Source organism: Tateyamaria omphalii, assembly GCF_014651375.1.
In the GTDB taxonomy this organism is placed as follows: Bacteria; Pseudomonadota; Alphaproteobacteria; order Rhodobacterales; family Rhodobacteraceae; genus Tateyamaria; species Tateyamaria omphalii.
Genome location: NZ_BMWT01000003.1, coordinates 616,026 through 668,520 on the forward strand (window position 1 = coordinate 616,026; position 52,495 = coordinate 668,520).

Sequence of the window (52,495 nt, forward strand, 5' to 3'; positions counted from 1 at the left end):
GATGGCTCCGCCGAACAGCAGGAACTTTTCGGTCAGGGTCGTCTTGCCCGCGTCAGGGTGCGAGATGATCGCGAAGGTGCGGCGACGGGCGATTTCGGGGGGCAATTCAGGGCGGTTATCCAACATGGGCGCCGTATATCCGGCGTCTCAAACCGGGGCAAGCGTGGCATGTTCTGAGGCCAGCAGCAGGGTGCCATCCCCCGTGCAGCATCCGTACACCCCCTGTGCACCCCCAACGCACGCTTGGGTCAGGGCGCGTTAACCCTTTGGTGACAGTCTTGCCCCTGTGCGCAGATAGCAAACAGGAGCCGACGCCATGCACCAGAGCCAACGCAAAGCCCAACTGGACCTGATGGTGACGCTGGACCGTCATCAGGGCGAGATGCGGTACAAGCATATTGAGGACTCGATCCCGGCGGCATGGAACGGGCTGGACAGTTTCGATGGCGTCAAACCGCACAAGACGCGCGTCACCATTCGACTGGATGCGGACATGGTGAAGTGGTTTCGCAAGCTCGGGCCGAATTACTCCCAACGAATGAATGACGTGTTGCGCATCTACTGGTCCGCATTGATGGGCGGGCAGATCACGGCTTTTGTCGGGGATGACCCGATGCCACGGATGTCGCTGGAGATGAATGCGCTGAACAAGCGGATGAAAGAGCTGAGCGCCGAAATGGGGATCACCTGAGGCTTCGTGACAAAAACTGTCAGTGGGGCGGCGTAGGGTTGGGATATTCATTCCAATGAGGATATCGCCATGACGTTAAATGAAATCGCCGACAAATTGGTCGAAGGCTGCCGCAACAACACCTCGGCCGCAAATCTGGACATGCTGTATGCGGCTGACGCCGTTTCGGTCGAGGCCATGGACAATGGCATGGGGCGCGAGGTTCAGGGTATCCCAGCAATCCGCGGCAAGCACGAATGGTGGGAGGCCACGTTCGACGTGCTGGATGCGTCGGTGTCCGACGCGATGCTGCATCCGGACGACCGCTTTGCCGTGATTTTTGAGCTGAAGGCCAAGCACAAGGAAAGTGGCGAAGTCACCGACATGAAAGAGGTGGCGCTGTATACGGTCGCGGATGGAAAGATCGCACGGGAAGAGTTTTTCTACGCGGTCTGATCAGTCTTTGCGACGCAGCCGAATGCTGTGAAACAACCCTTTCTCCGTGTTTCCCCGCAGCTCGATCACCGTCGTTCCTTTGTTGTATTTGGAACTTGAACGGGTTGCGGGGTCCCAGCCGTTTTGCTGCAGGAGTGTTTTCGCGAGTTTCAGCGATGTTGCATAGTTGAGGTCAGGTCGAAACAGGAACACGGCACAGGAATCGGTTGTGCCGACCGGTTGATAAATGGTGCGTGCCGCCGGGTTGTCCAGAAATTCCGACCCTTGACCGGTGTCCCGTTGCCAGGTCACAGAAGGCCGTTCCGGGTCGATCAGATCAATACCGGCGGCGACAAGTGCTTGACGCTGCATCGCTCCGTCAGTGAGTTCGGATGTGCAACTGCCTATTGCTGTCGCCAATGTGCGTTCAATTTCGTCTTGCCCGAGCGTTTGCGCCATTGCAGCAGAGACCAACAGGTTTAAAGCAATCACGAGTGCGGAGGCCATGGCAGGGCGGAGATGCATTTTGAACATGCGGGCACAATAGCTGTCATCCAACCTCGCGCAAGACGGGAAATTGGGGCAAGCTGTGGGGTTTTTAGGGCCTGGCGATCAGCACATCACACAGGGGCTCCCGCATCAGATCGGTCGCAAGAGAACCAAGAATGCTGCGGGCTGCGCCGACCCGTCCATGGGCGCCAACCGCAATCAGGTCCACGTTGCCCGTGTCTACCTTGCGACGGAGAATAGGATAGGGCACGCCTGCCAGAATTTCGAGTTGTTCCATCCGCTCTTTTGGCAACTCCTCAGTTCGCATCCACGCCTTGGCCGCGCTTTCAGCCTCTTGTCGGAACGATGCTTCGATGGCGTCGGCAGCGGCCTTGGTTTGCGACAGCATTCCAGAATAGGGGATGTGCAGCGCATGGACCGGGTTGATCGTCGCGGTCGGGGCTAGGGTGTGCGCCATCCGGATGGCTCCGCTAGAGGCTGGGGAGAAGTCGCAGGCAGACAGAACCGTGGAATAGGCATGATCGACACGGTCCGTCACCAGAAGAACAGGAGTCGAGATGCGCCGCACGATGCGTTGCATCGTCGTTTCACGTACCGCGTCCAAAAACGGTCGTTGGCGATGCGTGCCCATGATCAGCAGGTCCACATCGTCCGTGCAGGCGCGAATGATGTTGGCGCACGGATCGCCTGGCTCGGCCTTTATTGTGACATTCACCCCATCGCAGACCGTATCGACGAACCGGTCCAGAGTTGCGCGGGCCTTGGCGTGGAGCGTGTCGATGATCTCAAGCGGCATGGCATCATCCAGCACCGTCAGGACGGTCAATGCTGCGCCATGTTCCCGCGCAATTTGCGCGGCCCGTCGCACGGCCCGATCAGATCGAATGGACAGGTCGGTGGCAACAAGGATCGATGTCAGCTTGGTCATTGAAGTCTCCGTTTCAGATGCATGAACCTGATGTGGAGATTATGGCCCTCGCTTGCCTTGATATGCGTCAAGCGTCGGCGGATTTTAGCGCGTTGATGCCCGTTTAAGCAATTCGGCAGCGTCCGGACGGTTCAAGAGGCTCTCGGTGACATCGAGCCCGGACAGGCTTGTGTTGCTGTGCGACACAAGTTGCGATGACACTTCTTCGGGTACAACCGGAATGGTCCGCGTATCGATCAGCATGGATTCTGCGGCGATCCCTTCGGCATAGATGATTTGGTGCGTGTCAAAGAGCAGTTCAAAGTAGTCGACGAATCCGCCGTCCTGCACGAACACGCTGTCATTGTTGACGAGGTGCCGCGCCTTGATGAGGAGCTCGGACCGCCCCGCGCCAAGGCGATCTTTGCGTTGATAGATAAACAGCCGGTGATCCGGTGACACGATCAGGTCACGTTCATTGTTCAACGTACCGGCACGGATGCAGATGGGGGCGAAATCACCCGTGGCCCGCACGGTGGACTGCCCGACCCATCGCACCTGCTGAACGCCGTCATTGCGAGTCAGCACACGGTCTCCAACCGACAGGTCCTCAATCGGTATTTGTTTGCCAGATGCCATGGTTATATGGGTGCCGCGCGTGAAACGGGCGCAGGTGAGATGCGCAAACTTGCTGCGTGCATCCTCGCGATCAATGCCAACAAGGGCGTAGTCCGTTCGCGGTTCGAGCCGGGCCAGTGGCAGCAGGTAGACCTGATCAATCGTGCCGACTGTGTCCACTTCGACCAATACGATTGCATCCGTGATCTTGCCATCCGGCGACATCAACGTCAGAGCGCAATCGAGGTGAATGGCGGCGCCGGGTGTTCCGCATTCGCTGCCTTCCGCGACGGTCAGGTGTGACGGGTCCCCGGCATGTGTCGACAACCGTTCTGGCTGAGCAGAGGCGGCCAAGGCATAGATGTCGTCAAGCATCATATCGTCGGCGCAGGCCAGAGGATCGCCCAAATTGGCCCCTTCGCTTACCACAAAGCTTTCTGCCCGGAAGACGGACATGCTTTGCGCGGGGGTGTCTGCAATCATTGTCATTGTTGTGCTGCTTGGGCCTCGGAGGAACTGCTAAAATAGAATTGTGGCGCGGGTCGGTCAACGGCTCGGCGTTTTACTGGCGCATTGGTGAACGTAGCGTTACCAGTTGGTGTGACAATAGGCACAGGAGAGCGGTGATGGACCTTGGAATTGCGGGAAAACGGGCGGTTGTATGCGCGTCGTCGAAGGGACTTGGATTGGGATGTGCAGAGGCTTTGGCGGCTGCAGGTGTTCATCTGGTGATGAACGCCCGCGGCTCGGACGCGCTTGAAGCGTCGGCAGAGGCGATTCGCGCGGCCCACGGCGTAGAGGTGCAAACGATTGCCGCAGATGTGACAACGGCTGAGGGGCAGGGTGCATTGATCGCCGCTGCAGGGGATGCCGACATTCTGGTCAATAACGCCGGCGGCCCGCCTCCCGGCATGTGGCATGATTGGGACCGTGATGATTTCATCAAGGCGTTGGATGCCAACATGCTGGCCCCCATTGCTCTGATCAAAGCCCTTGTGCCTGGCATGATGGATCGCGGCTGGGGCCGTGTGGTGAACATCACGTCGCAATCGGTGAAAGCTCCCATTCCCGTGCTTGGTTTGTCCAATTCGGCCCGTGCGGGTCTGACCGGCTACGTGGCAGGAACCTCGCGGCAGGTGGCGAACAAGGGCGTGACCATCAACAACCTGCTTCCCGGCATTCACGCTACGGACCGGGCGGATGCGCTGGATGGGGGCGTGGTTGCGGCCAAGGGGATCACGTTGGAAGAGGCGCGGGCTGAACGCGCAGCCACCATTCCAGCGGGCCGCTATGGCACACGGGAAGAGTTTGGCGCGGCTTGCGCGTTCCTATGTTCACAGCACGCGGGCTTTATTGTTGGGCAGAACCTGCTGCTGGATGGCGGGGCGACTGTGGCGACAATTTAAGGCGCGGTTGCATCGGCAGACGCGACCAATGGCAAGGGTCGCTTCTGCTGTCAAAAATTGTCAGCGTCCTGGGGCTATTGGGACTTTGCACGCAACCCTCTTTGCATTGAAGGATAGACCCAATGGCCAAGGCGCAGCCGACTTTTTCGCTGAAAGACCAACTGTTCAACACGGAGTCCTTGGGTGACTTGGCGGACGAGTTCGTAGCGGGGGTTCCCGGCTTCGACCGTGATGCCTTTCATGCGGCTGCCTTGTCCGGCATTGCCGAGCGGTCACTGATGGAGTGTCTGGATTGGTTTGCGGATTGTCTGGAGCCGCATCTGGCGGCTGATTTCCCAACGATGGCGGACCAGTTGCAAGCGGCGATGCCGCCCCGGCTTGACCCCACGCTGCGCGATGACGATTTTGGTCGCTTCATTCACGCGGTACCGGGGGTGTTGGCGGTCCGGCATGGGCTGGAGGATCATCGGGAGCGCGCGTTGGACCTGCTTTATGAAGCCACGCAGCGCTTTTCCATGGAGTTTTACATCCGCGCCTTCCTGAACCGGTGGACAGATGAAACACTGGCCCGCCTCGAGATGTGGGCGGGTGACGACAACTACCATGTCCGGCGATTGGTCAGTGAAGGGATGCGGCCCAAACTGCCCTGGGCACGGAAGGTGGAGCTGACGCTGGATCAAACCTTGCCCCTGTTGGATCGCTTGCAGGCGGATTCCACGCGCTTTGTCACCCGATCTGTGGCCAACCATCTCAATGACGTGGCCAAGACCGCGCCTGACGCCGTGTTGGAGCGGTTGGCCGTCTGGGAGGCGCAAGCCACGCAGGATGCCAAAGAGAGGGCGTGGATGCGCCGCCATGCCCTGCGGACGTTGGTCAAGGACGGGCATCCGGGCGCGATGGAGATGCTGGGCTATCGCGGTGATGCGGACCTGTCGGTGTCCGTTGATGTGGCCTCGCCAAAGGTGCCGTTGGGTGACGGGCTGGAATTCACCGTCACATTGCAGGGGCCTGAGGCAACCCCTGTCCTGGTCGATTATCGCATCCGGTTTGCGCGGCCGGGGGGTAAAACCGGTGAAAAAGTGTTCAAGCTGAAGGTGGCCGAGGTGAAACCCGGCAAGCCGCTGGTGCTGAAAAAGGTACACAAACTGAAGGCCAATGCGACGACCTTTGAACTGCATCCCGGTGCACATGGGTTGGTAGTTCAAGTGAACGGGGTGGATCGGGCGGAGGCGTCATTCGACATCGTTTAGGGTTGGTGTGTGCACTCTTTGCTGCGCAAATTCGCCCACCCACCAACCCGGTCGTCCATGGACGGTCAGGCGGATGACATGTGAAAACGCTTTTGCGTCAGGTATGGATGTCTCGTGTTTTTGTGCGCAGCGCCCGTGATCGGTTCGGTCGAGGCGTTTTCAAGGAGTAAGAACCGGTGAATGTAATATGGCTGTCTGACCCACATTTCACGCATGAAGGTGACGTGCTTGGCCATGACCCCCGTGTCCGGCTTCGGGCCGCCATTGATCATATCAATGCGCACCATACCGATGCGCGGTTCTGCGTCATTTCCGGTGACATGGTCAATCGGGGTGCTGAGGATGACTACACCGCGCTGCATACCCAGCTGGACAGACTTTCGATACCGTTTCTGCCCATGGTGGGGAACCACGATAATCGCGCTTTGCTCCGGCAGTTTTTGCCTCTGCCTGACACTTGTATGTCCCGCTTTGTCCAGTACCATGTTTCGACGCCCGAAGGGCTGATCGTTTGTCTGGATACGCAGAAAGAGGGATCGGATGGCGGAGAGTTCTGTCGCGAGCGCCGTGCGTGGCTGACCGATGTGCTTGAGAAGGCGGAGGGCGTGCCAGTTTATCTGTTTATGCATCACCCGCCGCATTCTTTGGGATTGCCAATGCAAGACACCGGGAAAATGGAAGAGGGCGCGGCGTTTCTTGACCTCGTTTCGAAGTATGAGTGCGTGAAGTACATGTTTATTGGTCATGTTCATCGCCCCATCACCGGAACTGTGCGCGGGGTGCCATTCGCGACGATGCGGTCCGTTCTGTATCAAGCTCCGGCGCCGCGGCCTGACTGGGATTGGGAGTCCTTCAGCCCCGGTCAGGAGGCCCCGAACCTTGGCGTGCTTACTATCTCGGGCACATCAGTGACCCTTCAATACGAGCAATTCTGTTCGTACCAGCGCGGTGTGCGTGACCAGTAGGTCCGTACTCTGACCGGATGGTGTTCGTTGCGCGTTTGCTTGCTTGGCTTGAATCTTCAAGTGATCTGAGAATCGGTGCCTTCGACACAAACGTCCGGATCCGCAGGGAACCAATTGGTTCACAAAGCTGTCAGGCGGGCTGGATGGGGCTGAGCGCGCCTGTTACCTGCCGGTAAACCCTTACCGAAAGGTCCATAAATGACTCCTGTTGCCCTGATTGCCCTGTTCGTCGTTCTGATCGGGGCGAGTGTGCTGGCGGCACCGCGTCGCGTGTCGGTCGATGGCTTTTATTCGGGTCAGGTGGCGGGGCAGGCCCCCGGTTTGTGGGTGCTGGTGTTGAGTCAGGTCACGACCTGGATTTTTGCCCGGAGCCTGATGAATGCCGCCATTCTTGGCTATTTCTATGGGATTGCAGGTACTTTGGCCTACGCCGCATACTACGGCAGCTTCCTGACTGGTGGCTTCATCGTGGCGCGATTGAGAGCGCAGGGGTCTATGTCTGTTCAGGATTGGTTGCACGACCGGTTCGGTGCGCGCGGCACTGCGGCCTACAACCTGGTCATTGCGCTGCGTCTGTTGTCCGAGGTGTTTGCCAATCTGCTGGTGGTTGGTTTGATTGCCGGTGCTGTCATTGAAGGCAGTGGCGCGTGGGCCATCCTGATCGTCGCTGTTGTTGGCTTGGCCTATTCCGCCTGGGGTGGGTTGAGTGCCGCCTTGCGCACCGATGTCGCCCAGATGTCTGTTTTCCTTGGTGTGTTTGGTATTGCCTTCCTCTACCTTTTGCTGAGTCCCGGTTTCTCGTTGGGGGCGGTTCTGACTGCCCCGGGCACGGCAGGCGCTTGGAATGGTTGGGTGTTGCTGGTTGTTGCGGCGCTGCAGGTTTTTTCCTATCCGGCCCATGATCCGGTGATGATGGATCGCGGTTTCATTGCGGATGAAGAGACCACCCGCCGGTCTTTCCTGCATGCGTTCTGGCTCTCGACCTTTTGCATCATTGGGTTTGGGTTCTTTGGTATCCAGGCAAGCCTTGTGGGGGCGGAGTATGAGGGGGAGTTGATTGGCACATGGGGGAGCATGTTCCCGATGTGGGTCTTTGCCCTTTTGATGCTGTCACTGCTTGTGTCGGCCCTGTCGACGCTGGATTCAGCCTTATCCTCGTCGGCTCGGTTGGTGGTTGAGGAATTGGCGCTGGCGCCGCGCACGCTGATGGGTGGGCGTGCGGTGATGGTCGTGTTCATGGCTCTGGGGGCTGCACTGACCCTTTGGGGCAATGCGACTTTGTTTGATGCCGTGGCTGTCAGCGGCACGGCGTCGATGTTTCTGACACCGGTGTTGATTGTCGGCCTCGTGATGGGGCTGCGCGTGCCGACATGGTCCTACCTTGTGGCGTTCGTCGCCGCGATGCTGGGGGCGCTGGCGTACTTTGGGCGCGCTTGGCCTGTCTTTGTTTCTGTCTTGCCGGACGGGCACAAGTACGAGCAGTTGCTGGTGATCTGCGTCTTTGTTCTGGTGGCTGGATTTGCGGCAGTGCTTGCGGGGGCGCGCCGGGCCTGATACGTCCCGACTGTTTTGATCGGGTATGGGGACGCCGTGACTGCACCTCGGCTGGAAATTCGCAATCTCGTGCGCAGCTTTGGGGGCCGGCGCGTGGTAGATGGGGTGAGCCTGTCGATCCAGCCCGGGCAGGTGACTTGCCTGCTGGGGCCGTCCGGCTGTGGCAAGTCCACAACCTTGCGCATGATCGCAGGGGTCGAGATGCAGGACTCGGGCGAGATCTATGTCGACGGCAAGCTGATCTGTGACACGCGGTTTCGTGTGCCGCCTGAGCGGCGCGAGATTGGCCTCATGTTTCAGGACTTTGCTCTGTTTCCGCATCTGAGTGTTGAGGGGAATATTGCCTATGGCCTCTCGGGAAGTCGTGATGAAAAGCGCGCGCGTGTGGTCGAGATGCTGGAGCGGGTGCGTATGTCACGCTTCATCGACATGTATCCGCACCAGTTGTCGGGGGGTGAGCAGCAGCGTATCGCATTGGCCCGCGCCTTGGCGCCGCGTCCACGGATCATGCTGATGGACGAGCCGTTCTCGGGCCTCGACAATCGTCTGCGGGACGGTATTCGGGATGAGACGCTCGCGATCCTTAAAGAAGAAGATACCGGTGTTCTGCTGGTCACGCATGAGCCGGAAGAAGCCATGCGCATGGCGGACGAGATTGCGCTTATGCGGGACGGGCAGATCGTTCAGCAGGGCGCGCCCTACAACGTCTATACCCGCCCGGTGGATCGTGCATCTGTTGCTTTCTTCAGTGATGCCAACAGGTTGCGGTCCGTTGTTGAAGGGGCGTTGGCGATCACTCCCTTTGGTCACTTTCTTGCGCCCGGTGTGGCGGATGGCACGCAAGTGGATATCGTGTTTCGTCCCCAGCACGTGAAGATCGACTTTGACCGTGCGGGTGTTGGGCCTGGTCCGACTGCAGCCGAGGGGACAGCGGCGCGGGCCCATGTGGTGCGGTCGCGGTTCATGGGCAATGAGAGCCTTGTGGAGTTTCGTCTGGATGACGGTGTGGCCGTGATCAAGAGCACTGTGCCGGGTGTGTTCTTGCCGCAGCCCGACACCGTGATGTGGCTGCGGGTGCGGCGCGACAAATGCTATGTATTTCCAAGCGCGGAGGCTGCGGAATGAGCGGACCGATGATTGTGGAGTTCGGCCTGGGCACGTCCTTGCGCCGGGGGAGCTATACCGAGGCGGCGGCGCGGGCCGTGCGCGCGGCCTTGTGGCGCAACTCGATCAACCTGGCCGAATATGTGGGCGTTGGCAAAGAGGATATGCGGATCAAGGTGCATATTGGGTGCGCCAAGCCGGAGCTGGTGGAAACGGCTGTGCTGGCTGAGGTGTTTCCTTATGGTGAGACCTCGTTTGTCGTTGAACACGGTGGCCTGGATGTTGCGCGGCCCGAGGGTGAGGGAAACCCGACGGTGATGGCGCAGGCCGCGTTGATCGTTTCGGTGGAGGTGCCACATGCCTGAGCAACGGTTGATTATCGAGATGGCGCAGGGCGTGGACCTGCATGGTCGTGATGACACGAAGGCAGCAAAGCGCGCGGTGGAGCAGGCGCTGCAAGGGGCATCCTTGCCGATCTTTGGCACGTTGGGTGTCGACCGCGAGACGATGCGTGTTGTGGTGCACGTGGCTGTGCCGCGTCCGGACGCTGTGGACGTGGATGCGATTGCAGGTCTTTTGCCTTACGGCGCCGTTGAGGTCATTGCGGAAAAGGGTGGGTTGGAAGTTCCGGTAGCCGGTGATGTTGCACTAATGGCAGTGGCTGCTATTGAAGTGTTCCTGCCGGTCCGGGGCTGAGATTTTTCTGCGAAAAATCTGGCACCATGTGTCATAGGTTCGGGTCGTAGTCGCCGAGCCGCTTGCCCGGCTCGTCCACGAACATCTCTGGCAGGGCCTCGGCCGATTGGATCAAGTCGACGCGAAACACTCTGAAATCATTGCGTAATTCACACCATGATGTCAGCGTCCAGACCCGCCCCCAATATTCCATATGCAGCGGGCGGATGATGCGGGTCGTGATCCTGTCCCCCTTGGAGTGATAGGTGAGTTGCAGCTTTTGCTTGGCCCGAATGGCGGCGCGCAATGTGGGCATCTGGGCAAAACCACGGACGGCATCAGCAAAAGGGTAGACTGCGAATTTCCACTTGTCCGCCTCGGCCACCATGCGTTCGGGCAGCACGGCATCTATCTTGTCCGAAAGCGTGCGCGCGGCGGATTTGAGCGTGTCATCCGCCGCTTCGGCGACAATCGCCATGCCGAGGTTCAGCGCCTCCAGTTCTTCGGTGGTGAGGGTGAGAGGCGGCAAGCTGATCGCCTCGGTGATCATATAGCCCACGCCGCGCTCACCCTGCACGGGCACGCCGGAAGCCACCAGCGTGTCCATGTCGCGGTAGATGGTGCGCACCGACACCTCGCAGACATCCGCGATTTCCTGCGCTTTGTGCAACTTGCCGTCGCGCAGGATCTGGATGATGTCAAAGAGGCGGTCGGTGCGGCGCATGTTACTCCTGTTGCAACTGGATAGGAGCGTGGCGCAGGTCGATACTGTCATGGTCGATCATCGACATGACGGGCTGTGCCTCGGGGCGTGCGAACATCTCTTTGGCGGCGGACTTTGCCGCGTCCAGAGAGACCCACGTGATGTGATCGGTCCAGAGGCCGCTGTCATCCGATGACAGGGTGCGGGTGATCATGGCGCCTGTGCTGCGCAGAAAGGGACCCATGCCGTCAGCAGCGGCAATGAAAGAGGCCGGATCAGTGCCGTCGACCAGCCGGAACGTCACGATTTCAGCAACGGGGTGCGTGCTGCCTGCGCCTTCGCCGGCGGCTGCGTGGGCAATGGTGGCTGCAAAGAGGGTGGTTGTCAGTGCGCGCATCGGTTTCTCCTGTGTTCGAGCGGTGATGCGCTGGGTTTAGGGATGGACAACTGACATTAACCTGTCAGTTGAGTGCAAGCCACAGTAATTTTCTTTCGGATTTAGCGGCTTCATGACCGCCAAATCAGCCATCAGCCTTTTCGCAACTGCGGCAAAACCGTAAAACAGGCCCCGACAGGCGGCATTCCGTCGCCAGAGATGGGAGAGACACCATGGGAATTGGAAACATCGGACTTCCGGGCCTGCTGCTGATCGCTGTTGTGGTGCTGGTGCTGTTTGGCCGCGGCAAGATTTCAAGCCTGATGGGTGAAGTCGGCAAAGGCATCACCAGCTTCAAGAAGGGCATCAACGAAGGCAAGGAAGAGCTGGAAGCGGCCCAGGCCGAAGAGGCCAAGGACATCACGCCCGAGTCCGAAAAAGACAAGGTCTGATCCATGTTTGACCTTGGCCTGGCCGAGCTGCTGATCATCGGGATCGTGGCGCTGATTGTCATTGGCCCCAAGGACCTGCCGATGGTGTTTCGCAATGTCGGCCGCTTCGTCGGCAAGGCGCGAGGCATGGCGCGCGAGTTTTCAACGGCCATGAACCAGGCAGCGGATGAGGCTGGCGTCCGGGATATACAGCGCACGATCAAGACCGCCACCAACCCTGTCAAAAGCGCCATGGATGGGGTCAAGGACGCAACACGCGATATGACGTCTTCGCTGACCGATCTTGATCCTGAAAGCGAGACCGGAAAGCTGGCTGCTGAGAAAGCCGAGCGGGCGGAAAATGCACGCAAGATCCAGGCCGCAACAGCCCGTGCGCAAGCCGAGCGCAAGGCCCAAGAGGCCGCGGATGCGCTGAAGAAAGCCGAAGAGCTTGAAGCACAGGCGCCGAAAGAGAGCTAGATGAGCCAGACCGAAGACCTTGATGACAGCACCGCGCCATTAATCGAGCATTTGGCCGAGCTGCGCACGCGGCTGATCCGGTCGGTGATCGCGTTTATCATTGCGATTACGGTGTTCTTTATCCCCATCCAGGGCGAATTCATCGCGGTGCACGTGCTGAATTTCCTGATGGCACCCATCGTGGACACGCTGCGCGAGCTGGGCGATCCATCACCGACGCTGCAATACACGTCACCGCAGGAATACCTGTTCACCTTGTTCCGCATCTCGATGGTTTTTGGGTTTGCGCTGGCTTTCCCCGTGATTGGGTTCCAGATGTGGCGTTTTGTTGCGCCGGGGCTGTACCGGCAAGAAAAGAATGCGTTTCTGCCCTTCTTGGTTGCTTCACCGGTTATGTTCCTTCTTGGCGCAAGCTTTGCTCAGTTCGTTGTGACGCCGCTGGCGATGGCGTTCTTCCTCGGCTTTGCAGATGTGTCATCTGTTCTGGCCATCGTCTTCGGCAATCCTGAAACATTGCCTGATGGCGCCGTCATCACTCCGGAGGCAGCGACCGAAGGCCCGACAATCACCTTCTTTGGCAAGGTCAATGAAAGCCTCGATATCACGTTGAAGTTCATCATGGCATTTGGGTTGTGCTTTCAGCTCCCCGTGCTGCTCACCCTGATGGGCAAGGCCGGTTTGGTGAGCTCCGAAGGCCTTGGCAACGTGCGCAAATACGCGATGGTCGGCATTCTGGTGCTTGCGGCTGTTGTCACGCCGCCCGACGTTATCACACAGCTGATCCTCTTCACTGTCGTTTATGGGCTGTATGAGGTGTCGATCTGGCTGGTCCGCGGCGTAGAGAAGAAACGTGACGCGAAACTGCGTGAAGAGGGGTTTTTCGACGATGAGGACGACCTTGGTGATCTGCCCGAGGAAGACCTGAAGTGATCGACGACCCCATGGACCGCATCGCGGCGGCGCTTGAGCGGATGTCTCCTGCGCCGCTGGATACTCCCGATTTTGATGCGGCAGCGGCCTTCGTTTGGCAGACGGGCCCAGATCGGCTGGAGCCCGTTGCGCATGTGTCGCGGGTACCATTGGATTTGTTGCTGGGTGTCGAGCGATCACGCGACACTTTGCTAGCCAATACTCGGCAATTTGCCCAGGGATTGCCGGCGAACAACGCGCTGTTGTGGGGTGCGCGCGGCATGGGTAAATCCAGCCTTGTCAAAGCGATACATGGCGCACTTGAAGTCGATTTTCGGCAGCTCAAGATCGTCGAACTGCATCGCGAAGACCTGCCGTCCGTTGGGCGCCTGCTGAATGTCTTGCGGCAGGCGCCGGATGCACGTTTCATTCTGTTCTGCGATGATCTGAGCTTTAGCCACGATGATCAGCACTACAAATCTCTCAAGGCTGTGCTCGATGGTGGTATCGAAGGGCGGCCCGACAATGTGATCCTTTATGCCACGTCGAACCGCCGCCATCTGATGCCCCGCGACATGATCGAGAATGAGCGCGGCAATGCCATCAATCCGTCCGAGGCGGTGGAGGAAAAGGTGAGCCTGTCCGACCGGTTTGGCCTTTGGTTGGGCTTCCACGCATGCGATCAGGACCAGTATCTGGCAATGATCCGTGGGTATTGTGCCGCCTACGGGGTCAAGATCGATGATGATACGCTTTGGGCCGAGGCCATTGAATGGCAGGCCACGCGGGGTTCCAGATCGGGGCGCGTGGCATGGCAGTACTTCTGTGATCTTGCCGGGCGACAGGGCGTGGCGATCTAGGCCGCCAGCAGATGCGCCTCGAACCCTTTGAGGCAAGGTGCGCACATCGGGCCATAGCTGGCGAGATCGGGGAACAACCGTTCGATTTCAAGGCGGGCATGGTCTCCCACTGCGCCCATTGTAATTGAACCGGGGTAGAGGGTTTCGCTCCAGATTCCGTGCGACTCCACCACGTTGTGGGCAGACAGCAGGATGTGATGATAGGTCACGCGCCCTCCGGCCTTGCGATAGACTCCATCCATGCACAACAGATCCTTGGCGCGCACCAGAACCTCGTCCTGTCCAAACAGCAACTCGGCCCGCCAATCCGTCAGCATGATCGCGTGCTGCGGCGACACGACAAGGTCACGGTCGTTTCCAAGGGTGCCAGCAGAGATGACGATAGGGGCCAGATCGTCGGTGGCCAAAACGGTCGTTTGACCCACCCAGAGAATGGGTTGTGGGCCTGACGTGCCAGTTGTGACCAGGTCACCTTTGTTCAGAGTCTCGATTGCGCGCGCGCCATCAGGTGTTTCGATCATCATGCCTGACGCGAAGCAGACGATTGTGCCGCCCAAGCTGGTGTGGGGCACCAGTTCTCCGTTGTCGGTAATTCCGCCGATTGTCAGATCGGTGTTGGGTGGTGGCATGCCGTCCGGAAAGACAAGGTAGTATCCATCCTCGTCGGTCGCTGAGGCGTCGGCACCATCGTTCAGGTCGTTGTCGTTGTTGAGATCGACATCAATGACGGCAACCTGCCATGTCGTCGTGCCGTCTGTGACTGTAAAGGTGTAGTCCCAGATGATCTGCCGTTCGGTCCCGTCGATGAAGACGGTTTGCTGGCCAATTTCGCCGAAACGCTCCTGCACCTGAACGGTTTCGTTGTTTGCCCCGTCACCGTTGAAGTTCGTAGCACCGTCGTTTTCATTAACGACGAAATACGTTGTATCGCCCGTGTATTGCCACGTGCCGGACGGGGCGAAAGCATAGTTATTCGCCGCGCCGTTAACGGTCGTCTGAATGCCCCTCAGAGCAAAGCTGTATCCGTAAAAAACAGGCATCGGCCTGAACCAATCCAAACAGTTTCGTTGGATTGTTTCTGATCTCTCAACCGGGCGGAGTTAGGGCCATACGTCGTCGTTTACGGAGAATTCGGGGAATGTTTGCGGCAATTGCGGCGTATCCACCCGTGTGGGTGGCAATCGGCCACATTTGCCCAATGCCTGCCTTATTCGAAAAACGGGTTGGGGTTCACACTGTCGAACCCGTCACGCACTTCGAAGTGGACATATGCCGTGTCGCTGGTGTCGCGCAGCTTCGCGATGGATTGTCCGCGCGATACCGTGTCGCCCTTGGCAACAGTCACGTCCGTGACGTTGGCATAGACGGTCAACAGGTTGTCTGGGTGCCGCACAACGATGATGGGCACACCTTCGGCGCTTTCCGTAATTGCAGCGACAGTGCCCCCAGCTGCTGCACTGACAGCGGTGCCTGGTGCTGCCTGGATGTCGATGCCTTCGTTCCGACCCTTTGCATAGTCTCGAATGATCGTCCCCTGAACGGGCAGGGACATTTCTCCGGACTGGGCAGGGGCGCTGGTCTGGCCAACATCCGCAATGGGTTTGGCTGGGTCCGGGGTTGCCGCAGGTGGGTTTGCGGTATCGTCCTCTGGCAGCGGTTTTGCAGAACTGGGGGGCAATGGGGTCGGTGAACCCGCTCCCGGCGATGTCGTGGCCGTAGTGGCCGGTGCTGCTGCGGTTGGGTTTGGCGCATTGGTGCGTGCGACAGGTATCAGCAGATATTGACCTTCGCGCACCGCGAAGTCTGCGCCGAGGCCGTTCCATTCCGCCAGCGATTTTGCAGGCACCTGGTAGAGACGCGCGATTGTAAAGGCCGTCTCGCCGCGTTCCACCCGGTGGCGGATGGGCTCTTGTCCCGTTTGTGGCAGCGGCGTGGTTGTCGGGGCAGTGGCTACAGGCGTCGGCGCGGCGTTGTCGATGGCGTTACCCGCCAGTGTCGTGACATCCACCGAAGAGGGCTGGATCGCGCCGGTTGCAAGCGAAGGTTCTGCCACACGGCGGGGCAGGGCGATGATCTCGCCGTTGCGCAAAGGCACGTCTGGTTCCACGCCGTTGAACTTGGCCAACTCCGAAGCCGGCAAACCGACGCGCGTTGCCACATCCTGCAGCGTATCTCCGCGTCTGGCGACCGCGACCTGGTAGTTTGGATAAGAGATGACGCCGCGATCATCCGGTTCAGGTCTGTCCGCCGTCGCGTTCTGTACTGCATCAGCCGTTGTGAAACCGCCTCCAAGACCGCGCAGGTCAAAATCCAGCGGCTCGTCACAGGCGGCAAGCACCAGCAAGCCACAGGTTGCTATCATGAGAGGCCCACGGGGGCGCTGTCGGGTCGGGATCATCTGCGTCGTCCTCTGCCTGACCCCTCGTACATGGGGGCCTTGTCGGTTGCGCGATGTTTACACCAGTTTCAGTCTTTGCCCAAGCCCTCGAGCAAGGGAACAAAGCGCACATCGCGCAATTCGTCATATTCGAGGCCGTTTGCTGTCTTATGCACACGGATCAGGCTTTGCACGGCATCCGATTGACCGACGGGCAACACCATGATCCCGCCCTCTTTTAACTGCCCTAGAAGGGGGCCGGGCGGATCCTCGGCCGCGGCGGTGACGATGATGCGATCAAACGGCGCCTGATCCTGCAAACCAAACGACCCATCCCCGGTGATCGCGGTGATTGTGTGCAGGTTCAGTTCTTCGAAGATGGCGCGCGCCTCGTGGACCAGCCGTCTGTGCCGGTCGATGGTGTAGACCCGGCGCGCCAGCTTGGCGAGGATGGCCGCCTGGTAGCCGGACCCGGTCCCGATTTCGAGCACCTTGTCCCGCGGGGTGACATTCAAGGCTTGGGTCATCAGACCCACGACGGATGGCTGGCTGATGGTCTGCCCACAGGCAATGGGCAAAGGCATATCTTCATATGCACGCTCGGAGAACAGCCCACGTACAAAGGGGCCGCGGTCGATCTCTTCCATCGCGCCCAGCACGCGCTTGTCGGTCACCCCTTTGGACCGCAGCGCATAAAGGAACTGCATCTTGCGCGTGGCCAGATCGGTGTCCTCACTCATGTGGCGATAGACCCCAGCTGGTCCAGCATATCATGCGCTGTGAAATCCGCCCGCATGGGCGTGACAGAGATATAGCCATCCAGATTCACCGCGGCATCCGTGTCGGGGGCTGTGGGAATATGTTGGTTGCCGCCACGAATCCACAAAAAGTTGCGTCCGCTGGGGGATTGCGTCTGTTCGGTATGGAAGCCCACGCCTGGGCGCAGGCCCTGTTGCACAATGCGGGTCCCTTTCACATCCGCCGCCGCCACGGGCGGGATATTGACGTTATAAAAGAGCTGGTAGCCCGGCTGATCCTTTGGCGTTGCGGCAACAATCCGCCCAACAAGTGCCTTGCAGTGGGCAGCCGATGCCTCGAACGGGTCATCCAGTTCACGGTTCGCGGGGCCAAAATACTGCGACAAAGCGATGGATAACACGCCTTGCAGTGCCCCTTCGATGGCCGCGCCAAGCGTGCCGGAATACAGCGCATTCTCGGCCGAGTTGTTGCCCCGGTTTACGCCGGACAGGATCAGGTCGGGCGGGCCGTCCAGCACCTGGTGCAATCCGGCCAGAACACAATCTGCCGGGCTGCCTTCGACGGTGTACCGGTTGGGCGCGATCTGCTGGAACATAAAGGGCCGCGCGTAGTTGATACAATGTCCTACGCCCGATTGCTCAAAGGCGGGTGCGACAGTGGTCACATGCCCGTCCGGTCCGGCCAAATCAGCTGCAATCTTTTCCAGCACCTGAAGGCCGGGGGCCGAGATACCGTCGTCATTTGTGATGAGAATGCGCATGTGATGCCCCTTTGCGCCTTACTATGGGGCCGCGCGTCGCGGGGCAACTGTCGCGGCCTCCGACGAGGATTTTTTTGGACGGGTGACACGGGACCGTTGCGTACCCGCTACGGGCGAGTGGCGATGTATCCATGTGACACGCGGCTGGGTGGACCGCTCTTGAATGGGCACAGCGTGATGTCCGCAAACCCGGCCGCCTCTAACATCAGTTTGGCCTGCGCGGGGTGATACGCGGCATTGCCCCACCGCCATCGCACAAGTGCCGTGCACCAGTGGGGACGAGAGAGGGCAAGGACCAACATGCCGCCGGGTGCAACTTGATCATGCAACCAGGTCAAGGCCGCCTGCGGGTCCTCCAGATGCTCGATCACGTGGGCGCACAACACGATATCCTGTGGCGGGATATGATCCAATTGCCCACCCAACGGGGTTGCAATCGTGACGGCGCCGGGCAAACGGGCCGCGGCTGTGTCGAGCATGGATTGTGAAATGTCCGTCAGTGTCAGGGTGGCGGGTGCTCCGTGTGCGTCCAGCCAAGCCTGTGCAAAGGCCCCTGTGCCGGTGCCGACGTCCAGTACTCTTGGTTCGTTTCCAACAACCGGAACCGAAGACATCAGGTCGGCATAGGCCGCCAGAAATCCCAGCTTGGAAATACCGTCCTGCCAGCCTGTCGCCGCCGCATCGTAGATGGATTGCAGGGTGCCGGACCGCGCAGGCGGTCGGGGCCGGTCAAATCGGGTCAGACGGGTCAGCATGATCCTATTGGGTCATGCTTGCCTGCTCTGTTCAACCGTTGATTTCGGACAGGATACGGGCTGCTTCATCCGCTGGGTTGGCGAGGGGAGTGCGATCTTCGCCCGGATGAAAGCGTGCACGTGTCGCGGTCGGCATGGGCTGCGGCGTGGCGACATGCACCTGTGGGCCGGTCTTGACTGTCTCGGCCTGCCAGCTGCGGGCCAGTGCGATTTGCGCTGCCTTGGTCGCGCCGTATGCGCCGTAGAACGATTGCCCGGCAACCGGATCGTCCATGAATACCGCCTTGCCGGATGTGCCAAGTAGGGGGGCAACATAGGTGATCAGTGTTGCCGTGGCAGTCACATTGCCTGCGATGGACTTTGACATGTCCTTGGCGTCAATCATGCTGGTTGGGGCAAGCGGTGCAGCATGGATCGCACAGTGCACCCACATATCGAGGCTGCCCCAGCGGTCAAAGATGCCACGGCACAGGGTCTGCATGGCCGCGTCATTTCCGATGTCCATGGGCGCCAGAGTTGCTGCACCACCCTTGGCCGTGATCTGGTCATCCAACTCTTCCAAAGCGCCGGTCGTCTTGGCCACCGCGATGATGTGATATGTCGGCGCAAGGGCCAGTGCCATGGCCGCGCCAAGGCCGCGGGATGCACCGGTGATAAGAGCGGTCTGTGTCATGGCCCGCTCATGCCTTGTGGCGGGCCAAGGGTCAAGCTGCAGCCTTTGGCCGGTCCGGCAGAGTAAGCGTGCGTTGGCCGATGCCCCCGGTCAGAACCACGCGATCTTCGCCAATGGCTATCACTGTCCCTTGGCGAAACGTGTCGCCGATCCGCACCATGCGTGTCTGTCCACCGGCTGTCCGCAAGAGCGCGCGCCGGCTGTTTTCAGTGCCCACTACGCCCAGCAGTTGCAGGTTGCGCAGCGGCAGCACACCGTCCTGCGTGGCAAGTTCGGCAGTGGTCTCGTTTGTTTCTTCGGCCATCTGTGTGTTCATCCCCATGAAGCAAGGGGCGCGCGTAACATGGCCTTTTGGCAAGGTGAATGGACCGGCGCCGCGATACGCGAGCCTTTGCCCAGTGACGTGGGGGCATTCGGCGGCGGTGCGCTGATCAGCCCTGACGTTTGGACCTGTGGTAGGTCAGCGTGATGTGGGCAAGGTGCCAAACGGCATCCTCGTCCAATGGCGCATCAAGGTCGAACCCCAACGCACGGCGCCCGTCATTGTGGAATTGCTGTGGATAGCGGTTGTCCATCCGGGCCGCCAAATCGGTCTTGCAGTCGACAAAGGCGAGCAGACGATTTGGCGCTACTGGCGACCAATCCACACGCAACGTTGAGCCGGTGCGCGCGCGCTTTGGACGCCACGCGGGTTGGCCCCATTTCAGGCTTTCATCAAGGGGGCCTATGTCGGCTTGGGTTGCAACGTCGTGAACGATGCCGCGAAGCTGCGCGAAACACGACTGGGCTTTTTCCGGCCAAGTCGCTGTGCGGTCCAATATCTGAGAAGGCGTCGTATCCATGCCAGAAGTATCACCCGACTTGATGACATGATTTGGCAGCAGCGCTACTCAGCCGCCTTCATCTCGAAACCCTTTTCGATCATGTCGGCGGGTTCGACCGGATACTCACCCGAGAAGCACGCGTCGCAGTATTGCGGGCTGGAGGGGTCGCGGCCTGTGGCTTCGCCCACGGCTCGGTAGAGGCCATCCAGCGAGATAAATTTCAGACTGTCGACACCCAAATGCTGGCACATCTCTTCCTCGCTCATGGTCGCGGCGAGCAGTTTTTCCCGCTGGGGCGTGTCAACGCCGTAGAAACAGGGCCAGGCCGTGGGTGGAGACGCGATGCGGAAGTGAACTTCCTTGGCGCCCGCGTCCAGGATCATCTCCTTGATCTTGCGGGACGTGGTGCCGCGCACAACGCTGTCATCGACGAGGATCACGCGCTTGTCCTTGATCAGGGCCCGGTTCACGTTCAGCTTCAGACGCACACCCATGTTGCGGATGCTTTCCGTCGGCTCGATGAACGTCCGGCCCATATACTGGTTGCGGATGATGCCCATGGCGTAAGGAATGCCCGATTCGAGCGAATAGCCGATGGCGGCCGGTGTGCCGCTGTCCGGAACGGGGCAAACAAGGTCGGCTTCGACTGGCGCCTCTTTGGCCAGTTCGCGTCCGATGTTTTCGCGCGTTTCGTACACAGACCGACCACCGAGGATACTGTCGGGGCGGCTGAAATACACATGTTCAAAGATGCAGAAACGCGGCTTTTGCGGGCGGAAGGGGAAGCGGCTGTCGACACCCTTGTCGGTGATCACGACCATTTCGCCCGGTTCGATCTCCCGCACGAACTCAGCGCCGATGATGTCGAGCGCGCAGGTCTCCGAGCTGAGGACATAGCCGGTGTCGAGCTTGCCCAACACCAGTGGGCGCACACCCAATGCATCGCGCACCCCGATCAGCTTGGTGCGGGTCATCGCGACGACGGAAAACGCGCCTTCCACCCGGCGCAGCGCATCTTCCATCCGCTCGGGGATATTGCGCTGCAGGCTGCGCGCCATCAGGTGAATGATGCATTCGCTGTCTGAAGAGGATTGGAAGATCGAGCCGCGCTCAATCAACTCGCGGCGCAGCGCGTCGGCATTGGTGATATTGCCGTTATGGGCAATCGCCGCCCCGCCCATCGCAAACTCACCAAAGAAAGGCTGCACGTCACGGATCGCGGTTTGTCCCTTGGACCCGGCGGTGGAGTAGCGCACGTGGCCGATGGACAAGGACCCGGGTAGCGTTTCCATCACGTCCTGGCTGGTGAAGTTGTCGCGCACATAGCCAAAGCGGCGAGCCGAGTTGAAGCCATGGTCGGGGTGGAAAGCGACGATCCCACCTGCTTCCTGACCCCGGTGTTGCAACGCGTGCAGGCCAAGGGCTACGAAGTTTGCGGCGTCCATTGTCCCAAGGACCCCGAATATCCCACATTCTTCCTTGAGTTTGTCATCATCAAAGGGGTGGGCCAGAGGCATCTGCGCGGGTGCGGCAAGGTCGGACAAGGGGCAGCTCCGAATCCGTGAATGGGATATGGGCGCGGTGTAACAAGACAGGCTGCCCCTGTCACGAAAGGATCACAATTGATCGCGTATTACGCAGCGACCGTGTCCGGTTGGCCAATCTTGCCAGCAGACAGGGCCAGCATGGCACGTGCATCACCGTAGTTGAGCTTGGGAAAGAAACTGTACCCGGTCGCAGGCGCCGCATGGATCAGCAAGCCGGATTGGGCATAGATCATCTCTTCGTCTGCGAAATGCAGTTCAACCAAGTCTGGCCCATGGAACAGGGTGGGGCGGATGCCTGACCAACCGCTCAGCGCTTTGACCGGAACCGAGACCACAGGGGCGTCGATCCAGCGGGCAGGGGTGTGCAGGGCGATGTATGCATCCGCTGGCAACGCGATGTCGGAGCATGTCGAGAGAACGCCGCCGGGGATATGAACCAGCGGTGCGGAGCGATCGGGGCGCGTGATTGCCGTGACTTCAGAAAACCCACCATCCAATGTGGCCACTGCATCGCCCGCTTGCAACGTATCTACTGATGCCCAACCCTTTTCGGTTTCAAGCATTGTATGTGCCGTGACTGTTGCGCTGATGCGTGGTGCGGTTTGCGTCTTGATCGGAGTGATGTCGGCGAAAGCGGCGTCGTGGTTCAGAAACATGGGTGTGTCCTCTGGTCGATCTGTGTTCGTGTTCTGAGGTCAAGAACGCTCCACAAATCTGCCGCTTTTTGGTCACAACCACGGCCAAAGCCGGGCGCTGTTTCGCCACAGTCACCAGTGAGGCGCAGGTTACCCTCACTCTCCGCATCAGGGCGACGCGATTAACCCGCGCTTAACTATGATCGCGTGCAGACGGCACTGCGCGCGCCTTCCAAATGTCTGATTCCCGCTTGGTTGCGGCGCGTTATTCGCCGCAGGCGCCCACAAGGCTCTCGTATTGGCGGGTGATCCAGCCAAGCGCCTCTTCCGGGTTCTGCTCTTCGATCTGGCCCGTAAAGCGGCCAAACACGGCGGCCGACCGGCTTTCGTCAACAATCGTAAATTCCTGACCCGTGATCACCGTGTCGTAGACAAAGAAGGCGATGGCAACCAGAAGGATGCCGCGCGCCACGCCAAAGAGGAAACCAAGGCCCTGATCAATACCGCCAAGGGCAGACCGCTGCACGATGGATGAAAAAAGCGGGGTGAACAGGGACACCACGATCAGCGCAACGGCAAAAACAAGGGCAAAGGCGCCGATGATGCTCAACTCGCAACTGTCGGCGATGAATTCGCCCACTACCGGTATCTCGCGCACCAGCGGTTCGACGCGCGGGGCAAACAGGAATGCGAGGATCGCGGCTGCAATCCAGCCCGCAATTGCCATGGCTTCCCGCACAAAGCCGCGCCCATAGGCCAGCAGGGCCGACAGGATGATGACCACGGCGACAACGCCGTCAATGATGGTGAACCCTTCCATGGTCCTGCCCCTTATGTTCTGCCCGTGCGGCGTCTAGCCTGCGCCGAATACGTCGCCTACAAATCCGGTCAGGTCGCTGAAACGCTTCAGCGCCATTCCCGGTGCACCTTGGGCTTTGCCACCCTTGGGTGCGATGGATGACGAAAAACCAAGTTTTTGGGCTTCTTTCAACCTGTTTTCCGTCTGAGGGGCGGGCCGAAGCGCGCCAGACAGGCTGATTTCGCCAAAAACAACTGTATCTGCCGGTAATGCACTATCCTCGCGTGCAGACAAAAGCGCTGCAGCCACGGCCAGATCGGCGGCAGGCTCGCTGATTTTCATGCCGCCTGCGACATTCAGATACACATCAAGCCCGGCAAAAGGGATGCCACAACGTGCCTCAAGGACGGCAAGGATCATGGCAAGGCGCCCTCCATCCCAGCCCACCACGGTCCGGCGCGCCTGAGAATGCGGGGAGGGCGCAACAAGCGCCTGCATCTCGCACAGAACGGGGCGGGTGCCTTCAATCCCGGCAAAAACGACGGAGCCGGGCGAAGGCTCGCCGCGCTCTGACAGGAACAGGGCGGACGGGTTCGTGACCTCTGCCAGCCCTTTGCCGGTCATTTCAAACACGCCAATTTCGTCTGCCGGGCCAAAGCGGTTTTTGACCGCACGCAAGATGCGGAACTGGTGTCCGCGCTCGCCTTCGAAATACAGCACCGTATCGACCATGTGTTCGACCACCCGTGGGCCTGCGATCTGCCCCTCCTTGGTGACGTGGCCCACAAGGATGATGCTGATGCCCTTCCGTTTGGCAAAGGTTGTAAGCTCATGCGCGGCAGCACGAACCTGAGATACAGAACCGGGCGCGCTGTCCACAGTGTCCAACCACATGGTTTGAATGGAATCGATGATGGCAAGGCCGGGGGCTTCGGCTTCGAGCGTGGTCAGGATGTTGCGCAAGTTGGTGTCGGCGGCCAGTTGCACTGGCGCATCGGACAGCCCAAGGCGCTGGGCACGCATCCGGACCTGCGCACTTGCCTCTTCGCCGCTGACATAGATCGTTTTCAGGCCGTTGCGTGCGAAACGTGCGGCAGCTTGCAACAGAAGGGTGGACTTGCCGATGCCCGGATCGCCGCCCACCAAGATGGCAGAAGCCGGAACCAGTCCACCGCCTAGTACTCGGTCAAGCTCCGCCACCTTGCTTTCGGTCCGTGGCGGCGGCGTTTCCTGCGTCGCCAGATCGGTTAGTGTGACCGTGCTGCCGCGTTTCGTCCCAAGCCCCTTGCCGGATGGCCCGGTCGACAGGCCGGTGTCTTCGCTGATCGTGTTCCATTCACCACAGCTGTCGCAGCGTCCTGACCACTTGGAAAAGGACGCGCCACAGGCGGAACAGGAGTAGGTCGTGGTGGTTTTTGCCATGCGCGTTGGTCTGCCAGTGGGGGCGTGGGTGGGCAAGTCCTTTTCGATGTCACCGGTTGGCGGAAGCCAACGCAGTTTTTTCCGTTCGAAAGCCGACCCACAGCGACGCCAGAATGCAGGCTGTAAACAAGTACAGCCCCCAAGCCACTTCCAGCCGCCCAACGCCCACGCCCTTGGCCACGGTGATGTAGATGGCGATCAGAAAAATGTCCGCCATTGCTAACTTGCCCATCAGGCGCAACCCGGGTGCAAGGCGTGGACTGGCCATATTCCAATGCAGCAGCGCCAGCCCGATGGTCTTGGCCATCGGCGCCACCAGCGCGAACAGGGCAACGACGAGGGCCAGAAAGATATCCGTGCCCCAAAGCGACTGAAGCCCGGTCAGCACTGAAATCTCTTTCAACTTGAACAGAGGCAGCAACCCGGCCTTGAGCAATGGCGCAAACCACGAGATCGGGAACAGGATAAGCAGGGTCAGGTTGATCCAGCGATGCATGATGGCAAGTGGCCGCGCCGGAATGCTGGTGTCAAGCGCTGCGCGGCCTAGCGCACCGTCTCGATCGGCCCTTCCGCCCGTCCGTGAATGAACTGATCCACGTAAGGATCCGTGGCTGCGTCAATGTCCGCGACCGGGCCGGTCCAGCGGATCTTGCCCCCGTGCAGCATCGCCACATTGTCGGCAATAGTGCGAACGGACGTCATGTCATGGGTGATTGTCATCGTGGTCGCGCCCATCTCGGTCACGATCTCGCGGATGAGGTCGTTGATGACGCCCGCCATGATCGGATCAAGCCCGGTGGTCGGTTCGTCAAAGAAGATGATTTCAGGCTCTGCGGCGATGGCCCGCGCTAGCCCAACGCGTTTCTGCATCCCGCCGGACAACTCAGCAGGCAGACGATCCGCCACGTCTGGCGTCAGGCCCACACGCCGCAGCTTTTCGATGGCGATCTCGTGCGCCTCTGCCTTCGGGCGCGCAAGGCTGCCGCGCAACAGGCGAAAGGCCACGTTCTGCCAGACGGGCAGGGAGTCGAATAAGGCTGCTCCCTGAAACAGCATCCCGAACCGGGCCAGAAAGGCATCCCGATCCCCGGTCTGGCTGACGTCCTGCCCGTCCACCGTGATCGTACCCTTCTCGGGTGTGACAAGACCAAGGATGGTCTTGATCGCGATGGATTTGCCGGTGCCGGACCCGCCGATGATCACCATTGACGTGCCGCGCGCAACATGCAGATCGACGCCGCGTAGAACGTGGTTATCGCCAAAACTTTTGTGGATGTTGTCGAGTGTGATCATCTGGCGGGGCCTGTAGCAGACAAAGAAGAGGGCGCGTTCTGGGTCATACGGAAAAGAACACCCCCGTGAGCACGAAATTGGCGGCAAGGATCAGCACGGCAGCAGCCTCAACCGATCCCTTGGTCGCCCGGCCCACACCTTGCGCACCCCGGCCCGAGTTCATGCCGAAATAACATCCCATCAGGGCGGCGATGCATCCGAACACTGCACCCTTCACCAAGCTGGATGTAATGTCCCGCGTTTGCAGGAAATCAACCGTGTTCTGGATGTAGGCCGCGGCATTGAACCCAAGGGTGCCTGTGGCGACGGCGTAACCACCAAAGATGCCGATCACATCACCAACGGCCACCAAAAGCGGCACAACCAGTGTGGCAGCCAGCACGCGGGGCACCGTCAGGTATTTCATGGGATGGGTCGACAGGGTGACCAATGCGTCAATCTGCTCCGTCACCTTCATCGTCGCGATCTCGGCCGCGATGGACGAGGTGACGCGCGCGGCGATCATCAGACCCACAAGGACCGGCCCTAATTCGCGTACCATGCCGATGGCAACAATCTGAGGCACCACGGCCTCAGCGTTAAAGCGGGCACCGCCCGCATAGATTTGCAGCGCCAGCGCGCCGCCTGTGAAAATGGCCGTCAGCCCGACGACAGGCAGGGACAACCACCCGATATTCAGCAGGGCCAGGGCCAGCTCGCGGGGATAAAACGGAGGCCGCAACAGATGGGTGACAGCGCTGCCAAAAAACATCGCCACCCGGCCAATGGCGGCCAGCAGGCCCAGCGTTGCCCGCCCAAGTGCTGCAATCCAACTCATGCCAACAGGCTCCGCTGATAGCGCATGCCAAGGGAGGTCAGGATTTCATAACCGATCGTACCAGCGGCTTCGGCCACCGTGTCGACGGATTGATGGCGACCCATAAGCTGCAACTCCGCCGGATCATGTCCCAGTGTGGTCACATCGGCAGTGATCAGGTCCATGGACACACGGCCCACCACCGGGCAGGGCGTGTCACCCGCGTATAGCGTTGCCTTGGGACCCATTGCGCGGATCAACCCGTCAGCATACCCACCTGAAACGGTGGCGACGCGGCTGTCACGCGGGGCAATCCAAGTGTTGCCGTAACCCACGCTTTCGCCCTGCAAGACATCCCGAACCTGAATAACGGGCAGATCAAGAGTGACCACCGGGGTCGCGTCCGCAAAGGGCAACCCGCCATAAAGCCCAATCCCGGGGCGTGTCATGTCAAAGTGATAGTCCGGGCCAAGAATGGTCCCACCCGTGGCGGCGAGAGAGCGGGGAATGTCCAACCCGTCTGTCATTGCTCGAAACTCGGCCAATTGGCGCGCATTCATGGGATGATCGGGCTCATCCGCACAGGCCAGATGTGACATTATCAAAATAGGGCCTTGGGCGATGGCAATGTCGCGCACGGCGGACCATTCGGCAGGCTCCATACCCAAGCGGTTCATCCCGCTGTCCAGTTGAATGCCAAAAGGGGCACCCGGCAGCGCTTCGACATGGCGCAGCATCTGATCGACAGAGTTGAGCAGCGGGGTCAAGGCTGCTTCGCGGATTGCGTTAGTATCGCCCGCCATGTGACCGGAAAAGACATAGATCGCGGGCCCCTGACCAATCGCCCCGCGCAGCGTGTTGCCCTCTTCGGCCGTGGCGACAAAAAAGCTGCGTACGCCGGCGCGCACAAGTGCACGGCCCACGACAGGCGCGCCCAGGCCGTAGCCATTGGCCTTGACCACCGCACCAGTTTCGCAGGCACTGAGTGCATCAAGAGATTGCCAATTGCGCACAAGCGCGCCGAGGTCGATAGAGAGGGTCGCAGATGTCATGACCGGCTGTTTGGCAGGACGACGCGGATTGGTGAAGGGGAAAATGTGATGTCGGCTCAGGGCAGCGCAAAGATGTCGCGGTTTCGTTCCCAGATTTCCTCCCCGATCAGGCAGTTGTAGGGCACGCTTGCCTGCGCCCGCCACAGCCGTGCAGGCTGTCCGGCAATCTCCAACACCAGCTTGCGCCGCACCGCATCCTCAAACTCCGCCCAATCGGTGACAGGCAGCACAAAGGCGCCGGTGCCGCCAATGACACAGGCGGTGTAGTAGACATCAAGGTCAGGTATGTTCCACCGGGACGTAAATCCATCATCCTGGGTCATCAGCGGCAGCCCATTGATCGTGATGCCGCGCGCCAGAACGGCATCTCGGGCCTGCGTGACCGGGCGCCCCATGTTGTTCGGGCCGTCCCCCGATACGTCGATGACACGGCGCAAACCATCAAAGGCGTTATCATCAATGCTGTCGGCGGCGTGGATTAACGCCCCGGAAATGGAGGTGCGGCGCATCGCATCGTCAAAATGGGCCGTGATCTGATTTGCGATTCTGGACGCATCATCGGGCATCGCCAAGACGGTCCAGGGGACAATTACCCGTTGGTCATGGGACCCGGCCCATTCAACATAGGTGATCGCGATGCGGCCCAGAAAACCACTATTGATGGCGGCCTGCACCTCTGGCGACTGTAGCGCAGTTGCATAGCCACGCCGCTGGATTTCCAACTCGTAAGGCTGCATCGAGCGGCTCACATCAACGGCGAGGAACAGCTCGACATCAACCTCGGTTCGCTCCTGCGCCTGCACGACCGAGCCAACACACACCAAGAAAACAAGAAACCAACGCATGCTGACACTGTGCCGGGCGCGCGTAACGCTGTCCAATCACAACCCGGCCATGCAGCATCTTCTGACAATAAATACCACGGGGACGCCGCAGGCGGGGGCAGAGCCCCAAAAACTTTGGCGTCGCGCGCAGCGCGTCCTTTGGATCAGAACCCGGTGTCGCCACCGCCGCCTTGCTGCCAGGGCTGCACAAGGTTGCCGAAACGGGTAAAGCGGCCCTCAAAGCTCAAGTCCACCGTACCGATGGGGCCGTGACGCTGCTTGCCGATGATGACTTCTGCGCGACCATGCAGCCGTTCCATCTCTTCCTGCCACTTGGCCATCGCTTCCAGATCGTGATCGCCGGGTTTTTCACGCTCTTTATAATACTCTTCGCGGAACACGAACATGACCACGTCGGCGTCCTGCTCGATCGAGCCCGATTCCCGCAAGTCGGACAGTTGCGGCCGCTTGTCTTCGCGGCTTTCGACCTGACGCGACAGCTGGGACAGCGCGATGACCGGGATGTTCAATTCCTTGGCGATGGCCTTGAGGCCCATGGAGATCTCGGCAATCTCCTGCACCCGGTTGTCCGCGCCGCCGCGCACCAGCTGCAAATAGTCAACCATCAGCACATCCAACCCATGGGTCCGCTTCAACCGCCGCGCGCGGGCGGCAAGCTGTGCAATCGGGATGGCGGGCGTGTCGTCGATGAACAGTGGGCAGGCCTCAAGCTGCTTGGCCGCGTCCACAAAGCGCCGGAACTCCGCCTCGGTCATGTCCCCACGGCGGATGTTTTCTGACGGCACCTCTGCAGCTTCGGAGAGGATACGCGCAGCCAACTGCTCGGCGCTCATCTCGAGTGAATAGAAACCGACAACACCACCCTCGATGGCGCCCTCGGACCCGTCCGGCTTAAGCCCCTTCTTGTACGCCTTGGCAATGTTGAAGGCGATATTGGTGGCCAGCGATGTTTTCCCCATCGACGGACGACCTGCAAGGATCAGAAGATCAGACGGGTGCAAGCCCCCAAGCTTCTTGTCCATATCGATCAGACCGGTCGAGATGCCCGCAAGCCCGCCCTCGCGCTGATAGGCGGCATTGGCGACGTTAACTGCGTCCGTTACGGCCTTGAGAAAGCTTTGAAAACCACCCTCTGAGGTGCCTTGTTCGGCCAGCTTGTAGAGCGCCTGTTCGGCTTCGACGATCTGTTCCTTAGGCTCTGACGCCACATCGACTTTGGCCGCTTTCGCGCTGATGTCGCGGCCCAATTGGATCAAGTCGCGCCGCACGGCAAGGTCATAGATCATCTGCGCATAGTCGCGCACGGCAAAGGCACTGATGGCCGCCCCCGCAAGGCGGGCAAGATAGGCCGGACCGCCCAGCTCCTTCAGCCCCTCATCGTCTTCCATGAACGCCTTGAGCGTCACCGGAGAGGCAAGGTTGTTCTTGGCAATCCGGGCCGCCGAAATCTCGAAAATGCGGGCGTGAACCGGGTCATAGAAATGGGTCGGATTGATGATCGCCGCGACACGGTCATAGATGTCGTTGTTAGTCAGGATCGCGCCCAGCAACTGCTGCTCTGCCTCGATCGAGTGGGGCATGGTCTCGGCATCCTGAACCGCCACCCCGGTCGGATTGATTGCTGCAATCTCGTTCATCGCCCCACTCTCTGCTCGTTGTTTTATTGTCCCCGCGTTCCGGGTGTCTTGCCACAAGCGCATAGGCGTTGAAAACCGGGAGCAAGTCTGTGGAAAACCCGGTGGATGCTCCAAAAACGCGGTTTACACTTTCCCACATATGGCAATGGCGTCTTGTACGCATACCACATCTGCGCAGTGCCATGCAAAAGAATCATGGTTTTGCACACTGTTCCACAGCCAGAAGCCGGGTGGAAAAAGCGCAAACGGAGCCGTATCGGCGAAGTTCCGTTACGTCCGGGCGGCCTGCCACGCGCGCGGGTCGTTCAGGAACGCCTCGACACCGTCCAAAGTTGCGGCGTCGAATGCGCCGGATGCCTTGGCCTCGGACAATACATCCCACCACGTGCACAGGTGATGCAGCGCTACGCCATGATCGCCGAGCGTCTTCTCGGTCTCGGGGAAAATGCCGTAGTAGAAAATGACGGCTGTGTGTGCGCAGGTGGCTCCGGCATCGCGGATCGCATCCACAAAGCTGAGTTTCGATCCGCCGTCCGTCGTCAGATCCTCGACCAACAGGACGCGCTGGCCATCGGTCATGTCGCCTTCGATCCGGGCGCCTTTGCCATATCCCTTGGGTTTCTTGCGCACATAGGTCATGGGCAGCGCCATGCGTTCGGCCACAAAGGCGGCAAAGGGAATTCCTGCAGTCTCTCCGCCCGCGATGTTGTCGAATGCCTCAAATCCCGCATTGCGCATGACGGTCACCGTCAGAAAATCCATCAATGTCGACCGGATGCGCGGGTAAGAGATCAGCTTGCGGCAGTCGATATAGGTCGGGCTTGGCAGTCCGGAGGCCAAGGTGAACGGCTCGGCCGCGTTGAAATGCACCGCCTTGATTTCCAGAAGCATGCGGGCCGTCAGGCGGGCCATTTCTTCGGATGTCGGATAGCTTGTTGGGATCATGGCGTTTTGCTTTCGGGCTGGGTGCTGCGTGGAGAGGGCGGGAGCCTCCGGCGGGGATTTTTTGAAACAGGGAAGTTACTGGACGGACCACATCAGATCAAAGCCGGGATCAAAGACGGTGACGGGGCCTTCGTCTGTGTCCACGTGGCTGGGCAGTGTTGGTGCGGACTTGACCAGCGTGACCGTGCCTTTGTTGATCGGTAGGCCATAGAATTTGGGTCCGTTTCGTGACGTGAAGGCTTCCAGCCGATCCAGTGCGCTCTCTTCTTCGAAGACCTGCGCAAGGATTGGCAGTGTGTTGGGGGCAGTGAAGCAGCCGGCGCAGCCGCAGGGCAGTAGCTTGTTCGCATCCGTGTGCGGTGCGCTGTCCGTGCCCAGAAAAAACCGTGCCTCGCCGCTGGTGGCAGCGGCCCGCAGGGCAAGCCTGTGTTCCTCGCGTTTGGCAACAGGCAAACAATAGTAGTGCGGCTTGATCCCACCGGCGAGGATGTGGTTGCGGTTGATAACAAGGTGGTGCGTGGTGATGGTCGCACCAAGACTGTCATCCTGTGCGCGGGCGTAGTCGACCGCGTTCGACGTGGTGATATGTTCCATCACGACGCGCAAACCGGGTGTGGCACGGCGGATCGGGTCAAGAACCCGGTCAATGAACACCGCCTCGCGGTCAAAGATGTCGATGTCGTGGTCGGTCACTTCCCCATGCACACACAGGGGCAGGCCAATCTCGGCCATGCGCTCCAGCACCGGGCGTATGTTGTCGAAGTTGGTCACACCCGAGGCGGAGTTGGTGGTCGCGCCTGCAGGATACAGTTTGACGGCTTTGACCAGCCCGCTCTGATGTGCGGCAGTCACGTCGTCTGCATCCGTATCCTCGGTCAGATACAGCGTCATCAACGGATCAAAGTCCATGCCGTCGGGCAGGGCGGACAGAATGCGATCGCGATAGGCCGCGGCCTGATCCCCTGTGACAACCGGGGGCACGAGGTTGGGCATGATGATGGCACGGGCAAAGTCGCGTGCGGTCCAAGGCAACACGGCGCGCATCATTGCGCCATCGCGCAAGTGCAGATGCCAATCGTCAGGGCGGGCAATGGTCAATGAAGTCATGCGCCGCCGTTAACATGGGCGCAGGGCCGGTTTCTAGTCCCCGTCGTCGCTGGGGAATTGTCGGCGCGCTTCGATCTCGGCCAGACGGCGCTGGAAACGTGGGGCGCGCTTCATGCGCTCCACGACATTGCGCGCCATCATATAGGTCAGATCAATCCGTTCATCACGGTCCAGCGCGGCCATGACCCTGCGCAAATAGCCCGGATAAGTGCGCCGGGCACGATAGACCTTGGCAAATTGCAAATCGTCCAATGCACCTTCGGCGGCCATTTCCAGAAGGTCCGGCAGCACATTCATGTTGACCAGATCGCTCTGGATTGCATCGCCCATGTTGCGCAGCTGGTACTGAGTGACACCTGCGCGGGTAAACAGCGCTGCGTGCATGGCATCCAGCCGTTCAACAGGGTCATACAGGACGTAAGCCTGTGCACAGGCGTCCAGCATGTCCGGTGCATAACCGTAGCGCGACGTGAAATCAGTGCGCCGCATCTCGATGAACCGATCATCCCATTCCGTCACGCGCGGGTCCAGCGTGGCCTGCGGCTGAATGAGAAGCACATGCGACCCAGGTGCAGCCACGGAGTAGGCCGCTGCGGCGTACCCACAAGGCCCCGCACCGTAAAACAGTATGGATTCGAAGTCGTCAAAAAAACCATCGTCGATCATCTGATCAAACAAGGCAATCACGTGCCTGTCGCGAAACCAGGTATCACCGTCCGAGGCGATACACAGATGTGACCAATCGTTGTCGCGTACCATCGACCAACCCAGCGGCTCGGCGCGGTCAGACAATGCGCGCATGCCCTGTACCGATTCGAACGTCACCACCAACGTTTCGCCTCGCCGAATATGGGCAGCAAAGTGCTTGCGCCCAAGCTGTCGAAAGAAGCCTTGTTTTTCAACGGTTTGTGCCAGACGGGACAGCCACTCGGCTTTCGGAAGATCAGCCAGATCCGACTCGAACGGAATCTCTTGGTCCTGCATTGCTCTATCCTCATATCCCGCATTTGAACCACGGGTTGAGGAACGGGGTACTGCCGCAATGGGGCAAAAATGGGGAAAATTTGAGTGACTATTGCGCCGAACGACGCGCAAGGTTCGCGTATCGCACCATAAATTGTGCAGCCTTTTGCGGCACCGGCCGTGACGGCGGCGTCATCAACAGACGGCCAAACAGGGCGCGAAATGGTTCTTGCTGCATCAATTCGTCAAACCGGGATTTGCGCCAGGCAACGGCACTTTCGTGCAGTTCTGCCACGATTGCGTCGGACTTGAGTTCCGTGAGATAAACATCGCGCTGCTCTGTATAGCGGCCAATGGACCGGTCTTCCTCTACGCTGAAATTCCGTTCGACCCAGTAGTCGATATCGAGCATGTCATCCGCGTGCACGGCGCGGCCTCTGTCCGCCTTCAAAACGTAGCTTTCCATGGACCCAAGAGGGTAGTGGTTAAGCTGCGCCAACCCGTAATTCGACTGACCAAAGTTCGAAAACAGCCGGCGGGTCTTGAACAAGTCCGGCAGTAAGCGCCCGTGCCCATCAAACCACCGCGCCTGCGCAATCTTGCGGTCATCCACATCGCGTGGCCGGTGCACGCCCGGTTTGCGATAGGTGCCATCATTCGCATAGAGCGTTTTGAACATGGACGCGCGCCATGGCCAGTACAGGATCTCAGGCGCGGCCTTCGGAAACATATCCGTAACCGGTTGGTCCAGATATCGAACCTGGCCATTATTGCCGAACAATCGCCATGTCAGTGTGATCGCTGTGGCTTCGGGCAGGGCCGCATGAAGTGCGGCCAGCGTTCCGTCGCCGGTGTGGATATTGACAAACTCATCTATATCGAGCGGCAAAATCCAATCCGCTGTCTTGACCTGCTCCATCTTTGCAGCGGCTCTCAGTGCCGTGAATTGAATGCCTCCATTGTCGTAAGGGCCTTCATTCCGCACATGGGTCAGCCGGCCAAGCGCGGCCAGCCGATCCAGCATGGTGTCGGTGCCATCATCACAATCGTTTGAAAAGACAAGGAAATCGTCAAACCCGACAGCGCGGTGATGGGCAAGCCACTCCAACAGGAACGCGGCCTCATTCCGGACAGTCAACAGCGCAAGATGCGTCACCGGAGCGGCCAAGCCCTGCGGAATGTCACCACTTTCTGGGTCGACAGCTTGGGGTAATAGGCCAGGCCAGCTGCCATCAACGCCCCAAAAACCGCATTCACACCCTCGGGACCAATCCATTGCGGATGCAGTTCAATGACGGCGGCCCGCAGGGTGCTCAGGTCCATCTCCGGCAGCAACTCCGCTTCACTGCCTTCGATATCGCAGACCAGAACTGTCGGTTTGATCGCCTTGGTCTGTTGACCTGCATTCACCACGTCCACGGTCTCAGTCCGCAGGATGCCTTCGCCATTTGTCTCTTCGACAGACGACGCCAGGATGTTGCCACGTACGTGGAAGTCCTTGGTGCCCTTGCGTTTGCCCAATATGGCGTGGTTTACCGTTGCGTTCTCGACACCATTGGCGGCATGCACCCGGCGGATGTAATCAGCCAACATGCCGTTGGCTTCGTAGACATGAACGTGCGCCGCCTTGCTTTTCTTGGCCACAAGGGTCGAGATGAAACCAACCCCACCGCCCAATTCCAAAACGATGTCGTCCGGCTGGATGATGCGCAAAACAGCATCACCCTCCTTGTTCTCATAAAGACCGCGCCGCAAGTTTCCCGCAAGACGCGGCTTCAGCACATCTGTATCACGTGGAAACAGCAACCCGCGCGGGGTTGTGATCACGTCATTCTCGATCCGTGCACCATCCATCTCAACTCTCCATGTCGAGGGCGAGGGCATACGCCACCCGCTCTGTCTCGGTCAGTTTGACCTTGAGGGCCTGATCATACAGGTCTTGGAACTCCGGATTGGCGTGGAGTTCATCCGCCTTGGTCCGATGCCACGTCAGACCAAATTCGTGCCACTTGCGCAGCTCCGCATCCTGCATCAACGTTTCGTATTCGGAGCGCATACGCGGCAGGTTTCGTTTGATTGTGATGTCACGGTAGTCAGACCAATCCATGCGAATCCAATAGTTGATCCCGATGGATCGATCCACGTGCAGCGCGCGGCCGCGTTGCCGCTTGATCAAAAAACTCTCAGCAGACCGCAACGCATAGTGATTGAGCTGCAGCAAGTCATACCCGATCGACTTTTTCGAACTTCTCCATCCGTTTTCGGCCGCTTCACTGGTCATATCCTTGCCCGAGCCATTCACCCAACGCACCTTCTTGGCAAATTGGGGGTCCAGCTTGTTCGGCCGGTGGCAGCTGATCTTTTCGTAAGCACCGATGTTCTTGAACATCGTTTTGAAGCCCCAGACTGTGTGCGGTTTCGGGCAGAATTTCGGGGCACAGTGATCGAACTGATCAATCACGAACTCGTCCTTCAACTCCGTCACACCGTTGTGGCCAAACAGGCGCCACGTCATGGCAACATTCGTGGCATCGGGGACGGCGTCAAAGAAATCCTGCAACGTCCCATTGCCCGTGCGCACATTCATGAACTCATCTACATCGATGTGGATGATCCAGTCGGCGTTCTTGATCAGCGGTTCTTTCAGGGATTGGTTCAACGCATACTGTTGGGGCGAATTGCCCTTCCAATTGTCATTATTGCGGTGCTGGATCACGCCCATATCTTGCAGACGGTCCAGAATCTCGCTTGTCCCATCCTCACAGCCATTGGTGTAGATCAGGAAATTATCGACCCCCATGGCGCGGTGGTAGGCAACCCATTCGACGATGTAAGGCGCCTCGTTCTTCATGCAGCCGACAATGACATTGCCAGTTGATCCCTTGGGTAGATCGCGCTTGCCCAAGGGCGTGTAAGCAGCTGCCAGTTCCTCTTCGTTGACGGCGCCCAACTTGTTGTGCGGTGCAAAGGACGACGTGCGCAATTTTTCAAAGTTCTGCACCGCCAGCGGTGGCATCAATGCGCGGGCCGTGTCGGTCAGGCCATCGTTCGGTAATGGGTTCGGCTCCGCCGGTGTTGGGGCAGGGGTGCCGTTTAGGCGGGCCAGATCAGCCGCTTTGGTCTTGCGTTCTTCCTGTGTCGCCTTGTCAATGCGCCACAGGAAGCCCAACAGGTATTGCGAAGCGCGGAAACCGCGCGTCGGATCGGCTTCCTCCCACGCTTTCGTTGCCCGCGGTGCCTTGAACAGGTCAGCAGGCAGGTCATGCGCCTTTGCAATGGCGGCGTTTTGCTTGGTGAAAGTTTTGGAAATGGTGGACAGCGATGCAGGATCGATAGGATCGCCGTCCACCTTGATCTCATTCACAAAGGATCGCCAAAGCTGCCGGGGCAGAATGCGTTTTTTGGTGGCGAGCACTTGTAGGATCAGGTCGTTCAACTGGCGCCCGCGCGCCAACCACGCCGCAGATGGTTCCGCAGGCACAGTGGCTTTCGCGGCTTTTCCAATGGTTTGTTTGACTTCAAAGGCAGCGCGGATTTCATCCGTGACCGTTTCGGCGGCAAACCCCTCGGCGTCATAGCCCCGGAACGTCACAGCACCTTCGCCAAATACTGCGTTCCAGTGTTTTTCCAACGCGCTATAGTCCAGCCAACATGGTGCGGCCTGGTTTTCAATGAAAGACCCGGCTTGGGGGTTGATCTTGGGGGCCTTCGCCAGGGCGTCAGACCACCATGTCTTGCTGCCCGCCAGTTGCAGTTCCTGATCGAGAGACGCACCGCGCCCCTCCATGATCTGCTCGCGATAGTGGCGGGCCAGCAGGCGTGCAGGCTCGTCAATATGCGCGATGACACGGATGTCGTCCGACAGCGGTGTCAGCAAGGCTTTCAACCGCTCCAGCTCTGACCGGGACACGAGGCTGACGCCCAGTTGCGATGCCGACAGGATCAGGTGATCGGGCGAAAACTGCGCGACTTCCTTGGCCAGATCAGCAGCGACCGCGTCATGTAGCACCTTTTGCTTGTCACCGGTGATGTAACCGCGGTTGTACCGCAAAGGGTCCACATGCGCGGCTTCCGTCACTGCCATGTAGAGCCTTGTGTGGTTCTTGTTGCCGGGGCTGCGCGCATACAACACACCCTTGCTGATCATCTGGTCCCGCTTGGCGGCCAGCACGTTCTGCAGGCGGTCTGCACCCACCTGTTCCAACCCGATATGCAGGTGGATTCGCATCAGGCAACCTCGTTCAACTTGTTCACGTTGGTCTTACCCCACCAATTCACCGGCATCTCAATGAAACCACTGATCAGGTCTTTTGCTTCGGGGTCGGCTACGTCGTATTCCAGAAAATCATCATCATCCCGAAAAATCGCGCGCAGATGGGCATAATGCGCTTCGATCCACTGCATCCGTTGGATGCTCGTCTCGCCAAACCCCTCCGGTAGGCCGGGTATGTTGTTGGCGGGCAGGCGCGACGTGCCCAGATCGGACCACGCCAGCATGGATTGCGACATCTCGAAAGGATCACGGTTCGATGCAAGAAACTTGACGCCGGGATTGTGTTCGCGGATCGCCATGATCAGCCCGAAATCCATTTGCGGCCACAGGGACCGTCCTGCGCGCAGCACGCTCATCTCAGAGATCGCGTCGAAGTCGGCAAAGTACGCCCCCGGGTCCCCTGTCTCGAAATATCCTCGATACAAAAGGTCGGCGACAAATTCGTTGTGCAACTGCGTGTTCTTGGTTTGACGCGGCCGCACGCGATGGTCCGCAACATGCAGCCCCGCGCGGCGCAAGGCACGGGCCAGAGTCGTGGTGCCAGTCTTGGGCAGGCCAAGGTTCACAACACGCAAACTCATGCCGCGGGCTCCATCAATCCCAGATCGATCAGCATCGCCTCTTCCTGCGGCGGTAGGGTCGAGGCGGCATGTAACTGTGCCTGCATCGCCTGATACTCCGGCTTAGCCAGCAATTCGTCCCGCTTGGCGATGTGCCGCTGCACGCAGTCGTTGTGCAGGGCCTTGATTTCCTTGTCTTTCTTTAGCTCGTCCAACGCCTTTTTCAGATCAGGCAAATAGCGCTGAATGCTCTTGTCTTCCCAGGCGGGGTCATTCCGCTCGCGCCAGTAGGTATCGTCAAAGGCACGGTTTTCGCGGTTCACATCACCCCGATCATTCTTGACCAGATAGCTGTCGAGGCTGCGCAGCGCATAGTGGTTGAGCGTTGCGAATACCCGCGCCCCATGGGCAGGAAAGCGGCGAATGCGGCGTGGATTGGCGGCGACAAGGAATTTGTGCGGCACCTTGCGACCCGATCCATCGGTCCACGCGGGCTTGGCCTTGCCCTTCTGAAAGGGGCGATGCGCGCCGTAGTACTGCAAGGGAAAATCGTGGCGCACCAGCGACTTGACCTCGATTGCAGCCTCACCACACCACAGGTCCGGATTGTGCGAGCGGTGGAACTGCCCAATCACCGGCGCGTCGACAAACGTGTCCACGCCATCATTGGCAAAGAACTGGAATGTGACCGAAATCGCCTGCGGATCCCCACAAGCCTCGATCAGGGCCGGGATTGTGTGATCGCCGACATGGATGTTCATAAACTCGTCTACGTCCGCAACCCAGACCCAGTCCGCCTCGGTCACGATGTCCTGACGGCGCGCATCCTTCAGCGCCTCCATCTGGTAGTTCCGCCCCTCTGCCGGGTTTGGCAAATGCTGGCACAACCCACGATCGGCCAAGGCGTCCAGCAGGGTATCGGTCCCATCGGAACAATCATTGGAATAGAACAGATGATCGGTCACCCCGATCAGGCGATTGAAGGCAATCCACTCCAACAGAAACGGGCCCTCGTTTTTCACGCAGGTCACAGCCGTAATGCGCATCAAACGCCAGCCTTTCGTGATCGGGTCATTGCCCACCGCCTCTGTTCCGGGTCCCCGTATCTATGCCGCGAACCTCATTCTTATCCCGTTAACACCATGCCATTTCTCGCGAATCCCGTCAACGCACAGGACTTTAGGAGGCCTTGACGACACCGCCCAGCGATGCAGTTTGGACGCAAGGAAGGAAACCCGATGCACACACCCACCTCCATTGACGCCGTCCAGACGATGCTGGCCGACCAAGGCTATGTCTGTGACCGCGCACTCGGGACCGTCGTGTTCCTCAGCCTGTCGCTTGGCCGCCCTCTGTTCCTGGAAGGCGAAGCAGGTGTCGGCAAAACCGAAATCGCCAAGGCACTGGCAGCCGCACTGGGCCGTCGCCTGATCCGGCTGCAATGCTACGAAGGGCTTGATGCGTCCTCGGCCGTCTACGAATGGAACTTCCCGGCACAGATGGTCGCGATCCGCACGGCGGAAGCATCCGGCGGGGCCGACCGCAAGGCACTGCAAACCGAGCTTTTCTCGGATGATTACCTGATCGAACGCCCGCTACTCGATGCTATGCGACCCGATGAAAACGGTGCACCTGTCCTCTTGATAGACGAACTGGACCGCACGGATGAACCTTTCGAGGCCTTCCTGCTCGAAGCGCTCTCGGACTTTCAGGTCACGATCCCCGAGCTGGGCACGATCAAGGCCCCGGAACCACCCATCGTCATCCTCACCTCCAACCGCACGCGCGAAGTGCACGACGCGCTCAAACGCCGTTGCCTCTATCACTGGGTCGACTACCCCAATTTCGACCGCGAGATGGAAATCCTGAACGCTCGCGCCCCTGAAGCGGCCGCAGAACTCAGCCGCGAGGTGGTGGCGTTTGTTCAACGCCTCCGGACCGAGGATCTGTTCAAGAAACCCGGCGTCGCCGAAACCATCGACTGGGCCAAATGCCTGCTGGCGCTCGATGTGTTGACACTCAGCCCCGAGGTCATAGCAGACACGCTCGGCGCCATCCTCAAGTACCAGGACGACATCCAGAAACTCCAAGGCTCCGAAGCCAAACGCCTGCTGGACGAGGCCAAGGCATCGCTGGAACCAGCATGATCTGATGGCCGTCGCACCCGTGATCCATATTGGTGGCTGGCCTGGCGCGGGTAAGAAAGCCATTGGGCAGCGGGTTGCCAACCGCTTGGGCGGGAGACTGATCCACAATCACCTGATGCTGGATGCCGCGCGGGCACTCTATGCGCGCGATACGCTGGAAAGCATCGCCATGCGCGAAGAGGTCCGAAGCCTCATCCTCGACCATGCGCGTCGGTTGCCAAACGATGTGCCCATTGTCCTGACCGATGCTCTGGCGGATGAACCGGCTGCGAAACCGCTTTTCCAACCCACGCTTGATCTTGCGCGCGACCGAAACGCGCCGTTGCATCTGTTTGTGTTGGACCTGTCGATTGACGAAAACCAACGTCGTCTGTCGGACCCATCTCGGGCAGGGGGTGACAAGCTAACGGATGGTGACGTGCTGAAAACCATTCGAAGCCGGGACAAGCTGTTTATTCCGGCTGCTGCAACCGTACTGGATGTCACGAACCTGTCTGCTGACAGCGCGGCAGACAAGATTTGTACGCATCTGGAGCGTCCACATGCCTGAATACGCCCCGCTCGAACTCCCCGAAAACCCGAAGCTCGCGGGCAACATCACCCATTTCGCCCGCGCCTTGCGCCGCGCTGGCCTACCTATCGGCACGGGCCGGGTGATGGATGCCATCACTGCCGTCACCAAGGCGGGTTTTACCGAGAAGCGCGACTTTTACTGGACGCTCCATGCCTGCTTTGTCTCAAAGCCGGAACACCGTGCGGTCTTTGCCCAGATTTTCCGCCTCTACTGGCGCGACCCACGCTATCTCGAACATATGATGGCTGCGATGCTGCCTGCAGTGCGTGGTGTGCAGGAAGACCGAGGCGGGCAAGCCGCCGAAAAACGCGCGGCCGAGGCACTGCTTGACGGCGCAGGCGACGACATCGACCTGCCCGACATGGAAGAGGGCGGGACCGAGATCGAAATCGACGCCTCGCTCACCATGAGCAACGAAGAACAGCTCAAATCCCTCGATTTCGAGCAGATGAGCACGGAAGAAATGGCGCAGGCCAAGGCCATGCTGGCCCGCATGGCCTTGCCGGTCGATCCCATGCCGACGCGCCGCACACGCGCTGCGGGGTTGGGCCGTGTCGATCCTGCCCGTACTTTGCGCGCAGCGATGCGCCAGGGCGGAGAGATGCGCGACCTGAAATGGAAAACGCCCAGGGTCCGCTATCCGAACCTCGTGGCGCTTTGCGACATCTCCGGGTCCATGAGCCAGTATTCCCGCGTCGTGCTTCACTTTTTACATGCGGTGGCGAATGCAAAAGGCGCAGGCTGGGCCAAGGTTCACGCCTTCACCTTCGGCACGCGGCTGACAAACATCACGCGGCATCTGGCACAGCGCGACGTGGATGCGGCGCTGCAAGCCGCCGGGGCAGAAGCGCAGGATTGGGAAGGCGGCACGCGGATTGGGTCGTGCCTTGAAACGTTCAATCGCGACTGGTCCCGCCGCGTATTGGGGCAGGGCGCCGTGGTTCTGCTGATCACCGACGGCCTTGACCGTGACGACCCGGATGCGTTGGCAAAACAGATGGAGCGCCTGCACTTGTCGGCGCAACGCCTGATATGGATCAACCCATTGTTAAGGTGGGAGGATTTCGCGCCGCGCGCCCGGGGCATCGCGGCAATGCTGCCCCATGTGGACAGCTTCCGCGCCGGCCACTCAATCGCGTCCATAGAAGAGCTGGCGCGCGTCATCTCTATCCGCGACGATGTCGGCGATCGCGACCGCTTGCTTCAGATGATCACGGCCTGATCCGGGTAAAGATTTTTCGTACGAAAAATCTCGCAATCATCCCCCGTCAGGCGAAAGTATCGGCAAAGCTGTTGCGATAGATGTCCGACAAGTCCGACAGCGGGGCCGAGCTGTTGCCCATCCACACCGTGTCGCCCGAGAACTTGCCAACAGAAACGATAGGCACACCTGCCTTGCCCGCAGCGATCATCAATGCTTCGGCTTTGTCAAAGGAACAGGCTACCAAGTAGCGCGCCTGATCTTCGCCAAAGAAGCTGCCCATCTCACTGGCGTCGACCCATACGCCGACATTTGCTGCCTCTGCCAGTTCAAAGGCGGCAAGGGCGAGGCCCCCGTCACTCAAATCGGTGCAGGCATTAATCAAGTGTCTGTTTTCACGAATGAAATCGCCATTCCGCTTCTCGGCATCAAGATCCACATGTGGCGCGTCCCCGTCGGTACGTCCAAACACTTCCGCAAGGATTGCCGACTGGCCCAGATGCCCACCGCAGTCCCCGACCAGCAAGGCCACATGGCCCTCGCGCACGTCGCCCCCGATGATGTTGTCGGGGTGGTCGATCAGCCCAACTGCCCCGATGGTGGGGGTGGGCAGAATGCCGGTGCCGTCTGTTTCGTTGTAGAGCGACACGTTGCCCGACACGATGGGCATGTCGAGCGCTTTGCAAGCCTGACCAATTCCATCGAGCGCAGCTACAAATTGCCCCATGATCTCGGGCTTTTCGGGGTTGCCGAAATTCAGATTGTCTGTTGTGGCCAATGGCTTGGCGCCCACCGCTGTCAGGTTTCGATATGCTTCGGCGACTGCCTGTTTGCCACCCTCTACGGGGTTGGCCTTGACGTAGCGAGGGGTGACGTCCGACGTGAAGGCAAGGGACTTGTCAGTGCCATGCACCCGCATGATCCCGGCCCCCAGACCCGGCGTACGGGCGGTGTCGGCCATGACCATCGTGTCATATTGTTCAAAGACCCACTGCTTCGCGGCGTAGTTGGGGCTGGCCAGCAGCGCCTTGAGGCCGTCGATAGGGTCGATGCTTGGGATGTCCCCGAGGGGACCAGCCTCTGGGGTGGGTTCCCAAGGGCGGTCATATTCCGGCGCCTCGGAGGCGAGTTTGGACAGCGGCAGGTCGGCTTTGACCTCGCCGTCGTGTTCGATCAGGAAGCGGTCTTCGGGAAGCGTTTCACCCACGATGGCAAAGTCCAGATCCCATTTATCGAACACGGCCTTGGCCTCTGCCTCCAGTTCCGGTTTCAGAACCATGAGCATGCGTTCCTGGGACTCGGACAGCATCATCTCGTAGGCGGTCATGTTCTCTTCGCGCACAGGCACATCGTTGAGGTTCAGTTTGACGCCAAGCCCACCCTTGTCGCCCATTTCGACGGCGGAGCAGGTTAGACCTGCGGCCCCCATGTCCTGGATCGAGATCACGGCGCCGGTCTGCATCAGCTCCAGCGTCGCTTCCATCAGGCGCTTTTCGGTGAACGGGTCGCCGACCTGTACGGTAGGTCGCTTTTCCTCGATCGTGTCGTCAAACTCGGCGGAGGCCATGGTTGCTCCGCCCACGCCGTCGCGGCCGGTCTTGGCTCCGAGGTATACGACCGGCATTCCGACGCCGGACGCGGCGGAGTAGAAAATTTTGTCGGCGTCTGCGAGACCTGCTGCAAAGGCATTCACGAGGCAGTTGCCGTTGTAGGCTGGGTCGAACCGCACTTCTCCGCCCGCGCAAGGCACACCAAAGGCGTTGCCGTAGCCGCCGATGCCTTCGACCACACCATGCACAAGCTGGCGGGTTTTAGGGTGATCGGGTTCACCGAAGGACAGCGCGTTCATCGACGCAATCGGGCGGGCACCCATGGTGAAGACGTCACGCAAGATGCCGCCCACACCGGTGGCGGCACCCTGGTATGGTTCGATGTAGCTGGGGTGGTTGTGGCTTTCCATTTTGAAGACCACGGCCTGACCGTCCCCGATATCAACAACGCCTGCATTCTCACCAGGACCACAGATCACCTGAGGGCCGGTGGTGGGCAGTTTCTTGAGGTGGATCTTGGAGGATTTGTACGAGCAGTGTTCGTTCCACATGGCCGAAAAAATGCCGAGCTCGGTAAAGGTAGGCTCGCGTCCGATGATCTCGAGGATGCGCTCGTATTCGTCGGGTTTGAGCCCGTGACTTGCGATCAGATCTTCGGTGATTTTCGGTTCTGGCATGTGGTGTCCCCCGGCTTTGGACTGCTCTTTAGAGCAGGTACGGGGCAGGGGAAAGGGTTTGTCCCCGCGGGGACAGCCTGTTCGCTGCGTTTACGGTAATTTCATCGCTTTTTGATCGTTCAGAGGGATCAGTTGCTTAGTTCACCGTGCGGTCGCTTTGGTGGAATTTAACACTTTTTCGGCAGGCTGGGCCACGACCGGATGCGGTCGCTGTGAGCATAAATGACTATGTTAGCTTTGCGGGTGTTTTGCCTGTAGTGGCGAGGGCGCCGCCATCGGCGCCCTCACGATTCACTTATCCAAAAAGCTCGTCTATCGGAGGGTTGGCAACGTTAAAGTCAGTCGCCACGATGTCGATCAAGTGGTCGGTTTCCCTATGATTGCGGGCAGATTGGATGTCGACGAATTTGCTCGAACCTGCCGCGGCATTTGTAATTTCATAGGTGTGCTGCAAAGACTCGAAGTAATTTACATCACCGATTGCCGCGTGCATGCCGTATGATACCGTCGTACCGGGTGCGTATTTTCCGCCATCAACGGTGTAGGTTTCGCGGACCTCATTGCCAACCGAAAAGGATCGTTCTGTTTTGGTGCCGCCGCCGCTTTCAGTTGAAGCCTCAGCGCCAACTGTGATGTCGACGCCAACTCCAAATGGAGTGCCACCAACTTTGACCGATCCGTTGATGGCAAGCTTATCGTTCCACTTGAATTCCTCAGACGTGGTAATCGTTTCGTTTGCTCGAGTGACCCACGTTGTCGAACTTTCACCCTGACCTGTAAGGGCCGTTGTAGACTTGGATGTAGGAACCAGTTTCTTGACATCGGTTGATGTGACTTCTCGGAACGTCGTCCCCTGCCAAGGCGAGAAGCCGACATACTTGTACTGATCAACGATACCGTCGTTGTTGAGGTCAAGGTTTTGCGAGTTGGTGATGTTCATGTCGTTGTAGTACGTGTCGGACACATCAGAGTAGAAGATGTTTCCGGTGATGCTCGCAAAGGAATTCACCTTTACCGATCCGCCATTGTATTGTGGTGTTTGGTCTTGCACCATGGAAGCGAACCTGTTGTCCAATATGAGTTGCTCGCCAATGGTTCTGGCCTGACCTTCACCGAACTCGGTTTGAACAGTGTCACTCTGTTCAGATGTCGCAAGCGCAGCCAGTTCTGCATCGCTGGCACGTCCATGTATGCGAGCTTCGATTTCTGCGCCAAAATCGCCCTCAGATGCCGAGCCAAATGTTGTGTAGTAAGCCGCCTCCGCCAGTTCCTCGATGAGTGTTTGGCGCAGCTCTTCGCCTGTCAGTGCGTCATTTACAAAGATTTTGCCATCTTTGGTGGCAAGGCCAGCAAGAGCCGCACCATCTGCCGTCTCAAGGTTCTCGACCGCGTTGAGGTCGACACTGTGGCCCAGCAAGGCCTGTGCGTCTTCGATCGTTGATATGTTCGATGTTTGGATTGAATTGATGGAGCCAATCGCCTCGGACAGATTTTCAGTTTGCTCTTCTGTCAGCTCGGAGATGTCATGTTTGCGCACGCTCAGCGCAGCGTCAAACGCTGCAGCAGCATCTGCTGCTTGTGTTGGTATCAGCGTTGTGGGTTCGGGATGGAATTTGAATTCGTCATCTGGTGCGAGCAAGAGTTTGTCTAGTGCCACGATGGTGTTCCTTTCAAATGTTTTCCAATCCGACAGCGGATTTGTCATCGGATACGTTACAAAGCTATTGGTTGAATTTAGTCGGACAATTGACAGCAATTGGACCAGCAACTCATTGCGAACACGGCATAATTATGTTGAATGGCTTGTGATAATCTATGGTTGAAATCATGTAAGTCATTGGTTTCGCTTGCAACCGGTTGCAGCGAAAATCTTCCGACATTGATTGGAAACCAATGTGGTGCAAGCGCAACGTTGCTGGAATGCGATACATTGGGATGATCGCTTGACAAGATTATGGCGACGGCTTGCCATTTTGAAATGGCGCGCAAGTCTTAGCTTGCCAAAGTTAGGCCGGCTTGATGGTGTTGAATGCGCTGTCTGGTTCCCTGGGTTTCAACGTTTGATCGGACATCAAACCCTTTACGGTGTTTGTTCCAGTAGAAAGCGCCCCTCCGGCTTTGGGTCGTGTCCTGAAAGCAGGTCAAGAGCCGCAGGTGTTCCGCTTGGGGCGCTCTCGTGCGCCGCGCCAATCAAGTTTCATCATAACTGGATGGGCAGACACACTATGTTTCCCAAAAACTCAGTTCAGGAGCAAAATCGTGACGGTGCCATCACCATCGGATGAAGATGACCTCGCCTTGTTTCTGAGGCGTTGAGTGGCTGCATCAATGACGATATTCCCGTCACGTAGGCTGAGTTTGTCTGTCTTTGTCGTGACGACGACGTCCTTGCTACGAAGACGGAAAATAGAGCCGGCCCGCGGTATGAGGAACAGCCGCGTGCGATCTTGGTAGATACGTAGGCCATTGGTTAGTCCCACAAAGTCGCCATCTGAAGAATAGACGCGAATGCCACTTTTGCCATCGATGGCGGCGATGTCTGAAGGGCTGAGGGTGGCTTGCGCAACAGTGGCTGTGAGGCCGAAGGTTAGCGCGGCGAGAGTCGATTTAACAAGTGTCACAACAGGCTCCTTTTTGATGCTGTTGCCCATCAAATGGTCGCGGGTTTCCCTAAGGAAAGATGTTGTCACGAGCACGTGTCGATCACCCTATTCCACCACACCGGAATGCGATGTTACGTGACTGAATAGAGTTCGTTTTCCTATTTCCAGGCCAACGATTCAGTCTCCCGGCTTCTCCGCCGCAGGGGCTTGATCGGTCACCTCTTGCGCGGCTTGCGTCGCGGCTGCGGCGATCGTGGCCTTGTCCTGTTCTGTCAGTTTGTCCTGCTCATCAAGGCCGGGAAGGGCCACGCGGACCTCGCGGCGGGCAAAGTCGATGCCGGCCTCTTCGAACTTCTTGTTCACGCGGGTGAGCAACTCTTTGCGGATGGTGAACTGGGTGCCGGGTTTGGCCATGAACTTGCCGCGCATGACGATGCCCACGTCGTCAAATTCCAGCACGCCCTGTGATTTGAAGGGCTGCAGGAAGTCTTCTTTGAACAGCGGGTCCTCCATCATCTCGGCCCCAATGGTCTTGAAGATCTTTTTGACCTTGTTGGGATCAGTGCCGAAAGGGACGGTGAACCGCAGTTTCATGATCACCCAGTCGCGGCTGTAATTGGTGATCTTGGGGATCTCGCCGTAGGGCAGGGTGTGCACAGGGCCGCGGTGATGGCGCAGTTGCATCGAACGGATCGAGATTTTTTCGACCGTGCCCATGGTGCCGTCGACTTCGACATACTCGCCGGTGCGGAACGCATCGTCGACCAGGAAGAAGATGCCGGACACAACATCCGTGACCAGCTTCTGTGCGCCGAAACCGATGGCCAGACCCACGATACCGGCACCGGCCAGAAGCGGTGTCGTGTCGACGCCGACATTGCTGAGCCCCAGAAGCAAGAAGAGAACGACAATTGAGGCGCGGCTGACACCGAGAATGAGAGGCAGAACCGTAGACAGGCGAGAGCCGCCCGCGCCGCCGCCATCGCCGCCCCCCATTTCCTCGTTTTCCGGATCATAACCCGAGGCCGTCATTTCCGCCGCGAGCTTGCGGTTTATGACCAGCGACACAACTTCGTAGACCAGATAGCCGAACGAGATGATCATAAGGAACTCGATCAGATGCACGGCAAAGCGTTCGCCCACGCCGGCGGTGGCAATCCGTTCGGGGGACATGCCCCAGAAGCCGGCAATCGCAAGCAACACGATGCCAAACACGATCACACGGCCAATCCGGATATAAGAGCGCTTGGTCGCGTAGTATGCCCGCTCGGCTATGGCACCCTCGCCCGTCATGGGTGGTACGAGGTGCCGAACAAGGCCGCGAATGGCGGTGTCCATGGCCGGCGCAAACATCAAGAGCCCCATGGTTTTGTAGTGCGGGGCCGAGCCGAGCAAGGCGAAGTTGCCCGTGCTGGCGACTACGTTGACAACCCACCACGTGCCCAAGGCCACGAAGATCGCGAAATAGGGATAGGCGCGGGCAATCCAGTCTTCGGTTGGGCTGACATCCGGATCCGAGCCGCGCATCATCTGCACGCAGGGGTCCCAATATCTCCACACGATCAGCGCGGCATAAAGATGCACTGACAGGTTGATCCAGAAGCCGATCCGCGTTTCGCCCGGGGCCACGCCGTTGGCGGCGTTAAAGGGGATGATAACAGCCCCAAGCCCGATCAGCAGGCAGAACCAGAACATGTGAAATGTCATCGCGCGCGCTGTTTCGGTTGTGCCGTGCACAAGACGGTAGGCGGGTGCGGTGGGCGCCATGAGAAATCGGACAACGGCGACGCCCATGCGTGGCAGGCCAATCAACCACGGACCCACCAGCGACAGAAATGGATGGTAGTAGGCGGGAACGATCAGCCGATTGATCAAAGCTGCGGCGACCAGGAACACTGCAACGGCGCCAACCTCTCCGACCAGCCGTTTTCCAAGCGGCTGAAGCGCATCCCTGAGACCGGGGGCGTCCCCGGCAACCTCGGGCAGGACCAGCCAAGGTCGGACGACCCTGCGGAAAACAATTTCGACAACGAGCGCCCCGGCGAACACCAGGATGAAGTACCCCGCCAGGTTAAGTAAGCCGTTGGTGCCAACGAAATTGGCGAAGTTGGAAAAGGCTTTGCCTTGTTCGGAAAACAGGATGGGCAGACGTTGGACCGCTGCAGTCACGGATGAAAACGCACCGGTGGTCACAGTCTCGAGGAACCCTTCAAGTTCTTCGTCGGCATCTTCAGGTGACACGGCGGGTGGTGCGTTGATCTGGTCTAGCAGCAGAACGCGCACCTCGGCATCACTGAGCCGTGAGATAAGGGCGTTCACCGCTTCTTCGGTCAGTGGGTCGGGCAGCTCCGGGACTGTTTCACTGGAAGATGAACTGCCGCCCGTGACGGACAAACCTTGCGCGGATGCGCCAACAGCAATGGACAATGAGAAAGCGAACACAATTGTCCGCAGCAGGACATTCATCAAAAACATGGGCCCCCCGGCGCAAAGTCTTTTTCTCCGGCATGACCGGAAAAGGGATTCGTTGCAACGTGGCGATAAAAAAAGGCCGAGCGCGAAGCTCGGCCAAGTCCAACAGGGAGGTATGAAGATAGCGCGATATGCGCCGTGTCTCTTCAATAGGCGAGGTAGGGATGCAGTTGCCCCCGATCAAGGCACTTTCTGCATGGGTGATGGCATGGCTGCTATGCGTTTCGCGCATATCTCAAGTTTTTTCTTTTTGCCTCAGCATCTTACGGTATGCGATGATTTCTTCTTGTACAAAGTCACGGAAAGCGGCAATCCGCTTGGAGGCCCGCAACTCTTCCGGATATGCTAAAAAAACGGGCACATCCGCGGATTCAATTTCAGGCAAGACTTGTATGAGTCGCGGGTCATCCAACGAGACATAGTCGGGAAGGATGCCAAGCCCGAGATCTTGCAACACACCTTGCAACACACCGTAATAATTGTTCACGGTGAGCAGCGACTGCACTTCATAGGTCAGAAGGTGCTGAACGAGGTTGCTGCCAGCCCCCACCTGGGCCGAGTTGACGTTCTGGCAGATCAGCCTGTGATACATCAGATCATCGAGGCTTTCAGGCGTGCCTTTGGCATCCAGATAGGTTTGGGTGGCAAAAAGCTGCATCTTGACCGTCATCAGGCGCTTGCGGATCAGGTCGGCCTGGCTGGGTTCTTTCATGCGGATGGCGACGTCGGCTTCGCGCATGGGCAGGTCGAGCACGCGCTCTTCGAGCATGAGGTCGACGCGCAGGTCGGGGTATTGTTCGTAAAGTTTGACCAGGCGCGGGGCGAGCCAGAGCGTGCCAAAGCCAATGGTGGTCGTCACGCGCAGGTCGCCAAACACTTCTTCTTCGCTGTCGCGGATGCGGGCGCTTGCCGTATCGAGCCGCTTGTTCATGGCCGTTGTGGCGTCGAACAGCAATTCGCCCTGTTCCGTCAGGATCAGCCCACGCGCGTGGCGGTGAAACAGGGTGGCATTCAGCGATTCTTCGAGCCCGCGGATCTGCCGGGACACGGCGGATTGGCTGAGATTCAGCTTGTCACCCGCATGTGTGAGGCTGCCCGCGTCCGCGACCGCGTGAAATATCCGTAACTTATCCCAGTCCATTCGCACCACTTTCGTAACGTTTGCGCTACCGTATCCGAAATTGTCTTTTTTCACATCGCTTCAATGACCGGAACCGGAAACACGAGAAGAATTTTCTGGTAAGGTCAGAGTATGTGACCTATTATTCAACTGAGAATATGCAAGACTGATCACGGCAGGGGAGGCCAGCGATGAGCACGCAGAAGATTTCCTTGAACGACCGCTACGATCTTGAAAAGAGACCCGTTTTGCTGAACGGCACTCAGGCGCTTGTTCGCCTGATGCTGATGCAGAAGGTGCGGGATACCGCCGCGGGGCTAAACACCGCCGGTCTGGTGACGGGATATCGCGGGTCTCCGCTTGGGGCCGTGGACATGCAGATGACGCGGGCGCTGAAGCAGCTTGCCGCGCATGACGTGACATTCCAACCGGGTTTGAACGAGGATTTGGCAGCAACTGCCCTATGGGGTGCGCAGCAGGCCGAGTTGCGGGGCGAGGGCAAGTTCGATGGTGTCTATGGTCTGTGGTACGGCAAGGGGCCGGGGGTAGACCGCTCTGGCGACGCGTTCAAACACGCCAATATGGCGGGATCGTCGAAACATGGTGGTGTGCTGGTTGCCATGGGGGACGACCACACCGGTGAAAGCTCAACCGTGTTGCACCAGTCCGAATGGGCGCTGATTGATGCCTACATGCCTGTTGTCTCTCCGGCAGGTGTGCAGGAGATCATGGATTATGGTGTCTACGGATGGGCGTTGAGCCGGTTTTCGGGGCTGTGGGTTGGCCTGAAGACCATGAAGGACACGGTGGAGGCCACCAGCGTGGTGGATGGCGACCCGCACCGCATGACGATCAAGGTGCCGGACTACCAACTGCCCGAGGGCGGGTTGAACATTCGTCTGATCGACACGCCGACGGACCAAGAAACGCGGATGATTGACCACAAACGCTTTGCGGCAGAGGCGTTTTCGCGCGCCAATCGCATGGACAAGCGCATGTGGGGCAAGCCTGGGGCCAAGATTGGCTTTGTCGCGGCGGGTAAGAACTGGCTGGACCTGGTCCATGCGCTGAACCTGCTGAACATCGATGAGAACGAGGCCGAGCGGCTGGGGATTACGACCTACAAGGTTGGGCAGACCTTTCCGCTGGACATGCAGGGGTTCCATGACTGGGCCGAGGGGCTCGATCTGATTGTCGTGGTCGAGGAAAAGCGCAAGCTGATCGAGGTGCAGATCAAGGAGGCGATCTTTGACGACCGGCGGGGGCGGCGCGTTTACGGCTGGTACAAGGGCGGCGCCGGTGGCCTGCACCGCGAAGAGCTGTTTCCCACCCGCGGGGCGCTGGACCCGATCCTGATTGCTGAGAAGCTGGGTGGCATCCTCATTGAGGAAGGCCGCAATACTGATGGGATAAAGGCGGGTCTGGTCAAGCTGGACGAGGCGCGCCGGTCCGACAATGCCGAGGATATCGCGGCCCGCTTGCCCTATTTCTGTTCGGGCTGTCCGCACAATTCATCGACCAAGGTGCCCGAGGGCTCGCGTGCCTATGCTGGCATCGGTTGTCACTACATGGTGCAATGGATGGACCGCGAGACCATCGGGTACACCCATATGGGGGCCGAAGGAGCGAACTGGATCGGCGAGGCGCCGTTTTCGACCCGTGACCATGTGTTTCAGAACATCGGCGATGGCACCTACAACCACTCGGGCGTGCAGGCCATTCGCGCGGCTTTGGCCGCGGGTACGAACATCACCTACAAGATCCTGTACAATGACGCTGTTGCCATGACCGGCGGACAGGGGAACGAGGGTGGCCTTGATCCCTATAGGATCGTTGATGAAGTCCGGGCTATGGGCTGTGAGCATGTGGCCGTGGTTTATGACGAAAAGGAAGACGTGGATGTGTCGCGTTTTCCGTCCGGCGTTCCGACCCATGAGCGGGCGGAGCTGCCGGTAGTGCAGGAACGCTTTGCCAAGACCGAGGGTGTGAGCGTTATCGTCTATGTGCAGACATGCGCAGCCGAGAAGCGGCGGCGGCGCAAGCGCGGGACGTTTCCGGACATCGACAAGCGCGTCTTCATCAACACGGATGTGTGCGAGGGCTGTGGCGATTGCGGGGTGCAGTCGAACTGTGTGTCCATCGTGCCGAAAGAGACCGAGTTGGGTCGAAAGCGGGCGATTGACCAGTCGTCCTGCAACAAGGATTTTTCCTGCCTCAAAGGGTTCTGCCCCAGCTTCGTGACACTGGAAGGCGCGCAGGTGAAGAAGGCGGCGACC

The 52,495-nt window shown here is 59.2% G+C and carries 54 protein-coding genes (1 of these 54 running past the window's edge); 17 read left to right on the forward strand and 37 right to left on the reverse strand.

The genetic code is table 11. The features are described 5' to 3' along the window. Positions 1-126: the 5' portion of a peptide chain release factor 3 gene (locus IE087_RS13765; RefSeq protein ID WP_189369908.1), read on the reverse strand. It extends 1,473 nt beyond the left edge of the window; only the first 126 of its 1,599 coding nucleotides appear in the window; the start codon lies at positions 124-126; its stop codon lies off the left edge, out of view. Positions 127-316: 190 nt separating this feature from the next. On the opposite strand from IE087_RS13765, the gene IE087_RS13770 reads away from it, so the two are divergent. Both IE087_RS13770 and IE087_RS13775 read left to right on the forward strand, forming a co-directional pair. After that, a complete protein-coding gene (locus IE087_RS13770; RefSeq protein WP_189369909.1) occupies positions 317-691 on the forward strand; it encodes a BrnA antitoxin family protein in 375 nt (124 codons plus the stop codon). A 69-nt stretch (positions 692-760) separates the two neighbouring features. Then, on the forward strand, positions 761-1,126 hold the full coding sequence (locus IE087_RS13775; protein WP_189369910.1) for a nuclear transport factor 2 family protein: 366 nt from the start codon (positions 761-763) through the stop codon (positions 1,124-1,126). Here the strand turns inward: IE087_RS13775 and IE087_RS13780 are convergent, their stop codons facing one another. The 3 genes from IE087_RS13780 to IE087_RS13790 all read right to left on the reverse strand — a co-directional run bounded on the left by IE087_RS13780 (position 1,127) and on the right by IE087_RS13790 (position 3,629). Further along, the gene (locus IE087_RS13780; RefSeq protein ID WP_189369911.1) at positions 1,127-1,612 is read right to left on the reverse strand and encodes a hypothetical protein; all 486 of its coding nucleotides are present in this window, start codon (positions 1,610-1,612) and stop codon (positions 1,127-1,129) included. A gap of 91 nt (positions 1,613-1,703) precedes the next feature. After that, positions 1,704-2,543 carry a universal stress protein gene (locus IE087_RS13785; protein ID WP_189369912.1) on the reverse strand — a complete coding sequence of 280 codons (840 nt, stop codon included), beginning with the start codon at positions 2,541-2,543 and terminating at the stop codon, positions 1,704-1,706. Between the two features lie 84 nt (positions 2,544-2,627). Then, complete coding sequence (locus IE087_RS13790) at positions 2,628-3,629, reverse strand: Hint domain-containing protein (RefSeq protein ID WP_189369913.1); 1,002 nt, start codon at positions 3,627-3,629, stop codon at positions 2,628-2,630. A gap of 137 nt (positions 3,630-3,766) precedes the next feature. Between IE087_RS13790 and IE087_RS13795 the strand changes: the two genes are divergently transcribed. The 7 genes from IE087_RS13795 to IE087_RS13825 all read left to right on the forward strand — a co-directional run bounded on the left by IE087_RS13795 (position 3,767) and on the right by IE087_RS13825 (position 10,115). After that, positions 3,767-4,546: an SDR family oxidoreductase gene (locus IE087_RS13795; protein WP_189369914.1), complete on the forward strand. Its 780-nt coding sequence runs from the start codon at positions 3,767-3,769 to the stop codon at positions 4,544-4,546. A gap of 122 nt (positions 4,547-4,668) precedes the next feature. Next, the gene (locus IE087_RS13800) at positions 4,669-5,796 is read left to right on the forward strand and encodes a YhaZ family DNA alkylation repair protein (protein ID WP_189369915.1); all 1,128 of its coding nucleotides are present in this window, start codon (positions 4,669-4,671) and stop codon (positions 5,794-5,796) included. A gap of 224 nt (positions 5,797-6,020) precedes the next feature. After that, complete coding sequence (locus IE087_RS13805) at positions 6,021-6,761, forward strand: metallophosphoesterase (RefSeq protein WP_229801390.1); 741 nt, start codon at positions 6,021-6,023, stop codon at positions 6,759-6,761. 198 nt (positions 6,762-6,959) lie between these two features. Continuing rightward, positions 6,960-8,315 carry an SLC5/6 family protein gene (locus IE087_RS13810; protein WP_189369917.1) on the forward strand — a complete coding sequence of 452 codons (1,356 nt, stop codon included), beginning with the start codon at positions 6,960-6,962 and terminating at the stop codon, positions 8,313-8,315. 36 nt (positions 8,316-8,351) lie between these two features. Then, complete coding sequence (locus IE087_RS13815) at positions 8,352-9,440, forward strand: ABC transporter ATP-binding protein (RefSeq protein WP_189369918.1); 1,089 nt, start codon at positions 8,352-8,354, stop codon at positions 9,438-9,440. After that, a complete protein-coding gene (locus IE087_RS13820; RefSeq protein ID WP_189369919.1) occupies positions 9,437-9,784 on the forward strand; it encodes a Lin0512 family protein in 348 nt (115 codons plus the stop codon). Before IE087_RS13815 ends, IE087_RS13820 begins: the two co-directional genes overlap by 4 nt. Beyond that, positions 9,777-10,115, forward strand: a complete 339-nt coding sequence (locus tag IE087_RS13825) for a Lin0512 family protein (RefSeq protein WP_189369920.1) — start codon at positions 9,777-9,779, stop codon at positions 10,113-10,115. Before IE087_RS13820 ends, IE087_RS13825 begins: the two co-directional genes overlap by 8 nt. A gap of 31 nt (positions 10,116-10,146) precedes the next feature. Here IE087_RS13825 and IE087_RS13830 read toward each other — a convergent pair whose 3' ends face one another. After that, positions 10,147-10,818 (reverse strand): helix-turn-helix transcriptional regulator, encoded by a 672-nt coding sequence (locus tag IE087_RS13830; protein WP_189369921.1) that lies wholly within the window; start codon positions 10,816-10,818, stop codon positions 10,147-10,149. Position 10,819: 1 nt separating this feature from the next. Further along, positions 10,820-11,194 (reverse strand): hypothetical protein, encoded by a 375-nt coding sequence (locus IE087_RS13835; protein WP_229801385.1) that lies wholly within the window; start codon positions 11,192-11,194, stop codon positions 10,820-10,822. 212 nt (positions 11,195-11,406) lie between these two features. Here IE087_RS13835 and IE087_RS13840 point away from each other — a divergent pair, with 212 nt between their 5' ends. Genes IE087_RS13840 through IE087_RS13855 form a run of 4 tightly spaced genes read left to right on the forward strand, consistent with a single transcriptional unit; the run spans position 11,407 to position 13,853 of the window. Beyond that, positions 11,407-11,625 (forward strand): twin-arginine translocase TatA/TatE family subunit, encoded by a 219-nt coding sequence (locus IE087_RS13840; RefSeq protein ID WP_189369922.1) that lies wholly within the window; start codon positions 11,407-11,409, stop codon positions 11,623-11,625. 3 nt (positions 11,626-11,628) lie between these two features. Then, positions 11,629-12,084 carry a Sec-independent protein translocase protein TatB gene (tatB, locus tag IE087_RS13845; RefSeq protein WP_189369923.1) on the forward strand — a complete coding sequence of 152 codons (456 nt, stop codon included), beginning with the start codon at positions 11,629-11,631 and terminating at the stop codon, positions 12,082-12,084. After that, a complete protein-coding gene (gene tatC, locus IE087_RS13850) occupies positions 12,085-13,014 on the forward strand; it encodes a twin-arginine translocase subunit TatC (RefSeq protein WP_189369924.1) in 930 nt (309 codons plus the stop codon). After that, positions 13,011-13,853, forward strand: coding sequence for an ATP-binding protein (locus IE087_RS13855; protein ID WP_189369925.1), 843 nt, complete (start codon positions 13,011-13,013; stop codon positions 13,851-13,853). Before tatC ends, IE087_RS13855 begins: the two co-directional genes overlap by 4 nt. Here the strand turns inward: IE087_RS13855 and IE087_RS13860 are convergent. From IE087_RS13860 to IE087_RS13985, 26 genes are all read right to left on the reverse strand, one after another. Beyond that, positions 13,850-14,893 (reverse strand): Hint domain-containing protein, encoded by a 1,044-nt coding sequence (locus tag IE087_RS13860; RefSeq protein WP_189369926.1) that lies wholly within the window; start codon positions 14,891-14,893, stop codon positions 13,850-13,852. The two genes, IE087_RS13855 and IE087_RS13860, sit on opposite strands and share 4 nt — an antisense overlap. Before the next feature lie 167 nt (positions 14,894-15,060). Then, entirely contained in the window at positions 15,061-16,251 is a 1,191-nt protein-coding gene (locus IE087_RS13865; protein ID WP_189369927.1) for a peptidoglycan DD-metalloendopeptidase family protein, read from the reverse strand. A 68-nt stretch (positions 16,252-16,319) separates the two neighbouring features. Beyond that, positions 16,320-16,970: a protein-L-isoaspartate(D-aspartate) O-methyltransferase gene (locus tag IE087_RS13870; RefSeq protein ID WP_189369928.1), complete on the reverse strand. Its 651-nt coding sequence runs from the start codon at positions 16,968-16,970 to the stop codon at positions 16,320-16,322. Then, complete coding sequence (gene surE / locus IE087_RS13875; RefSeq protein WP_189369929.1) at positions 16,967-17,749, reverse strand: 5'/3'-nucleotidase SurE; 783 nt, start codon at positions 17,747-17,749, stop codon at positions 16,967-16,969. The genes IE087_RS13870 and surE overlap by 4 nt, the downstream gene beginning before the upstream one ends. Positions 17,750-17,856: 107 nt before the next feature. Beyond that, positions 17,857-18,504: a class I SAM-dependent methyltransferase gene (locus IE087_RS13880; RefSeq protein ID WP_189369930.1), complete on the reverse strand. Its 648-nt coding sequence runs from the start codon at positions 18,502-18,504 to the stop codon at positions 17,857-17,859. Positions 18,505-18,535: 31 nt separating this feature from the next. Next, positions 18,536-19,177: an SDR family NAD(P)-dependent oxidoreductase gene (locus tag IE087_RS13885; RefSeq protein WP_189369931.1), complete on the reverse strand. Its 642-nt coding sequence runs from the start codon at positions 19,175-19,177 to the stop codon at positions 18,536-18,538. Between the two features lie 31 nt (positions 19,178-19,208). Further along, positions 19,209-19,499 (reverse strand): type II secretion system protein N, encoded by a 291-nt coding sequence (locus tag IE087_RS13890; RefSeq protein ID WP_189369932.1) that lies wholly within the window; start codon positions 19,497-19,499, stop codon positions 19,209-19,211. 109 nt (positions 19,500-19,608) lie between these two features. Then, entirely contained in the window at positions 19,609-20,019 is a 411-nt protein-coding gene (locus IE087_RS13895) for a DUF1801 domain-containing protein (RefSeq protein ID WP_189369933.1), read from the reverse strand. Positions 20,020-20,063: 44 nt separating this feature from the next. Then, positions 20,064-21,518, reverse strand: coding sequence for an amidophosphoribosyltransferase (gene purF / locus IE087_RS13900; RefSeq protein WP_189369997.1), 1,455 nt, complete (start codon positions 21,516-21,518; stop codon positions 20,064-20,066). 116 nt (positions 21,519-21,634) lie between these two features. After that, positions 21,635-22,204: a hypothetical protein gene (locus tag IE087_RS13905; RefSeq protein WP_189369934.1), complete on the reverse strand. Its 570-nt coding sequence runs from the start codon at positions 22,202-22,204 to the stop codon at positions 21,635-21,637. Between the two features lie 244 nt (positions 22,205-22,448). Beyond that, entirely contained in the window at positions 22,449-23,003 is a 555-nt protein-coding gene (locus IE087_RS13910; RefSeq protein ID WP_189369935.1) for a CvpA family protein, read from the reverse strand. A gap of 33 nt (positions 23,004-23,036) precedes the next feature. Further along, on the reverse strand, positions 23,037-24,404 hold the full coding sequence (gene radA, locus IE087_RS13915; RefSeq protein WP_189369936.1) for a DNA repair protein RadA: 1,368 nt from the start codon (positions 24,402-24,404) through the stop codon (positions 23,037-23,039). Between the two features lie 49 nt (positions 24,405-24,453). Continuing rightward, entirely contained in the window at positions 24,454-24,900 is a 447-nt protein-coding gene (locus IE087_RS13920; protein ID WP_189369937.1) for a paraquat-inducible protein A, read from the reverse strand. A gap of 47 nt (positions 24,901-24,947) precedes the next feature. After that, complete coding sequence (locus IE087_RS13925) at positions 24,948-25,697, reverse strand: ABC transporter ATP-binding protein (protein WP_189369938.1); 750 nt, start codon at positions 25,695-25,697, stop codon at positions 24,948-24,950. Positions 25,698-25,740: 43 nt separating this feature from the next. Beyond that, positions 25,741-26,514: an MlaE family ABC transporter permease gene (locus IE087_RS13930; protein ID WP_189369939.1), complete on the reverse strand. Its 774-nt coding sequence runs from the start codon at positions 26,512-26,514 to the stop codon at positions 25,741-25,743. Then, positions 26,511-27,545, reverse strand: coding sequence for an alanine racemase (gene alr, locus IE087_RS13935; RefSeq protein ID WP_189369940.1), 1,035 nt, complete (start codon positions 27,543-27,545; stop codon positions 26,511-26,513). The genes IE087_RS13930 and alr overlap by 4 nt, the downstream gene beginning before the upstream one ends. A 56-nt stretch (positions 27,546-27,601) precedes the next feature. Continuing rightward, positions 27,602-28,390, reverse strand: a complete 789-nt coding sequence (locus IE087_RS13940) for a DUF1194 domain-containing protein (protein WP_189369941.1) — start codon at positions 28,388-28,390, stop codon at positions 27,602-27,604. A 143-nt stretch (positions 28,391-28,533) separates the two neighbouring features. Next, entirely contained in the window at positions 28,534-30,027 is a 1,494-nt protein-coding gene (locus IE087_RS13945; RefSeq protein WP_189369942.1) for a replicative DNA helicase, read from the reverse strand. Positions 30,028-30,297: 270 nt separating this feature from the next. Continuing rightward, the gene (locus IE087_RS13950) at positions 30,298-30,972 is read right to left on the reverse strand and encodes an orotate phosphoribosyltransferase (RefSeq protein ID WP_189369943.1); all 675 of its coding nucleotides are present in this window, start codon (positions 30,970-30,972) and stop codon (positions 30,298-30,300) included. A gap of 75 nt (positions 30,973-31,047) precedes the next feature. Further along, positions 31,048-32,079, reverse strand: a complete 1,032-nt coding sequence (gene pyrC, locus IE087_RS13955) for a dihydroorotase (RefSeq protein WP_189369944.1) — start codon at positions 32,077-32,079, stop codon at positions 31,048-31,050. Between the two features lie 33 nt (positions 32,080-32,112). Further along, positions 32,113-33,063 (reverse strand): phosphoadenosine phosphosulfate reductase, encoded by a 951-nt coding sequence (locus IE087_RS13960; RefSeq protein WP_189369945.1) that lies wholly within the window; start codon positions 33,061-33,063, stop codon positions 32,113-32,115. Between the two features lie 88 nt (positions 33,064-33,151). Beyond that, a complete protein-coding gene (locus IE087_RS13965; RefSeq protein WP_189369946.1) occupies positions 33,152-34,198 on the reverse strand; it encodes a glycosyltransferase family 2 protein in 1,047 nt (348 codons plus the stop codon). Continuing rightward, positions 34,195-34,896 (reverse strand): FkbM family methyltransferase, encoded by a 702-nt coding sequence (locus tag IE087_RS13970; protein WP_189369947.1) that lies wholly within the window; start codon positions 34,894-34,896, stop codon positions 34,195-34,197. The genes IE087_RS13965 and IE087_RS13970 overlap by 4 nt, the downstream gene beginning before the upstream one ends. 1 nt (position 34,897) lies before the next feature. Beyond that, a complete protein-coding gene (locus IE087_RS13975) occupies positions 34,898-37,270 on the reverse strand; it encodes a glycosyltransferase family 2 protein (protein WP_189369948.1) in 2,373 nt (790 codons plus the stop codon). Continuing rightward, positions 37,270-37,896, reverse strand: coding sequence for a sulfotransferase (locus IE087_RS13980; protein WP_189369949.1), 627 nt, complete (start codon positions 37,894-37,896; stop codon positions 37,270-37,272). The genes IE087_RS13975 and IE087_RS13980 overlap by 1 nt, the downstream gene beginning before the upstream one ends. Beyond that, on the reverse strand, positions 37,893-38,921 hold the full coding sequence (locus tag IE087_RS13985; RefSeq protein ID WP_189369950.1) for a glycosyltransferase family 2 protein: 1,029 nt from the start codon (positions 38,919-38,921) through the stop codon (positions 37,893-37,895). The genes IE087_RS13980 and IE087_RS13985 overlap by 4 nt, the downstream gene beginning before the upstream one ends. A gap of 192 nt (positions 38,922-39,113) precedes the next feature. Here IE087_RS13985 and IE087_RS13990 point away from each other — a divergent pair, with 192 nt between their 5' ends. Genes IE087_RS13990 through IE087_RS14000 form a run of 3 tightly spaced genes read left to right on the forward strand, consistent with a single transcriptional unit; the run spans position 39,114 to position 41,818 of the window. Next, positions 39,114-40,022, forward strand: coding sequence for an AAA family ATPase (locus IE087_RS13990; protein WP_189369998.1), 909 nt, complete (start codon positions 39,114-39,116; stop codon positions 40,020-40,022). A gap of 4 nt (positions 40,023-40,026) precedes the next feature. Beyond that, entirely contained in the window at positions 40,027-40,572 is a 546-nt protein-coding gene (locus IE087_RS13995) for a P-loop NTPase family protein (protein WP_189369951.1), read from the forward strand. Further along, complete coding sequence (locus tag IE087_RS14000; protein WP_189369952.1) at positions 40,565-41,818, forward strand: vWA domain-containing protein; 1,254 nt, start codon at positions 40,565-40,567, stop codon at positions 41,816-41,818. Before IE087_RS13995 ends, IE087_RS14000 begins: the two co-directional genes overlap by 8 nt. Positions 41,819-41,864: 46 nt before the next feature. Here IE087_RS14000 and purL read toward each other — a convergent pair whose 3' ends face one another. The 5 genes from purL to IE087_RS14025 form a co-directional block, all read right to left on the reverse strand. Further along, complete coding sequence (gene purL / locus IE087_RS14005; RefSeq protein WP_189369953.1) at positions 41,865-44,024, reverse strand: phosphoribosylformylglycinamidine synthase subunit PurL; 2,160 nt, start codon at positions 44,022-44,024, stop codon at positions 41,865-41,867. A 295-nt stretch (positions 44,025-44,319) separates the two neighbouring features. Beyond that, a complete protein-coding gene (locus IE087_RS14010; RefSeq protein WP_189369954.1) occupies positions 44,320-45,681 on the reverse strand; it encodes a hypothetical protein in 1,362 nt (453 codons plus the stop codon). A 583-nt stretch (positions 45,682-46,264) separates the two neighbouring features. Beyond that, positions 46,265-46,720: a hypothetical protein gene (locus tag IE087_RS14015; RefSeq protein WP_189369955.1), complete on the reverse strand. Its 456-nt coding sequence runs from the start codon at positions 46,718-46,720 to the stop codon at positions 46,265-46,267. Between the two features lie 84 nt (positions 46,721-46,804). Beyond that, a complete protein-coding gene (locus tag IE087_RS14020; protein ID WP_189369956.1) occupies positions 46,805-49,102 on the reverse strand; it encodes a mechanosensitive ion channel family protein in 2,298 nt (765 codons plus the stop codon). 232 nt (positions 49,103-49,334) lie between these two features. Further along, complete coding sequence (locus IE087_RS14025) at positions 49,335-50,240, reverse strand: LysR family transcriptional regulator (protein ID WP_189369957.1); 906 nt, start codon at positions 50,238-50,240, stop codon at positions 49,335-49,337. Between the two features lie 170 nt (positions 50,241-50,410). Between IE087_RS14025 and IE087_RS14030 the strand changes: the two genes are divergently transcribed. Next, a partial coding sequence (locus IE087_RS14030; RefSeq protein ID WP_189369958.1) for an indolepyruvate ferredoxin oxidoreductase family protein occupies positions 50,411-52,495 on the forward strand: 2,085 nt, incomplete at its 3' end.

Coding starts and splice junctions, on each gene's coding strand:
- IE087_RS14020 (WP_189369956.1), bottom strand. CDS start 49,102: ATGTTTTTGATGAATGTCCTGCTGCGGACAATTGTGTTCGCTTTCTCA.
- IE087_RS13810 (WP_189369917.1), top strand. CDS start 6,960: ATGACTCCTGTTGCCCTGATTGCCCTGTTCGTCGTTCTGATCGGGGCG.
- radA (WP_189369936.1), bottom strand. CDS start 24,404: ATGGCAAAAACCACCACGACCTACTCCTGTTCCGCCTGTGGCGCGTCC.
- surE (WP_189369929.1), bottom strand. CDS start 17,749: ATGCGCATTCTCATCACAAATGACGACGGTATCTCGGCCCCCGGCCTT.
- purL (WP_189369953.1), bottom strand. CDS start 44,024: ATGCCAGAACCGAAAATCACCGAAGATCTGATCGCAAGTCACGGGCTC.
- IE087_RS14025 (WP_189369957.1), bottom strand. CDS start 50,240: ATGGACTGGGATAAGTTACGGATATTTCACGCGGTCGCGGACGCGGGC.
- purF (WP_189369997.1), bottom strand. CDS start 21,518: ATGCCTCTGGCCCACCCCTTTGATGATGACAAACTCAAGGAAGAATGT.
- IE087_RS13910 (WP_189369935.1), bottom strand. CDS start 23,003: ATGGAAGGGTTCACCATCATTGACGGCGTTGTCGCCGTGGTCATCATC.
- IE087_RS13930 (WP_189369939.1), bottom strand. CDS start 26,514: ATGAGTTGGATTGCAGCACTTGGGCGGGCAACGCTGGGCCTGCTGGCC.
- IE087_RS13770 (WP_189369909.1), top strand. CDS start 317: ATGCACCAGAGCCAACGCAAAGCCCAACTGGACCTGATGGTGACGCTG.
- IE087_RS13840 (WP_189369922.1), top strand. CDS start 11,407: ATGGGAATTGGAAACATCGGACTTCCGGGCCTGCTGCTGATCGCTGTT.
- IE087_RS13895 (WP_189369933.1), bottom strand. CDS start 20,019: ATGGATACGACGCCTTCTCAGATATTGGACCGCACAGCGACTTGGCCG.
- IE087_RS13985 (WP_189369950.1), bottom strand. CDS start 38,921: ATGCGCATTACGGCTGTGACCTGCGTGAAAAACGAGGGCCCGTTTCTG.
- IE087_RS13785 (WP_189369912.1), bottom strand. CDS start 2,543: ATGACCAAGCTGACATCGATCCTTGTTGCCACCGACCTGTCCATTCGA.
- IE087_RS13945 (WP_189369942.1), bottom strand. CDS start 30,027: ATGAACGAGATTGCAGCAATCAATCCGACCGGGGTGGCGGTTCAGGAT.
- IE087_RS13960 (WP_189369945.1), bottom strand. CDS start 33,063: ATGCAGGACCAAGAGATTCCGTTCGAGTCGGATCTGGCTGATCTTCCG.
- IE087_RS13865 (WP_189369927.1), bottom strand. CDS start 16,251: ATGATCCCGACCCGACAGCGCCCCCGTGGGCCTCTCATGATAGCAACC.
- IE087_RS13940 (WP_189369941.1), bottom strand. CDS start 28,390: ATGCGTTGGTTTCTTGTTTTCTTGGTGTGTGTTGGCTCGGTCGTGCAG.
- IE087_RS13905 (WP_189369934.1), bottom strand. CDS start 22,204: ATGTTTCTGAACCACGACGCCGCTTTCGCCGACATCACTCCGATCAAG.
- tatC (WP_189369924.1), top strand. CDS start 12,085: ATGAGCCAGACCGAAGACCTTGATGACAGCACCGCGCCATTAATCGAG.
- IE087_RS13995 (WP_189369951.1), top strand. CDS start 40,027: ATGGCCGTCGCACCCGTGATCCATATTGGTGGCTGGCCTGGCGCGGGT.
- IE087_RS13835 (WP_229801385.1), bottom strand. CDS start 11,194: ATGCGCGCACTGACAACCACCCTCTTTGCAGCCACCATTGCCCACGCA.
- IE087_RS13925 (WP_189369938.1), bottom strand. CDS start 25,697: ATGATCACACTCGACAACATCCACAAAAGTTTTGGCGATAACCACGTT.
- IE087_RS13820 (WP_189369919.1), top strand. CDS start 9,437: ATGAGCGGACCGATGATTGTGGAGTTCGGCCTGGGCACGTCCTTGCGC.
- tatB (WP_189369923.1), top strand. CDS start 11,629: ATGTTTGACCTTGGCCTGGCCGAGCTGCTGATCATCGGGATCGTGGCG.
- IE087_RS13920 (WP_189369937.1), bottom strand. CDS start 24,900: ATGCATCGCTGGATCAACCTGACCCTGCTTATCCTGTTCCCGATCTCG.
- IE087_RS13990 (WP_189369998.1), top strand. CDS start 39,114: ATGCACACACCCACCTCCATTGACGCCGTCCAGACGATGCTGGCCGAC.
- IE087_RS13980 (WP_189369949.1), bottom strand. CDS start 37,896: ATGAGTTTGCGTGTTGTGAACCTTGGCCTGCCCAAGACTGGCACCACG.
- IE087_RS13950 (WP_189369943.1), bottom strand. CDS start 30,972: ATGATCCCAACAAGCTATCCGACATCCGAAGAAATGGCCCGCCTGACG.
- IE087_RS13780 (WP_189369911.1), bottom strand. CDS start 1,612: ATGGCCTCCGCACTCGTGATTGCTTTAAACCTGTTGGTCTCTGCTGCA.
- IE087_RS13970 (WP_189369947.1), bottom strand. CDS start 34,896: ATGGATGGTGCACGGATCGAGAATGACGTGATCACAACCCCGCGCGGG.
- IE087_RS13825 (WP_189369920.1), top strand. CDS start 9,777: ATGCCTGAGCAACGGTTGATTATCGAGATGGCGCAGGGCGTGGACCTG.
- IE087_RS13880 (WP_189369930.1), bottom strand. CDS start 18,504: ATGCTGACCCGTCTGACCCGATTTGACCGGCCCCGACCGCCTGCGCGG.
- IE087_RS13790 (WP_189369913.1), bottom strand. CDS start 3,629: ATGACAATGATTGCAGACACCCCCGCGCAAAGCATGTCCGTCTTCCGG.
- IE087_RS13885 (WP_189369931.1), bottom strand. CDS start 19,177: ATGACACAGACCGCTCTTATCACCGGTGCATCCCGCGGCCTTGGCGCG.
- IE087_RS13795 (WP_189369914.1), top strand. CDS start 3,767: ATGGACCTTGGAATTGCGGGAAAACGGGCGGTTGTATGCGCGTCGTCG.
- pyrC (WP_189369944.1), bottom strand. CDS start 32,079: ATGACTTCATTGACCATTGCCCGCCCTGACGATTGGCATCTGCACTTG.
- IE087_RS13870 (WP_189369928.1), bottom strand. CDS start 16,970: ATGAGTGAGGACACCGATCTGGCCACGCGCAAGATGCAGTTCCTTTAT.
- IE087_RS14000 (WP_189369952.1), top strand. CDS start 40,565: ATGCCTGAATACGCCCCGCTCGAACTCCCCGAAAACCCGAAGCTCGCG.
- IE087_RS13860 (WP_189369926.1), bottom strand. CDS start 14,893: ATGCCTGTTTTTTACGGATACAGCTTTGCTCTGAGGGGCATTCAGACG.
- IE087_RS13775 (WP_189369910.1), top strand. CDS start 761: ATGACGTTAAATGAAATCGCCGACAAATTGGTCGAAGGCTGCCGCAAC.
- IE087_RS13890 (WP_189369932.1), bottom strand. CDS start 19,499: ATGGGGATGAACACACAGATGGCCGAAGAAACAAACGAGACCACTGCC.
- IE087_RS13800 (WP_189369915.1), top strand. CDS start 4,669: ATGGCCAAGGCGCAGCCGACTTTTTCGCTGAAAGACCAACTGTTCAAC.
- IE087_RS13830 (WP_189369921.1), bottom strand. CDS start 10,818: ATGCGCCGCACCGACCGCCTCTTTGACATCATCCAGATCCTGCGCGAC.
- alr (WP_189369940.1), bottom strand. CDS start 27,545: ATGACATCTGCGACCCTCTCTATCGACCTCGGCGCGCTTGTGCGCAAT.
- IE087_RS13975 (WP_189369948.1), bottom strand. CDS start 37,270: ATGCGAATCCACCTGCATATCGGGTTGGAACAGGTGGGTGCAGACCGC.